This window comes from Rubripirellula tenax (genome assembly GCF_007860125.1).
Lineage (GTDB): Bacteria > Planctomycetota > Planctomycetia > Pirellulales > Pirellulaceae > Rubripirellula > Rubripirellula tenax.
On sequence record NZ_SJPW01000005.1, the window covers coordinates 411,330 to 469,000 of the forward strand.

Genomic DNA, 57,671 nt, shown 5'->3' on the forward strand with positions numbered 1-57,671 from the left:
TGTGGCCCTGTACTTTCGCCTTCCTGGGATGCATTGTCCGCAATGCCCGAAAATCCTGATCCGCCGTTGGGCGCGGGGAAGGTTCCGTAACTGAACAGTGGCGTCTTGTCGTTTTGAGTTCGATCCGACGGTTCGCCTTGCCAGTTTGCACCGTAAGTGGTCCAACCATCGGCCGCGATATCGTTGGGTGTTGCTTTGTCGTCATCGGCATCCGCCGTCGCCATACGCTCAAAGTCTTGGGTATAGGCGGTCAGTTCGGCCGAAGCTGAGCTGCAAATCGTTAGCCCGGCGATCAGGCCGCTTGCAAGGAAAGGTCGAAGAATCATCAGAGGCTTCCGGTTGTCAAAGTAGTTAGGTGCCAAAGCAAAAAAGTGGAATCGTTATCGCATTAAAGGTTTCGAGTCAGCTCGACTCGAGGACGTTTGCGATGCGGCACGACAGTCTAAGCTGCTGGCCTGACCCGTGATAGCGTTTCGTCGTCGGTCTAAATTCGGATTTGGATTCGAGCAATCAGGCTGTCCCGGAATTCTTACCGGATTCACCGCGGGAACCATGCTGACCAAATGCAAAGGTAGGCCACGACCGACACCAGTGCCGTGATCGCGATGGATTGGACGTGAGCCGGCTGCTTGACTTGAGCAATCATTGTGATCGCGAAAATGATCGTGACGCCGACATTGCCCCACGGGATCATCGGATAGATCCAGGTGAAGTTCGAAAACGGCCACAATGGCTTGAGTGCCCAATCGCTTAGCCCTTCGGCGCCCGACACGACGGCATCGGCTGGAATCTGTGACAGCGCCGCGACGGTGGCGACCAACACCCATACCAACCACGTTGGCCGCGAAAACGAATGGCGGACGTCAACGGATGGCGCAAGTTCGCGCAGTGGCCTCCATCGCGTCATGGACTTCGCCGCTCGTCCGATCAGATCGAATCGATAGTCGATCGATGCGAGGCCAAGCCCGAGGAAACAACAGGTCAGCAGATTGTGCCCCCAGACACGATGGCCGACTTCGAAGCGCGACATGTCAAACAACATCGGGACGCCGTCCCAATCGGGGGCAATCGCCGCGACCGCCGCCAATACGGCAAGCTTCCATCCGAAACGACGATGCAACCCCGTCGCCAGGAGGCCGTTCATCCCAAGCAGGGCATGCTCAAAGGTCGTCATGTTTTTGCTTCATCGGGGTATGAACGGACCCACCGCCGCCTTCTAACGCGGCAGTGCCAACTAGCTCTGAACAATCGGGACGCAGCTTACCGGGATCGACGAGCGGCAGGTGACATTGCTCGCTCCAGCGGTGAGTAGTACGCGTCAACGGATTCAATATAACGTTCATAGCTTGCCGTTTTGGGCCGCACACTTTCGACGATTGCCGGCTCGACCCAAATCCAAACGCACACTGACGCGATTGCAAACAGCAACGATGTCGCGAATAGATGTCCGACCTCTCGCTTCCAGTCCCTTCGCCAGATCATCCATGCGATCCAGCCGATGCCGAAAATCGCGATGCTTGCAACCGGCCCGCGATGAGCCAACCACTGTGCATTTGCTCGGCGGAACCACTTTGATCCGAACAACCAAGTCTCGGTATCCGGCGTGACTTGCGATTCGACGATGGCGATGAATCGGTCTGCCGTCGCGCTCACCTTGATTGGCAAACCCAATGATGCCCAACCGACTTGCCACTGAAAGGCGAGTTGCAGTGCGACCGCGACGATCGCACTTGCAATCAGCAAACTGCGGATACTGAACCGGAGTCGCAGCCGCGATCGCATCGCCATACCCGTCAACATACAAATGCCCCAGGCAAAGACAAGTGCGGTTAGCATCCAGTCTTGAACCGTGCTGCTGATCTGCCTGGCGGGACCGACGCCGAGAAAAACAAAACTGATACCGATCGCGACGAAAAACATCAGTCCCAAAGCAAACGAGAAGGATAGATGCGCCGACTGTCGTCCCGTCACAAGCCAAAGCATCAGTGCCATCGCTGCCACCAACATCCACGGGTCTATCAAGGCGATCGATATCGCACTGGCAGCCTCGGCAAGCGGATTGGATTCAACTCGGATTGCGTTCGCGAAAACCAATGAAGCAGCGACCAAATCGTTTTCCCATGCGATAGCGTCGGCGAGTCCGCGTTTCGTGAACTCGCTGACTTCACCTGTTTTCTGTTCAAGCGTTTCACGCTCCTTCCACGCCCACACTCGCAGTTTGGCAACGTTCGTATCGTAGCGAATCTCTGCGCCCGATCGTTCGACCGCGAAATCCGCAATGGCAGTTGCCAAGGCGACCAGTTCGGTCGGTGAAGGCGAACCGGGCATGGGCGATTTCACTTCGGACATCCGCAGCAAACCGCGAATCAACTGACATACATCCATCACCAACTCTTGCGAGATGAATCGATACCGCAACGACTCGGTGGTTGTTGCGACCGGATGCCCAGCCAGCCGATGCAAACGAACCAGTCCGTTGATCGCCGGCTCGCCGAGAGTCAATTCTTGAGCCGACGTGATCTGCTCGGCAAGCTCGATCGTTCGTTGCCAACTGGCCGCATTGTTGACGACGAACTCAAGAGCTTCGTCGAGGTCAACAGCTTGCTCGGACATGCGTCGTGCTTCGATGATGCCATACAGCGAGTTTCCCCCATCAATATCGCGTGCCTTGGCCAAAACTTCCTGCCAATCCGTTTCTCGCGGCGTGTCTTCATCGTTCGACATCATGGGCGGCCACAGCAAACGGGCCCGAACACGCCACCATGTCCGATTGTCAGGATCGAGCTCGATCGCCCGGCGAATCAATTCGGGTACGCGACCAGCAGCACTTGCATCGAAAGCATCCCGAGCGACTTCGATTCTCGCCATCACGTCTCCGTCAAAGTCCCCGACGCTGAACCGATCGCCGCCTGCTACTTCGGTGGCGACATCGGATGCGAAAAGCGTACAGGGCTGACTGAGCACCGTCGCCGCGGCGGCGTGGAGCTCCGCGTCGTGCGGATGTTCGGCCAACACTCGGTCAATCGCACGATTCCAATATTCAAGCTGGCGATCGGGGAACTGCTGCGTTTGCGTTCTGCAATCGACGACCTTCCCAAGGGTGGCCGAACGAAGCGTGTGCAGCGACATCGCGAACTCCTCCGAGCCGGTTCGCGATCGCCTGTGCATGCGGATCACCCCGACCAAGGCTACTAAAATCAGCCCGATCAGCGCCCACTGAGTTCGTCTTTGCATCCTGTGGTTGTAGCATTTTCGACTCTCGCGGACTGTGTGCAAAACGGCTGGGGCTTTCGACGCGTCCGGCGATCGATAGAATCCGTTTCCGCGACGAGAACGCTCTCGCCGACGAATCTCGCCTGTTTCCCCATTGTCCCGATCGCATGACCGACTCACTTGCATCCACCCCTCTCGACGGCTGGCACCGATCGGCAGGCGCCAAGATGGTGCCTTTTGCCGGGTATTCGATGCCGATCCAGTACTCGTCGATCGTGGCGGAACACCAAGCCTGCCGGACGTCGGCGGCGTTGTTCGATGTTTCGCACATGGGGCGGTTAAAATTCGAAGGCAACGGCAGCGAAGACCTGCTCGACCACCTGCTAACGCGGCGGGTGTCCGACATGCCCATGGGCCGCGTTCGCTACGGACTGATATGCGACGAAAACGGTGGCGTTCTTGACGACGTACTGGTTTCGAATTTGGAGACCCCGTCGCAGAAGCGTTTCCACCTATTGGTTGTCAACGCGTCGAACCGCCAAAAGATCATCGATTGGATCACGCCTAGGATGGATGATTTCCCGACCGTGACGATGTCGGATCGTACGGAGTTGACCGCGATGATTGCCGTGCAAGGGCCGCGTGCGATGGACGTTTGCCAGCGACTGTTCAAGTCCGATCCGACCAAACTGAAGTACTATCACGCGACGATCACCGACCAGATGAAAAAGCCGGTCATTGTTAGTCGCACGGGCTATACCGGCGAAGACGGATTCGAGTTGGTCGTGCGGGCCGAAGAAGCCAATCGCGTTTGGGAAAATTTGATGTTGGTCGGCCGCGATGTCGGTTTCACGGCCGCCGGCTTGGGTGCTCGTGACACATTGCGGATGGAAGCAGCGATGCCGCTTTATGGCCACGAACTGGACGAGACGATCGATCCGATCAGCGCCGGATTGTCGTTCGCTTGCAACCTAAAGGATCGCTCGTTCATCGGGTCCGACGCGATCGCGAAAATTGCGGCCGGCGGACCGTCACGCGTTCGGATTGGTTTATTGCCCGACGGCAAACGCCCGGCACGCGACGGATTGGACGTTCTGACGCCAGAGGGCAAAAAGATTGGTACCATCACCAGTGGTGGGCCTTCGCCGACGCTCGACCGCCCAATTGCGATGGCATACGTCGACGCCGAATTCGCGAACCTGCCGTCTTACCAGATCGATATTCGCGGCAAGATGGTGCCTGCGACGCCGACCGCCCTGCCCTTTTACAAGCGTCCCGCTCACTAACCACTAGGACTCAACTCACCATGTCACGCGATCCGTCAAAGTTGCTGTACGCCGAAACTCACGAGTGGGTGGACTTGGTCACCGATGCCGACCAATCGATCGCAACGATCGGGATCTCGGCATTCGCGATCGAACAACTCAATGATCTCGTCTACATGGACCTGCCCGAAGTCGGCAAGTCATTGACGGCGGGCGACGAATTCGGCGAAGTCGAATCGGTCAAAGCGGTCAGTCCGCTGTACAGCCCGATCGATGGCGAAGTCGTTGAAGTCCACACCGAATTGCCCGACAGCCTCGAGAAGCTCAACGACGATCCGTACAACTTCGGTTGGATCATCAAAGTGAAGGTCGGTGGCGATACGGGACGCGACAAATTGATGGATCACGCAACATACGAAAAACAATGTGGTGAAGCCGGTTGATGATTCGGCCAGGACGTTTGATCGCGTTTGCCGCTGGCGATGCCGCGGAAAATATGGCGTTGGACCAGGCGCTGTTGGAATCGATCGATGGCGGGTCGGAACCGACGCTGCGGCTGTACGGATGGCGCAGTCCGACGCTATCACTGGGATACTTTCAGTCGCATCTCGATCGCCAAACCCATGTCGAAAGTGCCGGTGTCGATTGTGTCCGCCGTGCGTCGGGTGGTGGCGCGATACTGCATGAACATGAATTGACCTACAGCTTGGCCTGGCCGATGACAGGCATGAGCGCTGGTGCGAACAAACAACTGTACCGCCAGACGCACGCAGCACTTGCCGACGCGATCGCTGATTTTGGCGTTCGAGGCGCACCGTTTTCGATGACGGGACGGAATGTTGTCGAAAGAGTGGACGGCGAATCAGAATCTGAATCTGAAACGACCGGCGACCCATTTCTTTGTTTCCAACGACGGACCGACGATGATTTGATCGTCAATGGCTACAAAGTGCTTGGAAGTGCTCAGCGAAAAGGGCGACGTGCCGTGCTCCAGCATGGTAGCTTGCTGGTTCGAGCCAGCCGGTTCGCGCCCCAGCTTCCGGGCATTTGGGATTTGGGAGGCACATCTGAATCGATTACCGAACTGGCCGATGCCGTCGCTGAAACGATAAGCCGCCACCTCAAAATTTGCTGGAAGCTTGGCTCGTGGAGCCCGGTCGAGCGTGAACGTGCCGAACACTGGTCGGCCGAGCGATTCGGAACATCGGCATGGCTCGAACGCAGATAGCCCAACGCTCGTAGCCCCGTCGGGTGGTTTGGTCTCAAAAAAAGCCGCAAGGTGGTTTGGATTTACGTTAATTGTCGCCAACCGGGATTTTCTCCGCCGTGAAAGTACCTAGAATGAAGCTGGCGTTCGAGTGAAACGACGAGACGTCGTGAATCATTCAACATGGGTTCACACTCAGTTTTTGTTTAAACGGTGCGAGCAATCGTATCGCCGTTGGGATAGGCTTATCGTCAAACAGATCCCCTTTGGGCGGCTGTGATCTCGGATCACGCACCCCAATAAAGACGGTTTCGTCGTATAAAGTTCAAGAGAGGTTGATCGATGCAAGTGAAGCTGAAGGTCCTGACCGGGAGCCATGAAGGCAAAGAAATCGCCGTCTTAAGCGAGAAGTTTCTGGTTGGACGCAGTGAAGTTTGCCAACTGCGACCGAAAAGCGAGTCGGTCAGTCGCAAGCATTGCATCATTGTTTTGAAGGACAACCGCGTGCTGGTCCAGGATTTGAATAGCCGCAACGGAACCTTCGTCAACGACAAGCGATTACCGGTTGATAAGGCAAAGGTGCTCAAGGGCGGCGACGAACTTCGAATCGGAAAATTGCTTTTCGAAGTGGTCATCGAACACGGGCTGCAGGCAGCGAAAAAGCCCGAGGTATCCAACTTCGGCGACGCCGCGGCGCGAACCGTCGAAGCGGGTTCGCACGACAGTCGTTTCGAAGCGGTCGACGTCAGCGATTGGCTAGACGAAGCAGATCAGATTGACCGTGTGCGAAAATTGTCCGACCCGGAGACTCGCCAGTTTCGATTGGACCAGAGTTCCGACATCGAAAAAACGTCGGCAGAGACCGATAGCTCTGACTTGTCCGTCAGCGAATCGACGGAATCCGTGAAACGAAGTCGGCCGGACAAGAAAGACAAGAAGGCGCCCGGGAAGTTGCCCGCGGATTTGAAGAAGGCCATGACAGATAACTCGCGTGATGCTGCCGACAATGCGTTGAAACGATTCTTCAGCGGACGTTGATCGGATCGGGCAGCGATAGCGGTCGGGCAAGATCGTTTTCCGTTCGCGAAACCCATCCGTCGCGTAAATGAGTTTGCTTCGCCACCGACACCAAGGTTTGCATCGTGGATGATTCCAATGCTCTGCTTGCCGACCAGTTTGGTGCGGGTCGAGATCGAGCGTTCGCCAAACTGATGCGACGCCATCACGACCTTGTCTTCGGGTTGTGTCTTCGCATGCTTGGCCACCGCCAAGACGCCGAAGACGTGACCCAAGAGACATTTTCTCGGTTGGCGAGGTACTTGGACCGCTGGGACCGCCAACGACCGCTCGAACCTTGGCTGGTGACGATCGCGGGCAACCGTTGCCGAACTTTGCTTTCGCGAAAACGTCACCACACTTCGCTGACCGCTACCGAAGAACCGGTGACGACGGTTGCGATTGACCGTCATGACGCGGACCTTTTGGCCGAAGAAGTCCAGTTAGCGGTCAACCAATTGACCCGTGATCAGCGGCAAGCATTTCAAATGTTCCACGAGCAATCGATGGAGTACACCGAGATCGCCCAACGAATGGACCGGCCGGTGGGCACGATCAAAACATGGGTCCACCGTGCGCGACTTCAACTGATCGAGTCGCTTCGACAACGTGACGTTGTTGACGTTCGGTCGCGTTCGTCATCTCCCTCAACTCGCTTCGGAGGCCCGCGATGACCATCACTTGCCAAAGATTCGAATCGCGAATGCAAGACTACCTGGATCGGCGAATGCCTGTCATGGCGGACGAAGCGCTTGTCGACCACGCGCGCGACTGTGTTGACTGTCACCAAAAATGGATGACGTGGCAGTCGATTGATTCAGTCACGCTGCAACAACAATTGGCTACGCAGGCGCAGAGCGAATCAGGACGGGTCCGCCCGATATCCAGGCTTGCGATCGCGGCGGTCGTTTTGATGGTTGCGTCTGTATCGGCAGTGCGTTTGATAGAAACCGATCCGACCGACGAAGCAAGTTCGGCGGCGGTGCTCAGTTCATCAACGACGACCTACGCTGTATCGGATACGACACTGATGGCCGACGTGGACCCGATCGCGTGGTGGCAAGACGTCCGCCCGGGCGACTGGATCAATGAAACGATGCCCGCGATGCGATCTGTCCGCGAAGGGGTGGCGCCGCTGGGCCGATCACTGCGACGAGCGGTTACGATTTTGACAACCGGCGGCGGAGATCAAACAACATGAAGCCGCATCCCCACAGATGGTTCTTGGCGATCGCAATCGCTGCGGTCTTCTCCCCCGTTGGCGTGCAAGCCGAACAGCTTTTTCAGCTTCGAAACGGGATGGTGCTGCGCGGCATGATGGCCGAGATCGCGACGCTGAAGGAAGGCTTCGGCGCCGCGTCGGCGGGCGAAACCCATGTCCGTCCGATCTGGTTGATCGACGACGGATTGCGACGGATCTATATCCACGGCAAGGGCATGAGCGACGGAAACCCCATCGATGTTGCCGATCCCACGCAAGCGATCGAGTTATGGCAAGCACGTCCACTTGGCGGCAAAGCGGTGGCCGGCTTGGGCGCGATCATGGGCGTTTCTCCTTTCAACGAATTCGGCCGACGTCAATTGACGATGCGAGGTCCCGAGGGACAGGTCAACGTGATCCAAGGCATCACAGAATTGAATTCCCGCTACGCCAAACTGGTTGCATTGAAAGGAAAACCGGCACTGTTGTGGGACATGCGGGTCTCCACCGCGTCGATCGACTCACCGACGCTGAAGCGAATTTTTGATCGACGCATTGCTGCCGATGACTTGGAAGGCAAGCTCGAAACGGTTCGCTTTTTCACCGATGCCGAACGCTACGACGATGCGAAGGAAGCGCTTTCATCGATCGAGAACTTGCCCGCCGACATTGATCGTGAAGCGATGTTGATTTCGTTGACCGAGCGACAAGCGATACAGTTGCTCAATGAAGCGAAGATGCGATCCGCGTCGGGCCAACGCCAATTGGCGCGAGGCATTCTTGAAAACTTCCCCATGCAGGAAGGCGGTCGTATCACGCGGATCCAAGTGCAGGACGAGATCGCCAAACTGAATGAATCGGAAACGCAAGCGAAACAACTGGGCGACCAACTGCGTGAACATGTCTCGGGGCTCGACGCCGGCCAGGCCGCACCGCTTGCACCGATCGTCGATGAGATCACATCGGGGCTGTCGCCGGACACGCTGCCGAGATTGAGCGATTACGCGCGACTGGGGAAATCGGCGGAGATCGCGCTCGATGATCGCGTCGCACTTGCAGTGGCCGGGTGGTTGCTGGGAAGTGGATCGGGTGAGCAAAACTTGAGCGTCGCAACGGCATTGATCGCCGTGCGTGATTTGGTCGCCGAATACTTGGGGACCGATGATCCCGGTCGGCGTGCGGCAATTTTGGAAAAATTACGAACGTTGGAAGGTGCCCAGGCCGAGTACGTCGATCGAATGCTGCCATTGTTGCAGCCACCACTGCCGTGGCCAGAGGGATCGGCCGTGGAAGGCGCGGACGGATTTTACAGCGTCGATACCGGCGCGGCGCTATATGCGATTCAGTTGCCACCCGAATACACCCCGCTTCGATCGTATCCGTGCGTTGTATCGTTGCACGGTGCCGGCGGATATGCCGAAGACCAGATCGATTGGTGGGCCGGAAAGTACAGCGAACACAACGGCGCTCGCATGGGCCACGCATCGCGGAACGGATTCATCGTGGTGGCTCCGGTTTGGAGCCGATCACAACAAAGGGACTACGAATACACACCGCTGGAACACGAGCGAATCTTGGTCAGTGTTCGGGACGCAATGCGACGCGCATCGATCGACTCCGATCGTGTGTTTTTGTCGGGACACGGCGAGGGGGGGACGGCCGCGTGGGACCTTGCACTTGCTCATCCCGACATGTGGGCCGGCATGATTCCGATCAACGCCAACCCTGATAAAACCGTTCATCACTACGAACTCAATTCGCGTTACATGCCGATGTACATCGTGATGGGTGAACTTGATGGCATCCGCGCGGACGGTTCGATCATGGATGATTACATGTCGTTCAATCACGATGCGATCGTGGTCATGTACCGTGGTCGTGGTCGCGAACCGTTCTTTGACGAGATTCCGAAGTTGTTCGAATGGATGACATCAGCCGCCCATCGCCGACGCGACATTCCTGAACAGATTGATGTTTCGACGATGCGAAACGGAGATCAATTTTTTTGGTGGCTGGAATTGGGACCGCTGAAGCCCGACGTCCAGATCGACCCGATCCTTTGGGACCAAACGTCTCGCATTCGCAGTGCGAAAATTTCTGCGTCGATCGGCGCCGACAATCAAATTCGCATCAGCAGTGTGCCATCGGACACTTTCAAAGTGCTGCTGAGACCACAACCGGGGATCGACATTGCGAACGAAATCATCGTGCGCTCGGGCACCCGCCCCTACCGGTTCCAATTCGATGGATCGTTAGAAACGATGCTGGAAGATGCTCGCCGACGCGCCGATCGCAAACGAGCGTTTTGGTTCGAAGCAACGATGCCGTAAACGGTTTATCGATTGGGTGAGCCGCGACGCGTGAGCGGCCGGGTAACACATGTCACCCAGAGCCTTACGGCCCGCGGCTCACCAAAACCCGACGAAACCGACAAGTACTTTCCTATTCGATGAGGCAACTCCGATGCAACGACGTGATTTCCTGACTCGCCCAGCCTTGATCGCTGGTTCGGCTGTGCTGGCGTCGACCGGTACCGCTACATCGAAATCGATGGCCGATGAATCGACACCGCCCGCATCGGAGCGTCGAATTCGGCAATCGGTGATGGGATGGTGCTTCAAAGACATCCCACCGATCGAACTTGCCAAGCATTGCCGCAGAATTGGTTTGGAAGCGATCGAAGGAATTTCATCGGACCACTACGAAGCGGTGACAAAACTGGGATTGAAAATTTCGTTGGTGGGCAGTCACGGATTCGCCAATGGACCGCTCGATCCCGACAACCACGCCGAGGTCGAAAAGAAATTGCGAGATGGCATCGATTTGGCCGTCCGCTACGGGGCTCCGAATGTGATCACGTTTACCGGCATGAAGAAAACGGGAATCAGCGACGAAGCGGCTCGCCAGAACTGTTTGTCATGCTGGAAACGAGTGATTCCGTATGCGGAATCCCAAGGTGTCGGCATCGTGCTGGAACATCTCAACAGCGTTGACGATTCTCATCCCATGAAAGGCCACCCGGGATACTGGGGGGACGATATTCACCTTTGTGCGGATTTGGTGAAAGAAATCGATTCTGCCCAATTTCGATTGCTGTTCGACATCTATCACGTCCAAATCATGAACGGAGACTTGATCCGCAATATCAGCCGTTATCGTGAAATTGTGGGGCACTATCACACCGCCGGAAATCCGGGGCGTGGCGAACTGAACGATACCCAGGAAATCAACTACCCGGCCGTTATCCGATCCATTCGCGATACGGGCTACGACGGGTACGTCGCTCAGGAATTCATTCCCACATCTAACGACCCAATTTCGTCCCTTGAGCAGGCTTTCACGATTTGTGATGTGTGAGCTTGGTGTCCGGGCAGTTATTATCAGGTGTCGGTCGGCGTCCTAACGTTTGCCCGCGGCGGTAACCCGATGGGCCTCTGCGGTGTCAGTAACGGAAGGTCCCGATTGTCCTTGCCCCCTCCCTACCCTCCTGAATCTCGCGATCCAACGAACCTTTGGATCGTGACCACTTCGGCACCCGCCGAATGTGACCGCCGCTATGACACCCACCCCCGCCCTCACCTCTGACCATGAACCTGTCGGTCTCGACATCGAAGACTACCGGCGGCTAGGGGTGCGTCCCAACGAACTTCGGGTGGTGGTCATTCGCCGTGCGGCATCCCGGTCAACACGATCGTTGGCCCGGCAATTGCTAAACACTCATTCGAGCGACCGATCCGTCCAACTCACGAGAGTTGCAACGTCGGCGTATCGATTGATGGATCCGCGACTACGAACAGATCTGCAGCAACGCGCGCACGTCGGACGAATTCTGCCCGGAGTATTGCGGGAGTCGACGCAAACAAACTTCTTGAACGCATCCGAAGATGGACTCACCTGGCAGAATGCGACCGAGGCTCGACCCAGCGAAGATGAAGAGGATGCAAACGATTGGATGCCGATCTTGGATCTTGGCCCGATCAAGCAACCCGTTGTCCGCAAAGACGCCGACGCTTGGCTCTCGACATTATCGGATGGCGATCTCCTAGAGACATCTTCGAGCACGAGGCGGTTCCAACGCATCCGCCGGCGACTCTTGCCACCATGGCTTTGGTTTGTCGTGGGTGGGCTTATCGTTGGAACCGGATGGGGCATCGCCTCGGTTACGCCTCATTGGAACACCCTAACGTTTCGTTTGGCGAAAACGGATTCGAGTCCCCCCGAGCCCGATCCAAGCCAGGCTATCAGTCGCGTCGACGGGCAAACCAATTCGACCGATTCAACGACGGCAGTCTTGCAAGACCCGTTTGTATCGAACGCTGAGACGGTAACGAAAGCTGAAATATTGCCTCCGCCGATTTCGTCGCTGGCAATCCCGCCGGACAAATCGCAGCGTCCCGAAGCGACCGTCGTCACGTCAATGGTTCCTTCACCCATGGTTGGCGTTTCGTCGAAATCGGCATCGAATCCCGCAAAAAAGGACGTCTCCCCTGTTGCTCGTCCGACGAAAGGCCCGCATGAAGCGGAAAATTCAGTCGAAACGACACCCGGTAATGTTGCGGCCGCAGAAAACATTTTGTCCAAGATCGCGACTGCTCGGGACGGTGTTCTGCGAGACGAAATTTGGAACGAGAGCTTGGCGTTCTGCGAACGCATGTTGGTCGAAGAGTCATTCGATCCCTGCAAGAAGGTGGCCACAAAACTGTCATCGCTTGCGGCGCAGGGCGACAGCGAGAGTCGCCAGAGAGCCGTGTCGGAGATCTTGGAAGCAGCCGAACAGATGACTCGCATGAAAGCGGGGATGACCAAGAAATCGAAACAGAATGAATCGAATTCGGATAACGAGACGGCCGAGTCGATCGCGACGCTGGGACGATATCAATGCTTGATGCTAAGGCAATGGAATGACGATTCATTGTCGCGGCTGTCGCAATCTTCGGACGTACGCTTAGCGTCACTGGCACGTCAAGAATTAGCGATCGATACGGATGCGGAAAGCGACAGCCTTCAAGTCATGGCCGAGCGTTGGCTCAACCATGCGACACGATCGAATGGACGTGCGGCGGAATCCATTCAGTTACATGCGATCGATTTACTGGTCCGTTCCGCCGCGACCAGCGATGGTTTGCAGCGACTAGAGATTGTTCGTAAAATTGACGAACGCGCCGAATCACTGCCCGTCCATCTAAGGCCATCCACGCTGGCGACAAAGCCCTTGAGGAAAACGACGCCCGGCGCGGCTCAAGTTCGCGAAGAAGCCGACGGCGTTGTCGGACTCGAAGCGTCTGGTCTACGCGGCCGTCTTTACGGTGGTCAGCACGACGAAGACCTAGGCGTACAGATCAACTATCAAATGGACGTCGCCATCAAACCGTCCATGTTGAAAACGATCGCTTCTCGTTTAGATGGTCAACCAACGCCGACGTTCATCCGCTTCACTGGCGTGTTGGATTTGGATGACGAAACACGCACCAAGGTGTCGATCGCACCTGGCATCGCATCTCCGATTCAACAGGTATCGATTGACGGCAAACCGATCCAGTTTGATCCCCTCGATTTGGCCAGTGAGCAAACGCTACCCAGAGGTCGTCATCGAATCGAATGGTCGATCGCCGTCGATGGGCTTTCTCGCGACGCCTTTCTAGGCATTCACGATGCCGAATCGGGATCTCGATTACCGATCACCGCAGTCACGGTCGACGATGATTTGGCCAAGCGAACATTCTTGACGGTGGCGATGCTGCGAAACAGCGACGATTGATGCTGTTGTTTCAAGCGAATTGCTGCGCCGCCTGAAGTCAGTTTCGGATTATTCGCCGAACTGCTTTGCACGGCCCTACAATAAGCGGACGTTGAATTGGAACACGCACGTAGGAATCGCTGGTATGAACGCCATCATGGCCCCACCCCACCCAAGCACCCTGGCCGAACTGACTCAAAGCGGTTGGCAAACAAAGACCGTCAAACAAGAAATTCGCGATAACTTCACGCGCATGCTTGCCTCTGGCGAGGAACTGTTCCCCGGCATGATCGGCTATGAAGACACAGTGATTCCTGAGATCAATCTGGCTCTGTTGGCCGGTCACGACATATTGTTTTTGGGTGAAAAGGGCCAAGGCAAAAGTCGTATGATGCGGATGCTGACCCGTTTTTTGGACGAGTGGATCCCCTACATCGACCATCCGGATCTGCCGATCCACGAAGACCCAAGCCTGCCGATCACTTCTTTGGGAAAACGCTTGATCGCGGAACATGATCCGGCGGATATCCGGATCGGGTGGTGGCATCGCGACCAGCGATATGCCGAACGACTGAGCCCCGGGACCAAGTTCGCTGATATCATCGGTGAAATCGATCCAGCAAAGTTGACCGGCGGTGTCAGCATGAGCGCCGAAGAAGCCTTGTCCTTCGGATTGATTCCCCGGATGCACCGGGGCATCTTTGCGATGAACGAACTACCCGAACTAGACGAATTGGTTCAGGTCGGCTTGTTCAATATTTTGGAAGAACGCGACGTCCAGATCCGCGGCTATCCGATTCAGTTTGATATCGACGTGGTGATTTTGTTTTCGGCGAACCCGTCGACTTACAATCGAAGCGGCAAAGTGATCCCGCAGTTGAAGGACCGAATCGGCACGATCGTGCAAACGCACTACCCAGCCGAACGGGATCAGGGTATCGCGATCCTGCAGCAAGAAGTCGGCGAGCAACTCGATGGCGACTATCCGGTCTCGGTGCCCTATTTCATGTACCAGATCGTCGAAGAGATCACCAATCAGGCAAGAAAGAGCAAGTACATCGACCAGGCCTCCGGTGTATCGGCTCGGTTTTCATTGGCCAACTTTCGCACCATCGTGGCGTCAGCTCGGCAACGAGGAATTGTGCACAACGAACGTCCCGCCGTTCCAAGGATCAGCGACTTTGGTCACCTGTACGCCAGTTCTTTGGGCAAGTTAGAACTTGACCTGATGGGCACGCATCAGATGAGCGAGCGGCAAGTACTGGATGCCGTCGTAGCGCAGGCAATTGCCGTGGTCTTCGGGGAATACGTCGAAGAACACGGATTGGGTGAGATTGCCGAAATTTTCCGTGGCGGCGTGCGTATCGAAGTCAGCGACATGTTGCCAAGCAGCGATTATGCAACGCGACTGAAGAGCGTCCCGCCGGCTTGGGACAAAGCATTCGAGGTCAATGCGGGCGAAAGCGAAGCGGTTCGCGCATCCTGTGTCGAATTCGTCTTGGCGGGCTTGTACAGCATGGACAAGATCAGCCGCAGCCAACGACACGGCAAAATTCAGTACGAAGTCTGATTGAATCCCGCGTAGTTCTCTCAACCAGTGTTGGAACATCTTATGAAGTCTCGCGTCGGCGGTATCATTCACGCCTACCAGAAATACGACCCCGGTTCGTTTCCGCCGCCCACGCAGGAACCGCCGGACTTGGTCTCGCCCGCTTTCGAGCAGGCGATGATGTATGGCAATTATCGTGAACTGACCGAAGAAGAACTCGCGCGGGCGATCAAACTGGACCCCAGCCAAATCGCTGGATTAGGGCCGAGCCTGGATATGCTGCGGGCGATGCTGGAGGAACGCAAACGCAAAATCCTTGAAACCTACGAGGCGAAGTCCGTCCAAAAGAAGGCTCGCAAGGCATATTTCAATTCGTCGAAAAACGTGCGTGTTCCTAAGAATCAGGAGAAGGCGTTTCGCCAAGCAATCACGTATGAACAACCCTACATCATCGAACAAATTTGGTATCACGCCGATAGCGACAACAGCGAGCTTGCCCGCAGCCTGATGAACATCAGCGCCCGAATGAGCGACAAGCACAACATCGAGGAACTGGAGTCGAAGTATGACTTCACCGGCAACGAATCGACGTCGATTCCGCAGGCGCTGCAGATCAAGGAAGAACTCGAAAAGATCGATGAACTGTTAAGCCAGTTGGAACAGGCGTCCAAGGATGCCCAGATCGGCATCATCGATATGGAGATGCTGTCCGAGTTCGCCGACAAAGGCGATATGCAGAAGCTAGAAGAGATGCAGCAGCAACTCGAAAATATGATGCGAGAGCAGGCCGAGCGACAGGGTTTGGAGAAGGACCCGGACGGCAAGGGCGGGTTTCGGTTGACGCCCCAAGCGTACAAGATCTTCCAAGGTCGTTTGCTGCAACGAATCTTTAGCGAACTCGCCCCGTCGCGAACAGGTCGCCACGAAGGCGACATTGTCGGCGAAGGTGCCGTCGAACTTCAACAGACCAAGTCGTACGAGTTCGGGGACAGCGTCGCCAATATCGACTTGCCGCAAACGGTCATCAACGCCCTTTTGCGTCAGGGCGATGAGCGCCCGATTCGGTTGCGAAGCGACGACATCGAGGTCCACAAGACGCGGAATCACCCCAAGTGCGCGACCGCCGTGATTATGGATATGAGCGGTTCGATGCGGTACGACGGACAATATGTGAACGTCAAACGCATGGCCTTGGCGCTGCAAGGGTTGATCAACACCGAATACCCAGGCGATTTCTTGCGTTTCATCGAAATGTACACGTTCGCAAAAATGCGAACGCCTGGCGAAATCATCGAACTAATGCCCAAGCCAGTCACGATCCACGATCCGTGGGTGCAACTTCGCGCGGACATGAGCGATCCCGATATCAGCGAGGCCATGGTCCATCCTCACTTCACCAACATCCAGCACTCGTTGCAACTTGCGCGACGGAACCTGGCAAGATGCGACACGCCAAACCGGCAAGTGGTTTTGATTACCGATGGTCTTCCAACGGCGCACTTTGAAGACGAACAACTTTACATGCTGTATCCACCGCACCCACGCACCGAAGAAGCGACGATGCGAGAAGCGGCAATGTGCAGCAAGGAAGGCATCACCATCAATATCTTCTTGATTCCCAGTTGGTCACAAAGCCAAGAAGACGTCCAATTCGCTCAGCGACTTGCTCAAACGACCAAGGGCCGCGTCTTCTTCACCAGCGGCAAAGACTTGGACCGATTCGTTTTGTGGGACTACGTCAAGAATCGACGCGAGATCATTGGTTGAATGAGTCCGGCTTTTCGTTTCCAAGACGATGCTATCGGCCGGTCAATCTTCCACCAACAAGTCGTCTTCTAGCAGATGGCAGTAGGCGTCATAGCGGCGTGCGTCGATGCGGGCGTCCGCGACGGCGTCTTTCACGGCACAATCGTCTTCACTCAAGTGCAAGCAGTTAGGATAGCGGCAAGCGTTGACGTAGGGCCGGATGTCGGGCATCAGACCGGCAACTTCGCCGGCTGAAATATCCCACAACTGAAATTGCCGAATGCCAGGCGTGTCGAAGACCGCACCGCCATTGGCCAGGGGGATCAATTGCGACGTTGTTGTCGTATGGCGTCCCTTATCGTTATCGGTGCTGACCCGCCCGATCGCCAACCCGAGCCCCGGTTGGACAACGTTCAGCAAACTGCTTTTTCCAACACCACTTTGACCCGCCAAAGCGGTTTGTTTGCCGTGCAAGAGTTCCCGAAGATAGTCGACACCAACGCCGGATTCAGCGGACGTCATCAGTACTCGAAAACCCAGTGCCGCGTAGGCGCCGATCAGCGATTGCAACGATGTCGGATCGACCAAGTCGATCTTGTTGATCACGATCACCGGCTCGACGTCACACTGTTTGGCGGTCAACAAGAACCGATCGATCAGGACGGGTTTAAGCCCCGGTTGCGCTGCGCTGGCGATGATCAACAGGTAATCGATGTTAGCAACAATGACGTGTTGTTGGCCGCGGCTAGTTCGACAGATGATGCCGTGCCGCGGTGCGACGCGTTGGATCATGCCGTCCTGAGGCGTTTCGGCGCGAAACCAAACGTAGTCTCCCGCGACGACGGCCGAGCGACCGTCAATGCTGAGCGATTTCAAAACTTGCCGGATGGCGCACTCGTACATGGCACCGTCGTCGGCCATGACTTTGCACTTCAATCCGTGAGCACTGATCACGCGGCCCGAAATCAGGTGCGCCGTGGACTCGGCATCATCGGAATGACTTTCCGTTGCAATCGTCCGTTTGCGGGTCAGATCACCCTTCCCACTGACGCGTTCCCCTTGGGACAGGTCCGCCATTTCCTTACCGCCGGTAAAGTCTCGCGTCAAATCACCTCCCCGCACACGCCCTTGGTGATTCTTGCGGAAGTCCGTTCGGTGTTTCGAGCTTTTCTTTTTCTTAGGCATGGGTGTTGGATACCGCGACATGCTGGGCCGCGGATACCACTTACCTGGGCTTCTAGTTGTTAACCGCCGGACCTGGGGTGTGCTCGGCTGCACTTTCGGGTGTCAACGTCTTGCCCATTCCATCGCTGTCGCGGTTTCGCACCTGGATCGACGGCCCAAGAATCTCGGTCAGTTCGGCTTCGCCGAGTTCTTCGTGCTCCAGCAATGCTCGGGTGATTTTTTCGAGCTCCGCCCGATGTTCCCGTAACAGTTGCTCTGCTTTCTGATCAGCTTCCAACAGGATTCGGGCGACTTCTTCATCGACCAATTCCTGCGTGTGTTCGCTGAACTGACGCGTCTGGTGAATCTCGCGTCCCAAGAACGGATCTTCGTCGCTTGTCTTGTAGCTGACGGGCCCGATTTTGGCACTCATGCCCCAGTGTGTGACCATTCGACGCGCGATGCTGGTCGCCCGTTCGAGGTCATTTTCGGCGCCGACACACGTTTCGTTGTAGATGATCTTCTCGGCCGCACGGCCACCTAGAAACACGATCAATTGATGGTCGAGTTCACGTTTGCTGATACTGAGCCGATCCTCATTGGGGACATACTGGGTCACGCCCAACGCTCGACCACGTGGAATGATCGTCACTTTGTGGACGATATTGGCGCCATCCAAATGCCATGCCGTCAACGTGTGGCCGGCTTCGTGATACGCCGTCTTTTCTTTTTCGCTCTCTTGCAAGACTTCTTCGCGTTTTGCCCCCATCAGGATCTTGTCGCGAGCATTGTCGAAGTCATCCATATCGACGACTTTTTTGTCCTGACGCGCCGCCCAGAGTGCCGCTTCGTTGACCATATTTCGAATATCGGCACCGGTCAGCCCCACCGTTCCGGCCGCCAAGCGATGCAAATCGACGTCATCGGCAAGCGGCACGTCACGCACGTGAACTTTGAAGATTGCCTCGCGACCCTTCATCGTAGGTCGGCCAACGGTGATGTGCCTGTCGAACCGTCCGGGGCGTAAGAGCGCGGGATCCAACACGTCGGGTCGGTTCGTTGCGGCGACGACAATGACGGCTTGATTGCCGCTGAACCCGTCCATCTCACCAAGAATCTGGTTCAGAGTCTGCTCGCGTTCATCATGTCCACCGCCCAGCCCGGCACCACGCTGGCGACCGACCGCATCGATTTCGTCAATGAAGATGATCGCCGGACTGTTTTCTTTGGCTGTTTTGAACAAGTCACGAACGCGGCTGGCACCAACACCGACGAACATTTGAATGAATTCGCTGCCGTTGACGCTGTAGAACGGCACACCCGCTTCGCCAGCGACGGCGCGAGCGAGCAGCGTCTTACCCGTGCCGGGAGGTCCGTTCAGCAGGACTCCCTTGGGGACGCGTCCGCCCAGTTTTTGAAACTTTTCGGGCGTCTTCAAGAAGTCGACGATCTCCTGCAGGTCGGCTTTCACACCATCCAACCCGGCCACATCGTTGAACGTGACCATCTTGTCGCTGGCTTCGAATCGTTTGGCCGGGCTCTTGCTGAAGCCCGACAGAAAGCCACCGCCCATCATGTCGTTTCGCGAACGGCGAAGCATCATGAACAAAAACAGCAACACACCCAACGGCAGCCCCACCATCAAAAGAAAATACAGAATTTGTTCCGTGTTATCTTTCGATAGATAGCTGAAGTCGACCTTTGCCTTTTCCAGCTGGCTTTGCAGATCGACCACCCAGCCGGCATCGGTGGATCGGTTGAAGGCGAACTTTTTTAAGTACTTGTCGGGTTCGCCGTCGTCACCCTTGCGAACTTCTTTTTTGCCTTCGATTTCGACAGGCGGTGCTTCAGGCCGCGTTTTGAACGTGCCGTAAACCTGTTGCTCGCCGATCAAGATGCTCTCGACGTTGTCCCGTTCCAACTCTTTTTGAAAGAAACTTGCCGAAACCAGAGATCGTTCCTCGCCGCGATTGTAGAACAACATCACAACCAAAGCGGCCAAGATCAGTGCGATCAGCAACGAGTTGTTGTTACGTCGGGGCGGTTGATTGTCCCCGCCTTGGGAACCACCGTTGCCTTCGCGACTGGAATTTTTGGGAATCTGGTCGTCTGACTTCTTATCCATTGTCTGCCTTCAGGCCTTACTATCAGTATCTGCGTTGCCGGTCGCTCGGTGGGCCAAAGCCCGGAAATCTCTAAGCCGGATTCGCATCAACGAACCATCGGCCGTTGAATTGTAGTGTTTCGGGTCAAGAGTGACTAACCGACGACTCGCTTCCCGCTATCGCATCTCGGACCCGCCGGGATGCAGCGGCGTCATCGACCCAAGTGAGCTCGACGGTGTGACCCGTTGACGCAGCCGAAACGAGATCGTCCACCAGATCAGCGAGCGAACATCGACGGATCGCCGCGATTTGGTGCGACGTGTACCCGTCTCGAAACAGCCGCCACGTCCAATAGGCGTCCTCGGCCGTCGGCGGGGCACCCGGTTTAGACGAATCGGGCGCCGCGCCCGTCTGGGAGGTCGATTCCGATGATGGCGGCGTATCGTCGCGGACGCCCATGACTTGTTCCGATGGCCGTGTTTCCGATGGAACCCTTTCTGGTTCGCTGGCATCGATCGGGTCGAGCTCGACGCATTCGACATCTTCGTGCGGATCCACACAGCCGAGGATCAATTGAACCAAGTCGTAACCAAATTGCTCGACCGTTGCCGGGCCGACGCCGGTCACATTTTCAAGTTCGGACGCCGTTCGCGGCATCGCCTCAGCTACTCGGTCCAGAGTCGAGTTGGTCAGAATCCGGAAGGCCGGCACACCCAGCGCCGCCGCCGTTTTTCGCCTCCAACGCTTCAGCGTCTCCGCAACTTCATCGACCTGAGCCGAGCGGACCTCGCTGTCAGCCGCTTCCTCACCAGTGGCTTCGTCATCAGCCGTGCGTGAGACAGAGTCGACGACGTCGGTTCCCGGCGATGACGTCTGGACATCACCCGATTCGATCGCTCGAGATGCCTTCGCCAAACGTTTCGCCAGCGGTAAAGGCATCCGAACCGAAGGCGGCAGCGTGACACCGCCCATCATCACTTCGGTGCCTTCGGCCGTCATTTGAATGGTCGGTCGCCGCTCGTCGACTTCTTTTTGTTCTACGAACCCCGCTTCGGCCAACGCATCCAACACGCTGACGATTTCCGACTGTTTCAGTTCGGACAACAACCCATACGTGCTCAATCGATTCAGTTTCCACTGCTGCAGCTTTTTGTTTTTCGATCCACACAACATCTGGGCAACCATCGTTTTTCCGAATCGCCCGTGCATCCGAGTCACGCCACTTAGCACCACACGAATACCGCGAAGTAGCGCCACCGGATCGACGCCTTTCATCTCGACCGAAACCGACACATCGGATGCTCGTCCGACGGTTCCGTCGACCGGCGCACATCGGTCACACGTACCGCAATTATCGGCTTCGGTTTCGCCAAAGTAGTTTAGGATCACGCGTTGTCGGCAGCCCGCCGTTCGCGCGAAACGAATCACCGATTCAAGCTTTTCGGTCTCGGCGGCCTTTCGCTGTGCCAGTTCGTCGAAGTCAATTTGCAGATCTTCGAAACGCTGATCTCGATCGGTAAAGTGAATGGCGCGGCCGCGAAACGGCGGGACATAGTCAAACGCTTTCAATCGCCGCAATTCTCGCAGCGTTCGGACGAGTGCATCTTTTTTGACGCCCGCCATTTCGACCAATCTCGCCGGCTTTACAAAAACGTCTTCGTGCCGGCGCCGGCCGACGATTTTTTCGATCGCCAACATCACTTTACGTCGCGTCCGGGCTTCCTTGGGAAGAAAGTCCAGCATCGACGGCGCGTCGCTATCGATCCGCAGCATCGCGTAATTCGCGTTCGAATCGAGACGGCGCAATACGCCCGCTTTGGCAAGCAACGTTTCCGCGGTGCCGATTGCTTCGCTGCCATCTTTGACTTTGATGCCGTCACGCACTTGATCCAGAGTCAGTTCGATCGGATCCTCGTCGCGTGAAAGCAAGTACTCGTAGACCTTCTTGACCGTTTCCTTCGATGGATAACGGTTGTCAATAAAGAACTCTTGGATATAGCGATCGCTGTAGCTGAACATCAATTGGCAATCGCTTTTGCCGCCGTCACGCCCTGCCCTACCCGCCTCTTGATAATACGCTTCCAGGCTTCCCGGCATGTTGTAGTGAACGACGAAACGAATGTCCGACTTGTCGATTCCCATCCCGAACGCATTGGTGGCAACGATTGCCGACAACTTGCCCGACATGAAATCGTCTTGCACCCGCCGACGCTGAATCGGATCGAGCCCAGCGTGGTAAACACCGATCGGCCGTCTCGCTTTTTCAGGCAACCACTCCGCCAATTCTTCGCAACGCTTCCGCGTCGCCGCGTAGATGATCCCGGAACCACTTTGCGATTGCAAATACGAGAGCAATGTGTCGTTCTTTTCCTGATCCGTCTTTGCGTGCGAAACGCCGAAGCGAAGATTCGTACGCGCGAACCCGGTCACGAACGTGCAAGGATCTTTCAACCCCAGCGACTCAATCACGTCGTCACGAACCACCGGCGTTGCCGTCGCCGTCAGCGCAATCGTTTGGACGTTGTTCAAATATCGCTGGCGAAATCGTCCCAATCGCGAATAGTCGGGACGAAAATCGTGGCCCCACTCGCTGACACAGTGGGCTTCGTCGACGGCAAGCAACGCAACGTTGGCGGACTGGCAAGCCTCCAAAAACCGACTATTGCGAAGCCGTTCCGGAGCGACGTAAACCAGGTCCAACTTTCCCGATGCCATCTCGTTCATGACGTCGGACTGCTCGGTCGCCGACAACGTGCTGTTGATCAACTTGGCCGCGATTCCCAAACCCTGAAGCGTGTCCACTTGGTCTTTCATCAACGCAATCAGCGGCGAAACGACAATCGTGGTGCCTTTTCGGGCGAGACTCGGAAGCTGATAGCAAAGGCTCTTGCCGCCGCCGGTCGGCATCACGCACATCACATCGCGGCCCGACGCGATCGCATCGACCACGTCTCGTTGTCCGGGACGGAATTCCGTCAAGCCGAAGCGACTGAGCAGCGTGGTCGGATCGGGTGTGTCAGCCATGACGATCGTTTTCAGGACGAGAAGAAAGCGTACAATTGGTTCGTGCTTCAGTCCTATCAGTATAGGGTCCGCGCACATCCCGTCGTAGTCCGCCAACCCCCGGAGATAGACCGATGGAAAACGAAGGATCGTACATTTGCGATAGTTGCGGCGAAGAAATCGTGATTCCGTTGGATCCGGTCGAAGGCCGATCGCAAGAATACGTCGAAGACTGTCCCGTTTGCTGCAACCCCAGCGTCATCCACGTCGATTGGGTCGACGACGAACCTCGAGTCTGGGCCGAAGCGGAACAGGATTTGAACTGAGTTTCAGATTCAAGACGCTCGTGTCGAATCGGCGACGCTATGATTCGAGTTGTTTTAGAACTTGGCCAACGATCTTCTGGATCTTTTCCGTCGTCGTTGTTTGATCGGCACAGATCCCGACGGCGTCTTGAACCATGACATCGATTTTGCGTTGGTCCTCGTCGATCGCTTCGCGTTGAACGGAGGTGATCGAGACTCGCCCAGGCCCCAAGTCCCAACCGCGTGATCGTGCGCCGGCGCGAAATCCTTCCGGGAATTCACCAAGCCCAAGCATGATGTCGAACAGCGGCAACAGTTGGTATTGCAACTGCATCGCGACGTCGATGTTGCCAGCCTGAACGTTACGGTGGATCGCGCGCGTCAATTCCGGCACAACGCCGCTGGTGGCGTTGGTTCCACCGTCGCACCCGGCAAGCAACATCGGCACCAAAGCGACGTCCCATCCGGTCAGGAATGAAAAGTCGCTTCGCATCGGGCGTATCGCTGAAATCATTCGCATCATGCTGGGCAAATCACCCGTGCTGTCTTTGATGCCCACGATCCGTGGACAATCCGATGCCAATCGAATGACCGTTGCGACATCAATCGGCGAAGCAAACATGGGAATATTGTAAACCGTCACGTCGATGGAAACGTGGTTGGCAATTTCACGAAAGTACGCGTAAACGCCTTCGCTGGAAAGTCGATAGTAGAACGGCGAAACGATCGCGACAGCGCGAGCCCCCATGGCGCCGTATGCTTCGCAGGCTTCGATCGTTTCACGTGCGTTGGCCTCCGCGGCACCCACCAAAACCGGCACGCGTCCGGCCGCTTGAGTGATGACGATTTCGGCGATGCGTCGACGTTCGGTCGCGGTGAAACGAACGAATTCGCCGGTGCTGCCGTTGGGATACAGACCGTCAACGCCGTGGTCGATCAACCAATCGACGTAACCACAAAGAGTGTCTTCATCGATGCGCCCAGACGAATCGACGGGCGTGATATTGGGAGTCAAAATCCCACTGATTCGTTCAGACATTCTTTATCTATTGAATTCGATTGGTCGATATCGGGACGTGGATTGGCATCCGTTTCAGAACCAGCCGATCGCCACTAAAGAATACCTGACCACCAATCCGGCAACGACGACGCTGACCATGCTCATCAGTTTAATCAAGATATTCAGGCTTGGGCCGCTGGTGTCCTTGAAAGGATCGCCGACGGTATCGCCAACGACAGCGGCTTTGTGGGCATCGCTGTTTTTGCCGCCGTGATGACCGGCTTCGATGTACTTTTTCGCGTTATCCCACGCTCCGCCACTGTTGGCCATAAAAACGGCCAAGCAAAATCCACTGGTCAAACTGCCCGTCAACATCCCGATCACTCCGCCAACTCCCAACAGCAAACCAACAACGATCGGCATCAGCAATCCCAACATGCTGGGAAGGATCATCTCTCGCTGTGCGGCGAGGGTGCTGATCGCGACAGGCCGTTCGTAGTCCGGCTTGGCGCTACCGTCTAAGATCCCTGGGTTTTCCAGAAATTGCCGACGAACCTCGATCACCATTCCCTGTGCCGCGCGACCCACCGACTTCATCGTCATCGCGCAAAACACGAATGTGCTCATCACGCCCAAGAACACGCCGACCAAGACGCGAGGATTCATGAGCGTCGTGTCGTAGTAGGTCGAAAAATCATGCAGCGTCGCATCGGCAACGGCAACCCGCGTCGCCGGCGCTGTGTCGCTCGAACCGGCCGCGGCCGGCATGATCAGAAAGACTTCGTTGCCGCCGTCCGCACGCGTCAACGACAACGTTGGCGTGATTGCGAAGTCACCATCGCTCAAGTTTTGCGAGATCGCGTACTCGTCACCCCACCGTTGGAAACCGTCACGAACGCTTTCCATGTACGCCGCCAGCAGTGCGAGCGCCGTCAGCGCCGCCGAACCGATCGCGAATCCTTTGCCCGTCGCGGCTGTCGTGTTACCGAGGCTGTCCAGAGCATCGGTGCGATCACGAACGTAGTCATCCAATTCCGCCATCGATGCATTGCCGCCGGCGTTATCGGCGATGGGGCCGTAGGCGTCGGTGGCCAGCGTGATTCCAAGGGTGCTGAGCATCCCCACCGCAGCGATTCCGACGCCATACAAGCCGATCGAAAATCGGTTGGCGTCGCCGAAGTTGCCGCCGCTGGCGAAACCGAACGCCATCAGCATCGCCGCACATACGATCACGACCGGCACCCAAGTGCTTAGCATCCCATCGGCGACTCCGCCAATGATGATCGTCGCCGGCCCGGTCTCGGCTTGTTTGGCCAAGTTCTGTGTCGTCGCATACTCGTCGCTGGTCACACGCTCGGTCCACAACCCGATCGACCAACCCGCGACGAGCCCAACAAGGATGCTCATGGCGACGCCGGGAATGAATCCAAAAAAAGTCGTCTCCGGCATCGCGGGCATCATGACCCACGTGATCGCAATCGAGGCAATTGAAACAAGAATCGCAGCAAGATTGATCCCACGGGCAAGAGATTGCAGCAACGATTTTTGCGAGAGTTCCTCACCTGTTTTGACCGCATAAATTCCAACGATCGAAAGCAGGATGCCCACCGCAGCGATGGCGATCGGCAGCAGCATCGCTTGCAACTGCGCCGTCGTCGTGTCGCCCCCCTCTGGCAGCAGGTCCGTCCCGCGAAACGCGGCGACTCCCAACGCCGAAGCCGCCAGGATCGAACCACAATACGACTCGTAAAGATCCGCCCCCATACCCGCGACATCGCCCACGTTGTCTCCGACGTTATCGGCAATGGTTGCCGGATTGCGTGGCGAGTCTTCTTTCAAACTCTGTTCGACCTTTCCAACCAAATCCGCGCCGACATCGGCCGCTTTGGTAAAGATCCCACCACCGACGCGTGCGAACAGCGCCTGAGCACTGGCCCCCATACCGAACGTCAACATCGTGACGGAAATCTGCTGCAGGCTCATCTCATTTTCGGCACCCGCCACCATCGGAATGCCCCAGTACAGAATGCCGAACCAGATGCAGATGTAAAGCAGTCCCATCCCGACAACCGTCAGTCCCATCACCGCGCCGCTTCGAAAAGCGATTTGCAACCCATCGTTGAGCGACCGCATCGCACCGGCCGCCGTTCGGTTGCTGGCGCGCGTTGCCGTCTTCATGCCGAACCAACCGCATAGACCGCTGAACAAACCGCCAGTCAAGAATGCCGGCGCGGCAAAAATACTTTGAACCTTCAATCCGACTGCTGCGAACACCAACAACATCGCGACGATCACGAACACGATCGCGACCCATTTGAACTGCTGCCTCAGATACGCATCGGCACCTTGGCGGACACTCGCCGCGATCTCCTGCATCAACGGCGTGCCTTCGTCAGCCCGCATCATTTCCGCGTAGAAACGCCAGGCCCAAGAGAGCGCGGCGATCGAAGACACAATCGCAAAACACCAAACTGTCAACGCAAACACGATGGCAACCCTTTCATTGGAGACAAACTCGGATAGCAGAGCCATCAGCTTCGGCCGCGGATCGGTCTCGAAACCAGCCTGAATGCAACTTAACGCGGCCAGGATCACGAATCTACACGGAAAGCACAAAAAACTCGTGACCGCAGACTCGCTGTTTTTACGTGTGGCGTCCGATGTTTTCGCCAACCATGGCGTGGATCGCCTGATCAAGTGCGGACACATCCACCGTGACGTCACCATGGTGAACGGTTTGTTGCGGGTCGGTGCGGTGAGCAAAGGAATAGAAATATCCAAGGCTGCACGCTGCGGCCAAATTGAAATAACAATTCGGCGTCGAACCCACCGCATCACGAATCTCTAGGACACGCCGCCCGGGCTGCATGGCGATCATATTGGTCAACCCGGCGCCGTGGTTGGACACCAAGCATTCGGCATTGGTGACAGCCGACAATTGATCAATCCATTGCATCTGTTCGCAAACAACGATCTTGAATCCGTGGTTCTTCAGCAGTGTTTCGACAGCATCTTCATTGGCGATTTTTCGTCGAGTCGCGACCCGCCGACTGATGTAGACGCGGTCTGCGGACGTTGATTCATTGCCGTCGGCATGCTGCTTCAAGTGACGCAAAAAGCGGTTCCGCATTCGGCCAATGATTCCCTGGTCAAAATTCCCGGTCGATGCGACGTGCGACGGCAAAGTCAAGCGGCGACAACACGCTCGTTCAAACCTCTTCAGGATTCGGACGTCTTTTAGGCCGTAGGGGGCGAGACTCTGTTGGATGTAGCGACGACCGCGGAACTTGTACGGCAACAGCAGCGTCATCTCTGAGAGATCGCAAACCATCGAGGCCATTTCTAACCGCGGTATCGAATCGCACATCCAGTGAAAATACCCGCTGGACCAGTTGTCGGTGATCCAAAGGCACGGCGTATCGAAAAGGGTCTTCGATTGAATCAGACGCTCTGCCGCAGCACGCCAGTGCCCACGTTCTTGTTTCCATCGGACCGCGTGACTGGGCGATACAAAACTTTCGTCCAGATAGTCCTTGCGATGGCGAAGGGGCCCACGCCCGAACGCCTCGACATCGTCAAGTGAGACGATTGTCGCTGCAGGCACCTCGGATCGCTGACACCCGGCAAACATATCCAAATCCTCCGGCCGAAGGTTTCTCGGCAGGGGTCGGATTTCCGCATGAGCGGCGACAACGGTGGTTGGCAAATTCATCGGGAACGCATTCAAGTCAAAGCATCAGTTCGTTTCGGAGGGTGAAGCGGGATGCGACGACGACTCGCCTTTCTGCCAAGGCAGTTGCCCTCCGCGCTGAACGTGTTTTTGCAACCGTTCAAGCATCTCTCGAAAAACCTTCGGCTGTTTCTTTGCCAGGTCCGTTGCTTCGGCGGGATCAGCCAACAAATCGAACAACTCAAATGAATGCGTCGGAAAATTATGGACCAGCTTTAGGTTGCCTTTCAAAACGGCTTCGATCGTCAGACCACCGTACTGCACACCGCCTTCGCGTCGCACGAAAAACACTTCGCGACCATCGTCGCGTTGATCGGGATCGGCGAACAGTGGCGTCCATGAACGACCGTCGATCAGTTCGCTGGCATCCGACGTCTCTCCGCCGATGATCTCGATCAAGGTTGGCAAAATATCCATCGTCACGCAAACCGCATCGGTCACGCTGCCGTCTTGCGTCTGACCGGGCACACGAATGCAACCGGGAATCCGCAGTCCGCCTTCGTACATCGAACCCTTGCCATCGCGCAGGTCGCCGTTGTTGGCACCGACACTGACTTGTCCGCCGTTGTCGCTTGTGAACACAATGATCGTGTTCTCAAACTGTTTCGTCGACCGCAACGCGTCGAGAACTCGCCCGATGCCATCGTCCATGTGCTCGATCAACGCAACCAACTTGGTTCGTTCGGGCGACAACTCGGGTTGGCGATATGCAACCTTGTCGATCCAGTCGCTCGGTGGTTGAATCGGTGTATGCGGCGCGTTGTAGGCCAGATACAGAAACCACGGTGACGACTCGTCGGCCCGTGACGTGATGTAGTCAGTTGCCCACACGGAAAACAACTCTGTCGCGTGTCCCGACGGATCAATCTCTTCAGCGTCGCGGCGCATGTAGTTGATGTCGTGGCGACGATGGTTGAAATAATCATCCATCATGTCGCCCAGGAATCCGTGAAAAAAGTCAAACCCTCGCTGGTTCGGGTGGTTCTCGCTTCGCAATCCGAGATGCCATTTCCCGACCGCTGCGGTGTGGTAACCGCGTTGACGAAGTCGCTGTGGCAACGTCGGTGCAGGAGGCGCAAAGTAGCCCCAACTGTTTTCGTCATGCGTCCGGATTACGCCCGGGACTCCGACGCGGTCCGGATAGCGGCCTGTCAAGATAGACGCTCGGGTGGGTGAACACACGGGACAGTTCGCATATAGCCGGCCCAATTTCAATGACCGAGCGTAGAGCTCGTTCAAGGCGGGCGTCCGCATGTCCGTCGATCCCAAGCACTCCAAATCGGCAAAGCCCAAGTCATCCACCACGATCACCAACACGTTCGGTGTTGCACCGCTTGTGGATGCGGGCTGGGCGTTCACCGAAGTTTGCATGCACACGAGCAAGCAGGCCACTCCCCCCAGTGCGAAAACGACACCCCAACATCGCCGTGGCATGCAAGCCGAGTGAGCAAACGTGCTAGTTTGAGTCATGTTCGTGTCAGTCGTAACGGTGAAAGGCTTTGTGATGTTGTGATCGTCACCTTATCCTACAGATGTCGATCATTGTTTCGTTGACCGTCGAATCCATCGAAATTAGAATATCTGCTGGTCGCGATCGGTTCGTAACTGCTTATTTTGCTTAGCTTTAGCTTCCTCAGTAGTCGTTGTTCCGATGCCTGATGACCCCTCCATTCGAACCGACGCATCCACGGTGCACCGCCCGACGGATGAACCGTCGCGAGGCAGCCATCCGTCGGAATCGCTTGCCGAAGCGAACACGGTGATTCGAGGTTCGTCGCGTGCGGTAGCGGCCAGTGACGCCAGCGATCCGATGGATCGAACGCCGGCCTCGGTCGCAAAGGTGTTGCTGGGCCAGCGGCTCAATCACTTCTTTCTTGAAGCAATGATCGGCGGCGGCGGCATGGGCGCCGTCTTCAAGGCGCACGACGAGAAACTTGACCGCACCGTCGCGATCAAAGTCATTCCCTTTGTCGCAGACGATCCCGATCTTCAACGACGCTTTCGGAACGAATCGCAAAGCGCCGCCAAACTGGACCATCCACGGATCGCCAAAGTCTTTGACGCGGGCAGCCACGGCCGGTGGCACTACATCGTTTTCGAGTATGTCGAGGGCACCAACATCCGTGACTGGGTGCAAACCAACGGTCCGCTTTCAATTGACGAAGCGGTCTTCTTTACCGTCCAACTTGCCGACGCGCTTCAACACGCGTCCAGCCGCGGAATCGTTCACCGCGACATCAAGCCATCGAACGTTTTGATAGCCGGCGACGGAACGATCAAGTTGGTCGATATGGGACTGGCTCGCAGCGACAATTTGGAAATGAGCGGCGACATGACGGCCAGCGGCGTCACGCTCGGCACGTTCGACTACATTTCACCCGAACAGGCTCACGACCCACGCGACGCTGATCTGCGAAGCGACATCTATTCGCTCGGCTGTACGTTGCACTTCATGTTGACCGGCTCGCCGCCCTACCCCGGCGGCACGATGTTGCAGAAGCTGCTCAGCCACGGCAACGCGCCTCCGCCGGACACTCGTACCTTTCGCCCAGAAGTCAGCGGAAATTTGGTGTCCGTGATTCAAAAGATGCTGGCCAAAAAACCGGGTGATCGGTATCAGAACGCCAACGACTTGGTCGCCGACTTGCATGTCGTTGCGGCGCGCGACGGATTGACCCGATCGCGATTGGCCGGTTCCGTCGTGGTCGAATCACCCAACATTTTGATCGGTTGGCTGGAACGGAATGTTCCGTGGATCGCCGCGGCAACGTTGCTGGTTGCGATCGCCGGATGGTTGCATCTGGAATCGGCAGCGACTCGCGAAGACCTAGTGATCCCTTCAACGGCGACTCGACCTGGCCGCGTGATCGCGCCCGTGGCTACCGGGCCCGTTTACATGTCGCCCGACGAAGACGACGCCAACAACGCGACCTCCACGCCATCGATGGGAACGACCGCAACCGATGGACCAACGCCGGACATGTCGGCGGATGCAAGCCGATCCGCAGCGTTGAATAGTGGACAGCCGGTCGCACCGCAAACCAATCCCTCCGCCAACGGACTGCCCGAAGCAACGGTGGAAGCGGCTGCCCAATTGATGGAACGGGTCTCCGTCGCCCAACCGCCCCGCTTGACCGTCTTCCCGGTACCAAGCGAACTGATTGCGGACGCCATGTTGGACGAAAGCCGCCGCCTGTCGGATCCCCCAAGCATCGTGTCGTCGACGCTGCCTACCGCTTTCGACAAATCCGATGCGGCCTCCGGCACCAAGCCGACGTTGATTCGCGTTGTGGGCCCAGAACTTGATCCGGCGATCAACCGAGACAGCAGCGGAGCGGCGCTGACATCGTCGCTGTCGCGTGCGGTCGGACTAGCCAAGAAATATCAAATCAGCCGCATCGAAATCGCGGTTCCGATGATCACAACGGAACCGATCACTGTCGATGTCGACGATCTTCGTATCACATCCTCGGTGGGCGGGGGAAGCATCGTCGTATTTCAATCACCCAAACGTTTGACGATGGAACGCGCCAAGATGTTTTCGATCGGTTCGCACCCAATCGAATTCAATGACCTGCATTTCGCGTGGAACGTTCCAAGCGATGAAATTGATGGCGGCGCGATGTTCGAGATCCATGACAATCGAAGCGTCGAACTGACCGACTGCACCATCACGATCAACAACCCTTCTTTGCGTGACGAGGTCTACGCGTTCGAAGTCGTGACGGACCCCGACAAGCTTGCGGGTCGCGATCGCGATTTCTCGGGTGAATTCGATCCGTTTCCGTTGGTCGATATGAAACTTTACAACGTCATCATTCGCGGACAGATGTCGATGCTGCAGATGGATTTTGCCGCCAAGCTATGGCTGGATTGGGATAACGGCATGTTGGCAGTGACCGATCGCATGATCGACACCGCGGGCGCGCGGGTGATGCCGTCGCCGACGGCGGGATCAATCAAGTTGTCGTTAACCCGAGTGACCGCGCACGCCCCCGGCGGCATCATGCAAACACGGTTGGGTGCCAGCGGCGCCTATCCGGTTCCAGTCAGCCGCTTGGCACGAAAGTGTTTATTCATCGTCGATTCGGTATCGCCGCATTTCGCGATCAGCGGATTAGCGCCGACCAGCTTATCGACGCCTTGGCTGCGACTGGAAGGTTCCAGCAATGCGTATGTGGTGGATCCGACGCTCAGGGATCCGATGCTGCAATTGACAACGACAGACGGACAAACGGAGACGACTCGAATGAGCCAACTGTCCACCGCACCGCCGTCATGGTCAGACGAACACCGCCCGCGATGGTCGGTAACATGGGTTTCGAAGAAATTGACGGATAAAGCGATGAACCTGCGTCGACCCGTCGATTACCGCCAAGGCGACGCGGGATCTCCGCCCGGCTTTGACGAAAAAGCACTTCCGACGTTGCCGATCCTTGAAAACGTTTCGACCATCCTGGCCCCAAGCCCTTTTTTAGGCTCGGCGATCGATTTCCAAAATCAACCGCAGGTGTTAAATCGGGGTGCCGATTTGACTTTTAGCGGCTCATTAGACTTAATTGAAGGCTGGCGCGGGTCACCGACGCCAGTGACCGGTGCTGTTGTCGATTCTCCGATCCACTATCCTGATCGCCTTCCGTGACCGGCCCCCCACCTGAACCGTCCCACCTTAACCTACCCGCACCCTTCGGAGTGAATGAATGAAACGACTGGCAATGATGATTGGTTGCATGATGCTGTTGGCATCGCCCGCAATGGCAATCAGCGAATTTGGAAAACAATGGAAGAACGAGTACCTGGGCGACGAAGCCGACGAAGACTTCAAGAAGAACGGCCGCAAAGCTGGTTGCTACGTTTGTCACGTCAAGGGCGAGGACAAGAAGAAAGTTCGCAATGAATACGGCAAAGCATTGCATGAATTCTTGAAGGCCGAAGATTTCCCGAAAGAGTACATCAAAGACAACCCCGAAGAAGCGAAAGCGAAGATTCTAGAAGGGTTCAAGAAGGCCGGCGAAAAGAAGAGCAGCGACGGAAAGTCTTTCGCTGAGAAGATCGAAGCCAACGAATTGCCGGCAACCGATTCCGGTCTGTAGTTCACTCTTTGGAACGAAGCGCCTCGAGCATTCGTATTCTGCATCCGCTCGTCGGCTAACGACGAGCGGATTTTTTTGCGCTCATCGTCGGTGATCTCTTCATCGACGATGCCGACCGGCTTTCGCTCGGCACACTTCCCTCCCCTCCCCCGCCCACTTCCCTCCCCTCCCCCGCCCTTTGGATTTGATTGATGAAGTTTAGATTTGCGACGATCACGTTTTCGCTTCTGGCCCTTACCGCATCGTTGACGCAATCATTGCTCGCCGACCCGCCTGCCTCAACAACCGAAACCGACATGGGTTTCGTCCAACTCTTCGATAGTGAGTCGCTTGACGGTTGGAAGAAGGCCGACGAGAACCCCGACAGCTGGAAAGTCGAAGACGGCAAGTTGGTTTGCCAAGGCGATCGCTGTCACTTGTTCTATGTCGGCGAAGCGGCACCTTGGAAGAACTTTCACTTCGTCGGCGAAGTGATGACGACGCCGGGCAGCAACGCGGGCATCTACTTTCACACCAAGTATCAATCCGAGGGTTGGCCTCAAGCGGGCTTCGAATGCCAAGTCAATGTTTCGCACAAAGACCCCAAAAAGACCAGCAGCTTGTACGCCGTCAAGAACGTGGATGATCCAGGTGTCAAAGACAACGAATGGTACACCCAAGAAATCATCGTCAACGGTCGCAATGTCGTCCTGAAGGTGAACGGAAAAACGTTGGTCGAATACACCGAGCCCGAAGGACAGAAAGCGTTCGACAAAAACTTTGAACGAATGCTGGGCGAAGGCACCTTTGCGCTGCAGGCACATGACCCGCAAAGCAAGGTGTACTTTCGTAACCTGAAGGTCAAACGACTGCCGTAGTCGTTGCCGGGATGATCGAGATTGCCGGCGGCCGTTACTAGAACGCTGATTGATCGTAGACTTCGCGATCGCCCCGTGATCCGATGGCATGCCGAATCGTGGCGTCGAGGCTCTCGGTCAGGAACTGAACCGAACCATCGCACATCGCCGCATGTGCGCCGCCGGAATGGAAACTACTGATCGACATTTCGATTTGCGCCTTGGGCACCAAATCGAGGTCCAAGTTGATGCCGTACTGCATCGACATCAGCACTTCGGAAAAATCCGAACCAAACGCGACGTCAAAGTCGGGATGGTAAAGCGAAAAGTGATCGCAGATCCCACACGCGTGAATGTCGATATAGCGAGTCTCGGACACCAACACGGTGTGGCTCAGCCCGTCAAACACGGCGCTGAACTTGATGGATGGTGGCCACGGCGGTGAACCCGGGTTCGTAACGCAATCGGCAACTCGAAGAACCCCATTGCCCGCCTCCATTCCGATATCAATCGGCCCCGGCCCCGTGGTCGAATAGTTGTCACGCACCACATCGCTGCCTGCGTTACCCAAATAGCTGTTGAGTGCGCGACCGGTCAACCGATCAATTTCCTCGGCGAAATGTTCGGGACCGGGCTGGCTGGGACATCGGTAGGTAGGAATCGCCGTGCGAGCCAACTCTCTAAGCCGATCGCTTTCGGGCGTGTTCGATGTCACCCATCCCTCTTCACCTTGGGGCGTTCGGTCCCACAACGCGGTCTGCTCGATGAACGGCAACAGGTCCGTGGTCCAGCTTTGTCCCCATCCACCTTTCGCGCCCCAAGGCAGCGTCCGGTATGTGGATTCGTAGTTGTGCATCCCCAATGCGATCTGGTGCAAATGGTTTTGGCACTGAGTCCGGCGGGCGGCCTCGCGGGCGGCCTGGACGGCCGGCAAAAGCAACCCGACCAAGATACCGATGATCGCAATCACGACCAGAAGCTCGATCAACGTGAAGGCGGCTCGACCCCCGTTGGTGCTGTGACAGTCCCGTCGTTTAGACGAACGCCGTGGTTCAAGCGGACGTCGAGGAGGAAGAAGGAACCGATGCACCTGGAAATTTGCCTAGATCGATCAAGCCACATGATTCCAGGTTCAACGTGGCTCGACTCGTCGCAGATGGGTGAAACAGACGGAACCGTTTCTCCATGCTGGGTCCGCCACCCCTACATTTTTAACACTCGATGGCGGGTGGGGAACCTTTTCGAGAAAAAAAGGCAAACTTTGTGTTCGCCGGACTGACCTCGGCGAATGCGGATTTTCATGGATTAACGCCAAGATAACGCCCATGATCAAGCGTTACTTGCCCAGCACGGCGTTGAAGAGCCCTTGAATCGCTGGGCTTGGCGCTTTTCGGACCCGTAACCGGTCGCCCGGCTGCAGGGCGTAATCGCATTCGGGTTTGACAGCTTCACCATCGCGTTCCATGCGGCATTCCAGCGGGATGCCGTTGATCGAATCGGCCGAATTACGAAACAGCGTTGCTTCGACCGTACCGAGCTTCTTTTGAACGCCCGATTGGGTTAACAGCGTGCTGACGTAGACACTTCGGCCATCCGTTGGCAACGGCAGGACGCGGGTTGCCGGTTCGCCACCGGGCACATGAAGCACCAAACTGTTGTTCGATCGGGCTTGGCGAACAGCCAAATAGACAGCCTCAGCCTCGGATTCTGGCAACTTCGGCACGCCCTCCAACCCGGTGTAATCGCCCAACTGGGATGACGGATGAGCAAACGGCGAGGCGGGCATCTTGAGCGGCGTACAGCCGGTCAGCAGTCCAGCAGCCAAAACCAAGAGCATCGTCTGAACGCGTGCGTGGCTAGAGATAGGAGTCATGGACAAAACAGGTAAGGGAGGAAGGGTGCCAGACTTCGACGGCGAGCAACTCGCGAATCGCGGCTGTTAAACTGTGCCGATCAAAGAGACTGTTCGGTCGATCGGCATTCTGAAAAGCCAGCCGTGAACGAATCTGTCCGAAATGCCAGAAAAGGCTCAATTTTGACAAAAAGGGGGTCTGGTGATGGCTGAAAAGAAGGCCGGGGAATCCTGCTTCACGAAAAAGGATTCACTCGCTATAGTGCCGGGCTTCCCCGAAACATGTCGGAAATCTGAGATTTCTCAGACGTTCACCGATCCTTCATAGCAATCTCAAAGAAAACCAAGAGCAACGTCATGGCACGGCAATGTGAAGCGTGCGGCAAGAAAGTCCAAATGGGCAACCGCATCGAAACACGCGGTAAAGCAAAGTATTTGGGCGGTGTCGGTACCAAGGTTACCGGGATCACGCGTCGCAAATTCGTTCCAAACCTGCAAAAAGTCCACGTCACAACCCCCAAGGGCGAAAACAAGACGATGCGGGTTTGCGTGCAATGCATCCGCAGCGGCGTAGTTCGCAAAACGGTTAAAACGAAGCCGTTTGACGTCGGTAATTCGAGCAAGAAGTAGTTTCTTCACTTCCCGTTTAGGCGACGTTTGTGGCTCTGACCGACGAAGACGTTCGAAAACTCGCCCTTTTGGCTCGGTTGGAATTGTCCGACGCCGAAGTCGAAAAGGTGCGTCCGCAACTGGACAGCATCCTAGGTTTCGTTCGTAAACTCTCGGAACTGGATACCGAAGACGTCGAGCCGATGACCACGGCGCTGGATGTAATCAATCGCTGGCGGCCGGATGTTGCTGTGCCCAGCTTGAACCGTGATCAGGCGGTGGCCAATTCGCCGGCGCACGATGACGAGTGTTTTTTGGTTCCGCCCGTGCTTGGTTCCGCGGGTGCCCGAAAGTAGTGGCAAGTCCGCGTCCGCGAAGGTGTGAGTCCCATGCCTGCTGGGCCTGAATCGCTGCTTCCGCCGCTGGTCGCGATCACGCTTGCGATCATTTCGCGACGCGTCGTCTTACCCCTGGCCGCGGGTGTCTGGACCGGCGCCTGGTTGCTGGCACGGCGCGACGCTGATCACGCTTGGACCGAAACCCCGTGGCTGTTCTACAACGCCTTGGTCGAGTCCGTCTTTTCGACGTCACACCTGCAAGCGTTACTGTTCAGCCTGTTGCTTGGCGGCATGGTGGGCGTGCTCGAAAAAGGCGGCGGCATGCGGGCACTGATCGAGCGATTGTCGGCTCGCGTCCGTACTCGATGTGGTGCCCAAACAATGGTCGCGATTTCGGGACTGGCCATCTTCTTCGACGACTATTCCAACACGCTGCTGGTCGGCGGCACCATGCGAACCACGGTCGATCGATTCGGCGTGTCGCGAGAAAAATTAGCGTACTTGGTCGATTCGACGGCCGCGCCCGTGGCCGGACTGTCCGTTGTCAGCACGTGGGCGGCTATCGAGATCAGCTACATGGCCGATGGCCTCGCCGCCGCCGGGATCCACGATCCGTCCGCGGCGTTCGAGATGTTCATCCAATCAATTCCGTATCGGTTCTATCCTTGGATTGCCGTGATCTTGGTGATGTTGGTTTCGATCACCGGACGCGATTTCGGCCCCATGCGAAAAGCCGAAGTGAAAGCCGCAGCCAAGACAGAACGCCGGAAGGTGGCGGAACTGGACGATCGCGACAGCGATACGAACGACGAAAGCCGTCGCCACAAGTGGCTCTGGGCCGCAGCAGTGATACCGGTGCTGGTTTGCTTGTTGGCCGTTGGCGTCGTCTTGGTGATCACGGGGTTCGCTGCGATGCCGACGCCGAAACCGGGCGTCGGCTGGTTGCGATTGGCGGGGCAATTGCTTGGAAACGGAGACTCGTACTTAGCATTGATCGCCGGAGGCGGCGCCGGGATGTTGGTCGCGATACGCTTGCACGTTGCCATGCGAGGCTGCGATATCGCGACGGCGTTGCGCGCGTCGCTCGGTGGCGCCGCTCAAATGTTGCCGGCGATGTTGATCCTGTGGTTTGCTTGGGCGCTGTCGACAATGACCGAACCGGACCATCTAGATACCGGCGGTTACCTGGCCGGCGTGCTGTCCGAGCGATTGGATTCGCGGATGCTGCCGACGGTCGTCTTTCTGTTGGCCGGTGCGATCGCGTTTGCGACGGGAACGAGCTGGGGCACAATGGGTATCCTGACGCCACTGTCGATCTCACTCGCGTTACAGCTCGACCCAGCCGGCGGGCCATCGGGTGCGATTGCACTTTCGACGTGCGGAGCGGTTTTAGCCGGCGCGATCTTTGGCGATCATTGTTCGCCCATTTCCGATACGACGGTGTTGTCCAGTCGCGCCAGTGGATGCGATCACTTGGCACACGTTCGCACTCAAATGCCATACGCGGTCGTCGCTGCCGTCGCGTGCATCCTTGGTGGAACGCTACCCGCTGCGGTTGGAATTTCACCCTGGATCTGTTTGGCCATCTCGACGATCCTTGTCGGTGGCTTCTTGTATCGATTCGGAATCCGCCCCGCCGCGATCACCGAAAACGAAACCGATGTCATCCGTGAACCGATTACAACCGATTGAAGTATCTACACGGCGGCCGAAAAAATGGGATGCAGATCCACGAAACGGGGCTGGCGAAAAACCGCTTTTTCATTCGAATAGCCAGCCATTTACGGTGATCTGACGCGTCGATGGCGAAAAACAGCTGCATGAAACTCGTTCGTTTCATCGAGCTTCGTTCGTGGCATCGATCTTGCATTGTTGGACCTTCGCAATTTACGCCATGTCCGAGTCACGCGACGTTTCCAGCGGAACTCGAAATCCAAGGATGATGAAGATGAACCAAACACGAAACCGCAGCGCCACATTCTCATTGGCGTGTTTCGCATCGCTGGCTGCGATGGGCTCGGCATGCTCGCAATCATTCGATACCGCCCAGACGCGACTGCGTCCGATCGGTGCCCCCAGTGCCGTCGACCAATATCGATCCGATGTCCGCAGCGGCTCGCCGGCAAGCGGTTTCCAAGAAACGGCTTACACTCCGACCGTTCGCCAAGTCGCGATGCAGTTCCAGATGCCACCGGGCGGCAGCACCAATGCTTCGCCACCGACGGCATTCCCGTCACCGACGCCGCCGCCACAAAGTTTCTCGCCGGCCCCGATTCCATCGAGCCTGCCACCGTCGACAATCGCTCCACCGTCGACACTGTCGCAAAACCCGACGGCCATTCCCCGTTCGTTGCCGACGATGCCTCCGCCATCGACATCGATTTCGTCTTCACCGATTTCGCCCACACCGGCAAGGATTCCGTCGAGCAGCGATTATATGCCGATCGCGCCTCCCCAATTGAATTCGGGCGGATTCGCAACCGCATACAATTGTCCCAACGTGACCGGGCCGAGCGCCTATTCGGCCGCCAGCGGAATCGGCTGTGGCCAAGTCGGATACCAAGCCCCGGCTTCGTACGCACCCAATCCTTCGAATCTGGTTCCGTTGAACACCGCCCCGGGAACCATGCCACCGCCCGGCGTCGTCGCACCACCGATCTCGATCCCCACGGCCAGTGCCGCACCCGTGGGCCCGTTGATCTCGTTCGGCCAATCCGCCAACCCGGTTCAAGTCGGCGCCGGATTGTTCGGCCAACCGAAGGCTTACGTCCCGGGGCAAGGCGTGCGAAACTGGCTTCGTTATTTGACGCCCTAGTTTCTGTGATCACGCCATGCGACTTGTTACTTCACTGATTCCCAACGACCCCGCCGACGACGTTCCGGCTTACGATGTTGCCGTCGTCATCGATGTCCTGCGAGCCACTTCCGTCGCAACCGTGGCGTTGGCTGCGGGCGCCGCGGAAATTTTGACATGCCGCGAGATCGCTGACGCTCGCGTGCTTGCCGATGCATCACGAGGTGACGCAACGGCCGCGCTGCTTTGCGGCGAACGAGGATGTCGGCCGATCGACGGATTTGACCTGGGCAATTCGCCGGCCGAGTATTCCCCCGAACGAGTCGCCGGTCGCCAACTCATTTTCACAACAACCAACGGCACTCGGGCGATTCACACAGCCGCGACGGCAAGGTCAATGCTGCTGGCCAGCTTCTTGAACCTTTCCGCTGTCGTCGAAGCCTTGTCGGGTGTCGAAAGCGTGCATCTGGTTTGCGCAGGAACCGATGGCGTGGTCACCGGCGAAGACGTGCTGCTAGCCGGCGCGATCGTTGATCGCTGCTGCTCACAACGCGAAGGTGATTGCACGCTGGATGACGCTTCCTCGATCGCTAGATCTTGGTGGCAGTCGCGAATACCAACGCCCGACCCTGCTTCGCTAGCCAAGCAGTTGGCCCAAACGACCGGCGGCCGGAACTTGATCCGCGTTGGTTACGAATCCGACTTGATACGATGCGCGGCCATCGACACGGTCCCCGTTGTGCCTCGCCGGTCTCGTATCGCGCCGACCGGATTCACATTGGCTCATAGTGTCGCAGTACAACCGATGGCCTTCGAAAAGTAGCGGCTCATCGTTTCGGCTACGATGGTCGTTCTATGACACTTTCACTTCGCCGATTTCGGTTCATGCCGCGTTCCCTTCACCCATACGTCCGTCGATTAGGATGGCATGGATGCGTTGTCGGATTGTTGCTCGGTTTGCCGTTTCTTGCCGCGGCCCAGGAAACTCGCGTTCCCCCGACCGGCAATGATCAAGTCACCGAGGCGATCGCAACCTTCGAAAACAAGGGCGTCCAACCCGACGCATCGCAGCCTACATCGCCCGCCAAGGTCGGGTCGACGTTTCGCACCGCCGATGGAGTGGCCATCGACTTAATCGCGAACGAACCCGACGTGGCTCAGCCCCTATTTTGCAGTTGGGATTCCAAAGGGCGACTGTGGGTCGTTCAATACCGACAGTATCAGTATCCGGCCGGATTGAAAGTCGTTCGCTTCGATCAATACTTGCGAGCCGTTTTTGACAAGGTTCCCGAACCGCCGCCCCACGGCGCGCCGGGCTTGGACAAGATCACCCTCTACGAAGATCGCGACGGCGACGGCTTTCTTGAAACGTCTCGCGATGTCATCGACGGTCTGAACATCGCCACCTCGGTGCAAACCGGCGACGGTGGCATTTGGGTTTTGAATCCTCCGTATCTCTTGTTCTATCCCGACGAAAACGATGACGACGTTCCCGATGGTGATCCCGAAGTTCATTTATCGGGCTTTGGCATCCAAGACACACACTCGGTCGCCAACAGTTTGACGTGGGGCGTGGACGGATGGCTATACGGCGCCAACGGCAGCACCACCGGCAGCACCACCGGCGGCACGATCAAGTCACCAACCGACTCGGTCGGAATTGCTTTCGAAGGCCAATGCATCTGGCGATACCATCCGCGACTACATCGTTTCGAAATCTATGCCGAAGGCGGTGGCAACACTTTCAGTTTTGAAATGGATGCCGGGGGCCAAGTTTTCTCGGGAACGAATTCAGGCAACACGCGTGGCTACCACTATCCGCAGGGCGGTTACTTCGAAAAAAACTGGGGCAAGCACGGACCGCTGACCAATCCGTACGCATTGGGTTACTTGAAGGCGATGCCCAGCGACGGCGACGACCGGCGTTTTCCACAAGCGTTCTTGATCTACGAAAGCGATCTATTTGGTCCTTCGTTTCTGCAGACCATCGTCGCGCCGAATTCGCTGCACAACGTGGTCTGGCACAGCGACCGAGTTTCGATGGGTTCGACCTATCGAACGGTGGATCGCGACAACTTAGTTGAATCCAGCGACCGATGGTTTCGGCCCGTGTACGCCGGTGTCGGACCCGACGGATCGATTTACATGGCCGATTGGTACGACACACGACTGAGTCACCTCAGCCCGACGGATAACTGGCACAAGACCAGCGGCCGACTGTACCGAGTGCGCCCGACCGATTCGCCCTTGCCAAAATACACCGCAGGCGATCTATCCCAAGCAACCAACGACGAACTGATCTCACATTTCGACTCGGATAACAAATGGTTGCGTCAGAGAAGTGTCCTAGAACTCTCATGGCGAGATGACGTGTCGATCGTCGATCGGCTGATAGCGAAGGTTCGTCAATCGGGATCACTCGAGGCCCTGTGGACTCTGCATGGAATCGAACGACTCGACGCCCGCTTGATCAAAGAGTTTCTGAACCACCGGGATGCCCCGATTCGAAGATGGACGATTCGCTTGCTGGGCGATGGAACGGTTGTCAACGACACAGTAGCGGTGGACGCCGACTTCCGCGCGTTGGCCTCGGGCGAATCGGACGTCCAAGTCCGCAGCCAGTGGGCCAGCTCTGCCAAGCGGCTCCCCGCCGACGTCGCGATCCCGATCGTTGACGGCTTGCTGGACCATACCGACGACTTGGACGATCCACAGATTCCACTTCTGATTTGGTGGGCGGTTGAGAATCACGCCGACGAGCTAGCGAACCTGGATCCGCTTTTGCGACAGACCGCGCGGCGACAACGGCCCCTGTTCCAACAGGTCATCCTGGCCCGCTTGATGCAGCGTTACGCGTTGATCGGAACGCAGGCTGCGTTTGCATCGGCGGAACAATTGATTGGCATGGTCGAGGACGAACCGTCAACGGACCAGATCATTCGTGGACTCAACCAAGCGTTCGTCGGCCGATCAATCCCGTCGTTACCGCCCGCGATGGGCAAAGCCATGACGGAGTATCGCCAGTCGCTAGGCAAATCAGGAATCGTCTTGCGCTTGCGACAGGAAGGCGACTCCGCCGTGAAGGACGCCCTGGCCGCGCTGGCGGACGCATCGATCGACGAAGCCGTCCGCGCCGAACTCTTGGCGACACTGGGAACGCGATTCTATCCCGGCGCGCTGCCGACATTACTGGCAATCGCAACGGGCAATCGAGGCGACGCCCCTGCCCTTCAACGCGCGGCCATCGCCGCGCTCGCAGTCTACGATGCCCCCGATATCGCCCAACAACTGCTTACCAAATTTCAGACGACGATCTCGGCGGAACATGAACTTCGCGATACGGCCTGTCGCACCTTGGCGTCGCGTCTTCCATGGGCGCAAGAGTTGGTGGCGGAAGTCAACGCGTGGCGAATGAAACCCCAGGATCTGTCCGCCGACGTGATCCAGCGACTTCGAACCTTCGATGATCCCGTACTCACACAGCAGGTTGATAGAGCGCTGGGTCCCGTCATCACCGTGTCGTCAGCCGAAACGGCGCGGCGAATCAATGAACTGATTCACCACATGAGCGAGGCGCTCGGCGATGCCACGTCTGGCAAACTTCACTATGAAAAGAAGTGTGCCAGCTGTCACATGCTGTTCGGGCAAGGTCACAAAGTGGGTCCGCCGCTGGACGGATACGAACGGGGCAACGCGAAATTTTGGTTGCCAGCCATCTTGGATCCGAGTCTCGAAATTCGCGAAGGCTTTCAATCGTTCCGTGCACTGACGATCGACGGGCGTGTCATTACCGGCATGATTGCCGATCGGTCGCCGCATTCGATCACGTTTCGTGGTCCCGATCAAAAAACGACACTGGTTCCACGCGAAGAAATCGATCAGTTCGATCCGCTGGCAACGTCGTTGATGCCGGCCCAGTTGCTCGATGACATGACCAACGACGAAGTCATCGACCTGCTGGCCTACTTGATGCAATCCCGTCCGCAGTCCCCGTGAGGCCACCATGTTGAATCCTTTATTCCCCCGTTTCGATCGGATCGCCTTGGTGGTGATTGCTGGCTTCATCGCTTGTCCCATCCGATCCGCCGCACAAACGGCAGGTGATGCGACGGCGATCGAAATGACCATCCGCTACGAAACAGAAACCGACCCGAAACGCCATCAATTCAAGACGGTGGAGGAACCTCGCACGTGGACGGCAACCGAAACGGCCATCGTCGTTTGCGACATGTGGGACCAGCACTGGTGTCGCGGTGCCACCGATCGCGTGGCCGAAATGGCACCGAGAATGAACCAGGTGATTCAGCGGGCTCGCGAACAAGGGGTGCTGATCATTCACTGTCCAAGTGCGTGCTTGGATTTCTACAAAGGCACACCGATGCGGCAACGGGCGATCGATGCGGCCCAGTCCGCCAAGGACGATCCGTCGCTGCAATCCAAGACTCCATTGCAAGGTTGGTGCTGGCTGGATCCCGTTCGTGAACCATCGCTGCCGATCGACGATACCGATGGTGGATGCGATTGCGATCCCACGTGCCAGCAACACGAAGCCTGGACGCGCCAGATCGAAACGATTCGCATTGACCCGAGCGATGCCATCACTGACAGCGACGAAGCCTTCTACTTGATGAAGCAACGCGGCATCAAGAACGTCATCGTGATGGGCGTACATTTGAACATGTGCGTTCTAGGGCGCCCGTTTTCCATTCGCCAAATGGTCCAGCAGGGCCAAAACGTCGTGCTGGTCCGCGATTTGACCGACACGATGTACAACTCGCGAAAAAGTCCCTACGTCAGCCATTTCGACGGCACACGTTTGGTCACCCAACACGTTGAACGTTACTGGTGCCCCACCATCACCAGCACCGACGTCGACGGCGGCCCCGAGTTCCATTTCGCGGCTGATTGATTTTTGCATCGAAGCAGCCGAAGACCACGGTATCCCGTGCAAAAGTCACCGAAAACCCGTAGATGCCTCGGTAGTCTTGCATCGGCTCTTGGAGACCTAGCCACTACCCCCCCCAGCAGGAACAACGGAGCCTTACCGACCTGGTTCATTCTGGACCAAACGACCAAAGACATGATCAACGCAATCGTCGAAATCCAGGCGTCGACTTGATCCTGTTCCGTACGGGTAGCAGAGACTAACATGTACTCTTCATTCCAATCGGTCACCCTCCAAGATGCCATGCTTCACAAAAAAAAGAAGCGCCGTCGTTTAATAGTAGAGCGTTTGGAATCGCGAGCTCTGTTGGCTGCGGGCATTGACGTAGCGTTGTATGAGTTCACAACGCATGATCCGTCAAACGGAGTCCTGCATCTTTTCTCCAGCGACACCCACGCGTCGACTACCGCCAGTGACATTACCTCAAGCTTGTTTCTTGGTTTCACCGGCAACGGAGACCCGCCGCGTGGATTGGCGCTCGGCGGTGCATTTGATGAAACGAGTGAGCCGACGCCAGCAGGTGGTCAGAACGACTATCTTGAATTCACGATCGCACCGGACGCTGGATTTGAATTGAGTCTGTCACGGTTCGCGATGCAGGTTCGAAAGAATGATCCGAATTCCAAGGATAGTTACTCCGTCTACTTCGATAACGACCCTGGCGCAGGCGGTGACAACTTCACAACCAAAATCCTCAGTCAAACGATCTTCAGCGAGGATATTTTTGAAACGCTTGACGTCGATTTGGAGAGCGTTGCGATGCTTGCCAATCAAACGACACCCATTACATTTCGCGTCTACAGCTGGGGAACCGTTGGCCTGGGCACCGCGCGGTTGGACAACATTCGAGTCCAGGCGGTTGCTGAAACGAGCAGTGGATCGATTTACGCTTACTATGGTGACTCGGAACGACTCATCAATCCGCTCGACGAACTCGGCAACCGTGTCGCCGATTTCTCGACCGCGGGATACAAGTACGGCAACTCGCCGATTCCCGACGTGACACAATCGATCGCGGCTGCCCGCGTGGTGAATGTCTCGCCAATCGCCGGTGACAATACCGCACATATTCAAGCTGCGATCGATCAAGTGGAAGCGATGTCGCTTGATGCGAACGGATTCCGCGGCATTGTTCAGCTGGGCGCCGGTGATTTTCCCATCAACGATCAGGTAAACATACTTGGCAGCGGCGTTGTTCTACGCGGGGTTGGTGATGGTGATGATCCGTTGGTCGATACGATTCTGCGCGGAACCGGTACAGCGAAACGGTCGCTCGTTGTCGTTGGCCCATCGGCAGGTTTTGCATCGGGAATCGGCGGTACCACTCATAACATTGTCGACAAATATGTCCCGGTGGGTGCCACTAGCTTCAACGTTGATTCGACGACGAACTGGTCGGTCGGCGATCCGGTTGTCGTGCGTCGTCCCAGTACAGCGGACTGGATTGCGGATATCGGGATGGACAGTATTCCACCGCGATCCGATGGCAGCACGGTGAATCAGTGGGCTCCTGGATCCTATGACCAACTGTACGAACGTGTCATAACGCGCATCGAGGGCGATCGCGTTTTCCTCAATGCGCCATTGATGAATGCGTTCGAGCTTCAGTACGGCGGGGGAACGATTTTTCGATATACGTTCCCAAGAATCAACAATGTTGGCATCGAGAACATTCGCGGCAAGTCAGACTTTGTTGGCGCCGAGGACGAAGACCACGCGAACACATTCATCGAACTTCAGGCGGTAGAAGATGCCTGGGTAAGCAACGTGACCGGACAACATTTCGTTTTTGCAACGGTGCATGCAACGAGCCGTTCGATCCGAGTGACGGTTGACGATGCGCAAAGTCTTGATCCGGTTTCCATTGTGACAGGTGGTCGTCGATACCCATTCAATGCGGATGGCCAATTTATATTGATGAAGAATTTGTATTCCGAATTTGGCCGACATGACTTTGTCAACAATGCGAGAACTCGTAATCGTGGACCCAACGTTTTTCTTGACGCCGTCGCCGTCAATTCATTTAGCAGCACGGGGCCTCATCAAAGCTGGTCCACAGGTACTCTTTACGACACGGTCAAAACAGACAATTTGATTGAAGCTCGCAATCGGGGCAACTTTGGCTCGGGACATGGATGGGGCGGCGCGAACTTTGTTTTTTGGAATACCGTTGCTGACACAAACATTGTTCAGAATCCACCGACCGCACAAAATTGGCTCATTGGGGCCATCGGGTCAGTGATCGAGGAAACTCGTTTTGGTCCCCAGCCATCGGGAAACTACGATTCGATCGGTTCTCCCATCGATTTTGGTGATCCCAACAATCCGACGAACAGCCTGTACGTCGCCCAGCGGAACGAAGCGAACTCGTACGCCGATACTCAATTGGCGGAATACGTGATCGGCGACTACGATCTTGGCGCGTACGACAGCGCCGGCAGTGTCGACACCGTTATCGCCGACCCCGCGTGGTTGTCAACGATCACAGCCAACACGTCGACGACGATACTTAGTTCGATGGACGGCGGCGACCAGGATGGCATCCTGCCGATTTCATTCGCGCCGCAGTTGACCACCAACGAAGTCATCGTCTCGGCATTGGTTTCGATCGGAATTCGAGACTTGGACGATGCGACGACCGGTGAGGTTTGGATCGATTCGGTAGCGGATCGCCGTTCGTTCGCGTCGCTGGGAATCCTGGCGTCACCGACTTTCAATCGAACGCAAACTGTGACTTTGGAGCTAACCGGCGCAGAATTGTCAGCGTTTGCAGATGGTCGGCTCGACCTGGCGGTCAGTGATGCGGTTGTCGATTGGTTGAATGTGCAACTGGTGATTGGCGAACAAACCGCACTCATCGAGCAAACCGTCCAAGACGGTACTCGCGTGTTGGTTGAGGAGTTTGATAACGGTGGTCCGTTTGTCGCCTACTACGATTCGACCCAGGGGAACGCAGGCGGCCAAGCCCGGCCCGACGAAGACGTCGACTTGTATGCCGCCAGCATCGTCTTGGGCAACATCGCCGATGGCGAGTGGCTGGAGTTTTCCCGAGACATCGTTCCCGGTGTTTACGACATCGACGTGCGGGCGTGGTCGACCAATGCTAACCCCAAGGGAGTTCGAATTCTGATCGCCGAAAACTCTTCGACGCAGTCGTTTACCGAGTTAGGATCGATCGATGTCCCTGATACAGGTAACGAAAGACTTATCCACACGATCGAAAGCGTTGACTTGACGGCGTGGGGCGGTGAGGACCGAGTTCTGAGGGTTGAATTCTACGGAAGCCAATTCGGTTACGACTGGTTAGAATTCACGAACACGGCCGCCAGCGTCGCTGGCCGTAGCGTGGCTTACCGCGGCGCCGGCGCGACTTACGGCGAAGGCATGACCGATCCAAACAAGTCGGCGCTGCGCGGCTACGGTGCCGCGGCATCGATGGCCAACTACACCAATTACTCACGGGGACTCAACCGAGTCATCGTCGACATCGACAACCTGCCGGCGACGACACTGGCGGCATCGGACTTCGAATTTCGGGTCGGCAACACCGAGGACTTTGGCAACAACCTCGCATGGACGTCCATGCCGTCTTCGGCGATCGACGTGGCACCGCTCGCGGGTACGACCAAACGCGTCACCATCGACTGGCCTCATCAAGCCATCATGAACAAGTGGCTGGAAGTCACCATCAAGGCAAACGCCAACACCGGGCTCACTCAAAACGATGTGTTTTATTTCGGCAATCAAGTCGGTGACATCAACGGGTCCACGTCAGCTTCGAAGCATGTGACGGTCAACGCGTTTGACACGTTGGGCGTTCGATTCAACCAGAGCCCCACCAGCAACAGTGTCGGGATCGACAACATCTATGACATCGACCGCAACGGATCGGTCAACGCCTTCGATACATTGGGCGTCCGATTCAACCAGATGCCGTCGGGCGGGTTGATGATGATCACGTTGCCGCCGGCTGCGGCGCCGGTCGCTGCCAGTTTTGCAAACGCCGCGCAACAGAATCCAAACAATGCACTGGACGTCAACGGGGATGGTCAGGTCACGGCGCTGGACGCCTTGATGGGGATCAACTTCCTTGGACAAACCATTGCCTCATCCGAGTTGACGGGTTCTGCAAGACGCCCGTCGTCCGCCAACTTCTATGATGTCAACGGTGACGGTCTGGTCACGGCACTGGATAGCTTGCGGATCATCAACAAGCTTGGACGATCGTCCGACCAGCTAGCCGAGCAGATGTTCATTCCCCAACTTGAATCGATATCCGATGATCTCGATTGGGTTTCTGATCGCCAGCGGCAGCAAGTCGGTTTCATCGATCTAGCGCTGATCGCTTGGAACTGAGAATCATGGGCCAGCCCTGTCAGCCTTCGTGAACGCCTGCCTCGGAAGATTGAATCACCGCGACGGCGGCTAAAATCCAATGTACACCCGCTACTTTGCTGCGGATTTGAGTTCAGCGAATCGTTTCCGCATGCCTTCCAACTGGGACGTGAAAGCGGGATCCGACGAAAGGTCATTCTCTTCGATCGGATCGCTTTTTAAATCGAACAGTTGTTCTCGTTCAAACTCGGGCCAATAGAAGTACTTCCAGTCCTTGCGTACCAGTGCCTCCGACGCAGGTGGCGAGCCAAATGGGGCCGAGCCAAATGGGGCCACCCATAAATTGTTGACCGCGAGGGGCGAATTTGCTAGTTTTTTGCCTTCCCCACCCATCCAAGGACTCAAGCTCATGCCTCGCAAACCTCGCCATGAAGTCGCTGATCCTGCCGAAGTCCAGGTCTTTCATGCCGTCCAACGATGCGTCCGGCGAGCCTTTCTTTGCGGTGAAGATCATTTCACGGGTCAGTCTTTTGAACACCGACGGGGATGGATTCGTGAGCGATTGGAGTTTCTTGCCAGTGCCTTTGGGATTGACTGCCTGACTTACACGGTGCTCAGCAATCACCTGCATCTTGTCTTGCGAAGCCGCCCGGATGTGGTGGCCGCGTGGAGCGATGTCGAAGTGGCGAAACGCTGGCTGCGACTTTTTCCCCATCGCCGAAAGAAGGATGGCTCGCCGGAAACTCCTACCCAGCCTGAGCTTGACATGATCGTCAATCAACCCGAAGTGCTTGCCGAACGGCGCCGGCGGTTGTCGGACGTGAGCTGGTGGATGCGTTGCACGGCAGAAAACATCGCCCGCCGGGCCAATCGTGAAGACGAGTGTACCGGCAGATTCTGGGAGGGACGTTTTAAGCTACAAGTCCTGCTAGATGAAGCAAGTTTGCTGGCTTGTGCTGCTTACGTCGATTTAAATCCGATTCGTGCGGCCATCGCGGAAACTCCCGAAGCCAGCGATTACACCGGAGCGAAGGACCGGATCGATGATCTGGCCGAACGGGCGGATCGGACTCGCGTTAGCACTTATCAATGGGAGCGAAGTCGACGTCGGCGACGCAGCGGATGGATGAGCCCGATCGAAATCAACGAGAAGAACGAGAAGGATGATCCGGTCGGGCCTTGCTTGGATTCATCGGGGCGTCGAGCGAGTGAGAAAGGGTTCCTGGGCGTGTCACTCGCTCGCTACTTGGAACTGCTCGACTGGACGGGGCGTCAGCTTCACGTGAAGAAGGTTGGCACAATTCCGGACCACCTTGCACCGATCCTCAGTCGTATCGGGCTTGATGCAGCGGGCTGGTGTGACGTGGTATCAAGGTTTGGTCGGATGTTCAAACGGGCGGCCGGAACGCCGGAGAGCTTGACGCAAGAAGCGATCCGCAGCGGTCAGTGCTGGCTGTGTGCGAACGAGAACCCACTGGGCATGTCGTCGGATTAGCAAAGCGGATTGGTTGTCACGTCGTGGGATGGTTCTGCTCAGCAGTGTAGCCACAGGGCTGCACTTGCGGATCTTGTTCTATTCCAAAGCCATCGCTTCTGGTCCTCCAGAAACGGGAAACCCGGTGGACCGATGACTCCGCTTTTGGGATTTGAACTGCAAAAAAAAGAGGTCGCAAAAGTACAGGGTACACCCTGCGAGCGGAGTCGCAGGGCCACTTGGGTGAAGCGATGCCCGTTGACGTCATTTCGGTGTTGTTGTGTTTTCGCCGTTTTGATAATGCTTGGGTTTCACGGAAACCAAATTCAACCATGGCAGCGACTCCCAAGCCCGACGATTCGGCTGCGACACCGGCGCGGCCTAGCGACAAAGTCACGACAATGCTGATGATGGGTGCTGCATTGGCAGCCATCGGCGGGTTCGCCGTGCTGTTCTCGCTGTGGTGGCGCAGTGGAGTCACTGATTCCTACGAAATCCTTCGGATTGCCGCACAAGAATTCGTTGCCGGCCGCCCCATTTTGGCTGGTGAATTGGCCGAAACGGTACGATTTGCTGGCGAAATCGACAAACCCGATGCCAACGCGGAAGAACAAGCACCGCCCGAAGGCGAAGCTCCACCCGAGCCTGAACTGCCGCCCAATGATCCTGATGCCGAACCAACCGCCGAAGAGATCGCGGCAGCGGAAGAGGCCGAGAGATTTCAAGAGTGGGTACGGCTTCGCGACTTTTTGGTCGGTGCTGGAAAAGTCGCCAAGGCACAAGCGTTGGCCGATTTTCGTGAGCGACGCCAGCAGTTAATCGAGGCCGCCGCCGCTTTGGCAGCAGCACAAAAATCAGGATTTCCGGCCGGTCGCCAAACGGAGGGCCATCGGATGCTGGGCGAAGCCTACTTCCAATTGGGCCGATACGCCGACGCGGCAGAAACACTGTCAGAAGCCGTTCGGTTGGACCCGACGCTTCGTCGTCCGCTGCTGCCGACGATTGCCGAGTCCCAACTGCGGACACGCGGCCCGTCGATCGAGCCCGCTCTGGCGACGATCGAAGAACACATCGCCGACGGTTCTTTGAACGTGCAACAAGCGTGGGCGGCCGAATTGATCCGCTTGCGAGCGTTGGTGGAATTGAAACGCTACGCTCAGGCCAAAGAGGGAATCACGACCGCGCTGTCGAAACCCGCTAATCCCGACGTCCTACTGCAAGCCGAAGAAGCCGACTTTCGCGATGAAGTCCGCTTGCTCGCCGCGATCATCAACGTCCAGCAGGCGACAACACGATACGGCGCCATGCCGAACGATCCGAGCGAGAATCGTAGCCAAGCGATCACCGATCTGGCCGACACAATGAACACACTGGGTGAATTGCAACGTGAAGCACCACCCAAAACGTCCGCCATGGCTCGGCTTTGGTTGGCAAGGAGTTTTTTGATTCAAGGCGAACTGGACGAGGGATTGAGTCATTTGACGTCGGTCCGCGGCCAACGTCCCTTCGCTGCCGAAGGCATCCTTGGCGGATTGGAAGAAATCGAATTACTCGCGCACCAAGGACGAGGCGTCGAGGTACTGCAGACGACACGATACATGATGCGTGAAATCGGTGACGAGAGTGGATTTGATGCCGACGCCGTCACGTTTGACGAGTTCAAACGACGGATGTTTTCGGCGATCGAGGCTCTGCGTCAAACCGGTGACTTTGCCAATGCGATCGATACCGCAAGGTCGTTGCCGCCCCTGTTTGACAAGGCGGATGCTTTGATGCAGGAAGCCGTCGGATACAGCGAATGGGCCGACGCAACGCTACGCGAAGGTACCAACGTGTCGGGCCAAGTGGTCCGCGCCGCTTCGATCTTGGCGCGGTCGCGATACCGAGCCTCTGGGGATGCGTACGCGCAAGCAGCCGAATTAAAATTCGATACCGAGCAATACGTGTCTGCGCAGTGGTCCGCTATCGAAGCGTATCAAAAGGGTCGTCACTTTCGCCGAAGCGTTCGATTGCTGGAACCTTATTTAAGATACGAACAACGGACACGGCAACCACGCGGGTTGGTTGCGTATGGACGCGCGTTGTTAGCCGAAGGCGACGAAAACAAAGCGATCGCGGCGTTGGAAGAGTGCATTGTCGAGTATCCGCGAGATCCGCTCCGCTATGACGCTCGGTTGCTGATCGCTCAAGCACACGCCGAACGTCGCGAGCCCGAGAAAGCGATCAAGTACTTGATGGACAATTTGCGAGACGGCGAACTGACCCCGCAAAGCCCGGCGTGGCGCGACTCGTTGATCCAACTGGGCGAAATGCGCTACGAGGAAGCGTTCCGGAATCACTTGGCCGCAGAGCAAGGCACCCCTGCCCAGCGCATCGAGTTGATGAGACAGAATCAACCGATCTTGGAAGAAGCCATCCGCTATCTCGAGCAATCGGTCGAACGCTACGGAATCCCCAACGCACTCAATGCCGCCTACTTGGCCGCCCGCGCACACTCACTGGCCGCGGATTGGCCGCGAATTGAAGCCGAATCACCGGAAATTCTTGACGCGGCGAAACGTTCGCTTCGCGCTCAAGCCGACCAAGAACTGCAAGTCGCCTTGAACAGCTTCATCGATCTGAGAACTGACTTGGCCGCTCGCGAAGAAGAACTACGACTTCCGTTCAACGAAGAAGCCATCCTTCGCAACTGCTTTCTGGCAGAGGCGGAAACACTGAAACGGATGAACCGCTTCGACGACGCGGCGACCGCGTACCGAACCATTGAGCTTCGCTACATGAACGAACCAACTGCCTTGGAAGCGATTCTTGGCAGAGCCGCTTGTATGAACGAGATGGGGCGTCCGGACGAATCGAATCTTCTTGTCCGTCAAGCATCAATCGTACTCGGCCGCATTCCAAACGAATGGAACGATCGCTTTGCCGAAACGACGCGGTTCGATCGACTCGGATGGGAACAGTACTTGGCGTGGATGAACACGCGAATCGAAAACGGTGGCGTGTGATGAACCGATTCTGTCGCGACGACCACGCGAAAATGAAACCAAACCCAAGGACGGACTGATGAATGCAACGGAACTGAGTGAACTGTTCGAACGACGTTTCGACATGTTGTCACAACTGCTGGAACTTAGCGAGAAACAGATCAAAGCGATCGATGAAAATCGAATGAGCGATCTGATGCGAATTCTGTCGGACAAACAGCAACCTATCACTCAATTGGTCCAGATCGGCCAATCGCTGGCAAACGCGGTCGGTGAGGATCCGACGGCTCGCGTTTGGAGTTCGCCGGAAGAACGCCAACGGTGTCGAAACCAGCAACAACAATGCGAATCAATGCATGATCAGTTGCTGGCAATCGAGGCAGACTGCGAAGTAAAGCTGGTGGCCAACCGCGCATCGGCTCAAGAGAAGTTGCAGCGACATGACAGCGTTCGTGTTGCCGCGACCAGCTATGCCCAGTCCCAGAACGCACCCCCATCCGGTGGCAGCTTGGACCTTTCAAGCAACTGAGCCGAACCGTAACGACGCGTTCACGTCACGTTGCGATCTGAATCCCAGAAAAATTCTCATCCGATCGGACTTGCGTTCAAGTCGCGCCGGTGGGTATCAGCCAAGATGAAGTTCTTTGCGGCCATGGAATGGCCCGAACGATAAACATATCCGTCACCGAAGGAATCGGAGACCTATCATGACAAATCATTGGATCGACCCGAAAACGAGCCATACTTTAGCCGTTCTTGTGGAATCCGTGACGGTGCCTTTGTTGATCAAGCATGCCGGCCCGGTGTGTTTGGAATTGGACATTGATGTTTCCGTCCGAGTACCGGCCGATGCAGGCCGAATCGTGGACGTCGTTCAATCGCTGGTTGGACAAGCCTTGGCGGAAATGTCCGACGGCGGCGACCTAACCATCACCGCATGTGAGACGGCTGACTCCGTCGAGCTTGAATTCGCCGACACGGGGCGCGACGTGGATCGCCGTGCCAAAAGCCGACCGTTGGCGGTCGCAGCCATCGGCGGATTGATCGATTGGAAGAACTGTCCCCAAGGTGGCGGCAGCGTAACAGTCACCATTCCTCGCAGCGCGGCTTCCGTCACGCGCCGCAAAGCAGCATAAGGAGCATCGGCCGATGCAAGGCATCTTTGGCGGCACGCCCATCGCTGCGCTCGAGCACACGTTGCAGTTTGCTCAGCGCCGTCACGAATTGCTGGCTGGCAACCTCGCCAACCTCGATACGCCGGGCTACCGATCCAGAGATCTGGACATCCACGAGTTTCAAAACGCGTTGGCCGAATCGATCGACACTGCCAATCGCCCCGTTTCGCATTCCACCGGCCCCTATACGCGTGACGATCTGTTTTCCGGTCCTCGCGCCGCGACCGAGCAAGTCGTCTTTCACGACGGCAGCGACGTGTCCATGGAACATCAAGTCACCGAAATTGCAAAGAACCAACACCTACACGGACTGGCCATCACAACGATGAGGAGCCAATTCGCACTACTGCGTGCGGCGATCACCGAACGCGCTTAAGCGACGCAACGTGACGTCCGGTGACGCAGCAGAAAACCACTGCCAATAGCACCGACCCACGTTTTAAAAACGCAAGACTCAAACCCTGGTTTCCAAATCATGTTAAAAGCTCTCGACATCAGCACGTCGGCCTTGGTGGCCCAGCGAACGCGATTGAACGCGGTTTCGGGGAACATTGCCAACATGTCTTCGTTGACGGATGAAACTGGAAAACCGAACCCCTACCAAGCTCGCGAAGTGATCTTCCAAACCGACGACACGATGTCCATTTCGGGAGCCGCCGGCGTCAAAGTTGCGGATATTAAGTCGAACGACGCCGAACCGCTGCACCGTTATCAACCCAATCATCCCTTGGCGATCAAAGAGGGGAAATGGAAAGGCTACGTCGCTTATCCAAACATCGACCTGACAACCCAGATGGTCGATGCACTTGAATCCACGCGTGCCTATGAAGCCAACGTCGGCGTTATGGAAATCACCAAGAACCTCAGTCGCGAAACCCTTACGATCCTCGCCTGATGAGACCGATTGCCGGAATCCAACCGCCCGCGCGACCCGCATCGCCATTCGGACCGCTCCAAAAGATCGGCACCGGACCATCGCCCGCAGGCGCATCCGGAATCGATTCGTTTGCGAATCTGCTGGGCAACCAAGTCAAAAGCGTCAATACGATGCAAGTCGACGCCAACGAAATGGTTCACACGATGCTGACCGGCGGCAACGTCAACGAAGCGGAAGTGTTGACATCGGTCCAGAAAGCCGATCTCGCGTTTCGCATGCTGCTGCAGGTAAGGAACAAGTTGTTGGAAGCCTACCGCGAAGTTCAACAAATCCAGATCTGACATTTCGAATCGACTTCTTGAGACACTTGTTATCCTGCCCGACAACTGATTTTCTTCACCCATGAACTTCTTCAAAGAATCGTCTGATCAAGCTCGCGAAGCGTTTGTGTCGATGCCGATGCAATCACGCGTCATCACGGTGATGTTGCTGGCCGCGATTGTGATCGGACTTGCGTTCTTGGTGAAGGGCGATTCGATGGGCAAGAACGAGTACCTGTTCGGCGGGACGTCGTTCAGCGAACAAGAATTGGCTGCGATGGAAATGTCGTTCAGTCGCGTCGGCTTGAACGAATGGAAACGCGAGGGAACGCGAATGACGATCCCTGCCGCGTCGAAGGACGCCTATGTCGCGGCGATGAAAGAATCGACGACATTGCCGATGTCTCTGAACAGTTACGTTCAAGACGCGATCAACGCGACGACCGTGTTCGATTCGAGCGAACTGCACGGCGCTCGCGTCGATGTTGCACGAGAAATGGATCTCGGCCGAGCGATAGCCCAGATGGCCGACATCAAAGCAGCAAGCGTCATGCACGATCGAGGCGAACGGCAAGGACTCGGTCGCCACATGGCACAGTCCGCTAGCGTCTTCGTTCAACCCGAAGGCTCCGCACCCCTTCCCAAGCATCGCATCGAAGCCATTCAAATGATGGTCAAGGGAGCGTACGCCGGCATGGAACCGGAGGACGTTTCGGTCACCGATGCGAACGCGATCGGTAGCCGCGGCCAGTTTGACGAAGACAACGTGATTCTTCGCGCCCAAAGCGAGGCCGAATCACTGATCGAAAAGAAAGTTCGTGGACTGTTGATTGGGTTTCCGGCACGGATCGCCGTTACGGCCGAGATCGATCCAATGATGGATGTTGAAAAGACGACCCTGAAGTTCGACGCCGAACCGACAAACCTGTCTAACAAGACGCGGAAGATTGAAACAACGAATTCGCGGCAACCACCGGGCGGCGTCCCCGGTGCGATTCCCAACGGAATCGGAAACCGACCGGTCAGCTTGGCCGACAACGTCGAAACGATGAAGTCAAAAGAGGATGAACGAGAAACCAGCGGCGTCGCGGGTCAACAATACGAAAACTCGCGATTGGCGTCGCTGCAGGTCAAACGCGTTCGCGTGTCGGTCGGACTGCCAAGAAGCTACTACGAGACACTGCACGGACAAAAATTTCTGGCGAAGAACCCCGGCAAAGCTGACGATGACGTTCCGCCGATGGACGACACCAGCTACGAGAGTCTGAAGAGCGAAACGACGGCTAAGATTCAGAGCGCTGTCACACCGCTGTTGCCCGAAGTCGCGGCCGGTGCGGATCGGTTTCCGTTGGTCGAAGTCTTCGACTACTACGACTTACCAAGTCCTCCGCCACCGGAAGCAGAAACAGCCAAGATCGCTTTGACTTGGTTGGCCGGCGCATGGCAAACGATCGCGTTGGTCATGCTGGGATTGGTCGCGTTGCTGGTCGCACGATCCGCGGCAAGTGGCGGCGGCAACTCGGCACCTCCCGAATTCCGAGAAGGCTTCGGTTTGGAACTGCCCGCACCGCCTGTCGATATCGCCGAGACCGACGAGGAAGGCGACAAGATGACCATCACGGGAAGCTCGCTAAAAGACGAACTGTTGCAGTTGGTCGAAGGAAATCCCGAAGTCGCGGCCAACGTCATCCGAGGTTGGGTCGGCGAAGCGGCGTGATTCCAGATGCGAAAGAAAAATGTTTCGCTCTTTCCAGTTTC

Annotated in this window: 44 protein-coding genes (1 of these 44 only partly in view); 31 read left to right on the forward strand and 13 right to left on the reverse strand. The window is 56.7% G+C overall.

The window, feature by feature from the left end; genetic code table 11:
- From Poly51_RS19905 to Poly51_RS19915, 3 genes are all read right to left on the reverse strand, one after another.
- A protein-coding gene (locus Poly51_RS19905) for a hypothetical protein (protein WP_146459533.1) crosses the window boundary here: on the reverse strand, nt 1-326 show its 5' portion. It extends 457 nt beyond the left edge of the window; the window shows 326 of its 783 coding nt (coding positions 1-326); it begins with the start codon at nt 324-326; its stop codon lies off the left edge, out of view.
- 212 nt (nt 327-538) lie between these two features.
- Nucleotides 539-1,174 carry a metal-dependent hydrolase gene (locus Poly51_RS19910; protein ID WP_146459534.1) on the reverse strand — a complete coding sequence of 212 codons (636 nt, stop codon included), beginning with the start codon at nt 1,172-1,174 and terminating at the stop codon, nt 539-541.
- Between the two features lie 86 nt (nt 1,175-1,260).
- Complete coding sequence (locus Poly51_RS19915; RefSeq protein WP_146459535.1) at nt 1,261-3,234, reverse strand: hypothetical protein; 1,974 nt, start codon at nt 3,232-3,234, stop codon at nt 1,261-1,263.
- 146 nt (nt 3,235-3,380) lie between these two features.
- Between Poly51_RS19915 and gcvT the strand changes: the two genes are divergently transcribed.
- The 11 genes from gcvT to Poly51_RS19970 all read left to right on the forward strand — a co-directional run bounded on the left by gcvT (nt 3,381) and on the right by Poly51_RS19970 (nt 16,995).
- A complete protein-coding gene (gene gcvT, locus Poly51_RS19920) occupies nt 3,381-4,499 on the forward strand; it encodes a glycine cleavage system aminomethyltransferase GcvT (protein WP_146459536.1) in 1,119 nt (372 codons plus the stop codon).
- A gap of 20 nt (nt 4,500-4,519) precedes the next feature.
- Complete coding sequence (gene gcvH, locus Poly51_RS19925; protein WP_146459537.1) at nt 4,520-4,921, forward strand: glycine cleavage system protein GcvH; 402 nt, start codon at nt 4,520-4,522, stop codon at nt 4,919-4,921.
- The gene (locus Poly51_RS19930; protein WP_146459538.1) at nt 4,921-5,706 is read left to right on the forward strand and encodes a lipoate--protein ligase family protein; all 786 of its coding nucleotides are present in this window, start codon (nt 4,921-4,923) and stop codon (nt 5,704-5,706) included. Before gcvH ends, Poly51_RS19930 begins: the two co-directional genes overlap by 1 nt.
- A gap of 321 nt (nt 5,707-6,027) precedes the next feature.
- Complete coding sequence (locus Poly51_RS19935) at nt 6,028-6,723, forward strand: FHA domain-containing protein (RefSeq protein ID WP_146459539.1); 696 nt, start codon at nt 6,028-6,030, stop codon at nt 6,721-6,723.
- Nucleotides 6,724-6,827: 104 nt separating this feature from the next.
- On the forward strand, nt 6,828-7,415 hold the full coding sequence (locus tag Poly51_RS19940; RefSeq protein WP_146459540.1) for an RNA polymerase sigma factor: 588 nt from the start codon (nt 6,828-6,830) through the stop codon (nt 7,413-7,415).
- Entirely contained in the window at nt 7,412-7,942 is a 531-nt protein-coding gene (locus tag Poly51_RS19945; protein ID WP_146459541.1) for a hypothetical protein, read from the forward strand. Before Poly51_RS19940 ends, Poly51_RS19945 begins: the two co-directional genes overlap by 4 nt.
- Nucleotides 7,939-10,272, forward strand: a complete 2,334-nt coding sequence (locus Poly51_RS19950; protein WP_246114630.1) for a carboxylesterase family protein — start codon at nt 7,939-7,941, stop codon at nt 10,270-10,272. Before Poly51_RS19945 ends, Poly51_RS19950 begins: the two co-directional genes overlap by 4 nt.
- Before the next feature lie 133 nt (nt 10,273-10,405).
- Nucleotides 10,406-11,299, forward strand: coding sequence for a hydroxypyruvate isomerase family protein (locus Poly51_RS19955; RefSeq protein WP_246114631.1), 894 nt, complete (start codon nt 10,406-10,408; stop codon nt 11,297-11,299).
- A gap of 199 nt (nt 11,300-11,498) precedes the next feature.
- Nucleotides 11,499-13,700 carry a hypothetical protein gene (locus Poly51_RS19960; RefSeq protein WP_146459542.1) on the forward strand — a complete coding sequence of 734 codons (2,202 nt, stop codon included), beginning with the start codon at nt 11,499-11,501 and terminating at the stop codon, nt 13,698-13,700.
- A gap of 124 nt (nt 13,701-13,824) precedes the next feature.
- Complete coding sequence (locus Poly51_RS19965; RefSeq protein ID WP_146459543.1) at nt 13,825-15,249, forward strand: magnesium chelatase; 1,425 nt, start codon at nt 13,825-13,827, stop codon at nt 15,247-15,249.
- Nucleotides 15,250-15,291: 42 nt separating this feature from the next.
- A complete protein-coding gene (locus tag Poly51_RS19970) occupies nt 15,292-16,995 on the forward strand; it encodes a hypothetical protein (protein ID WP_146459544.1) in 1,704 nt (567 codons plus the stop codon).
- A gap of 42 nt (nt 16,996-17,037) precedes the next feature.
- On the opposite strand, the gene rsgA is transcribed toward Poly51_RS19970, so the two are convergent.
- The 3 genes from rsgA to Poly51_RS19985 form a co-directional block, all read right to left on the reverse strand.
- A complete protein-coding gene (gene rsgA, locus Poly51_RS19975; RefSeq protein WP_146459545.1) occupies nt 17,038-18,159 on the reverse strand; it encodes a ribosome small subunit-dependent GTPase A in 1,122 nt (373 codons plus the stop codon).
- Nucleotides 18,160-18,211: 52 nt separating this feature from the next.
- Nucleotides 18,212-20,263 (reverse strand): ATP-dependent zinc metalloprotease FtsH, encoded by a 2,052-nt coding sequence (gene ftsH / locus Poly51_RS19980; RefSeq protein WP_146459546.1) that lies wholly within the window; start codon nt 20,261-20,263, stop codon nt 18,212-18,214.
- 124 nt (nt 20,264-20,387) lie between these two features.
- A complete protein-coding gene (locus tag Poly51_RS19985) occupies nt 20,388-23,267 on the reverse strand; it encodes a RecQ family ATP-dependent DNA helicase (protein WP_246114632.1) in 2,880 nt (959 codons plus the stop codon).
- A 113-nt stretch (nt 23,268-23,380) separates the two neighbouring features.
- Here Poly51_RS19985 and Poly51_RS19990 point away from each other — a divergent pair, with 113 nt between their 5' ends.
- Nucleotides 23,381-23,572 carry a CPXCG motif-containing cysteine-rich protein gene (locus tag Poly51_RS19990; RefSeq protein WP_146459548.1) on the forward strand — a complete coding sequence of 64 codons (192 nt, stop codon included), beginning with the start codon at nt 23,381-23,383 and terminating at the stop codon, nt 23,570-23,572.
- 37 nt (nt 23,573-23,609) lie between these two features.
- On the opposite strand, the gene Poly51_RS19995 is transcribed toward Poly51_RS19990, so the two are convergent.
- From Poly51_RS19995 to Poly51_RS20010, 4 genes are all read right to left on the reverse strand, one after another.
- Nucleotides 23,610-24,590, reverse strand: coding sequence for a dihydrodipicolinate synthase family protein (locus Poly51_RS19995; protein WP_146459549.1), 981 nt, complete (start codon nt 24,588-24,590; stop codon nt 23,610-23,612).
- Nucleotides 24,591-24,644: 54 nt separating this feature from the next.
- Entirely contained in the window at nt 24,645-27,083 is a 2,439-nt protein-coding gene (locus tag Poly51_RS20000; RefSeq protein ID WP_146459550.1) for a sodium-translocating pyrophosphatase, read from the reverse strand.
- 112 nt (nt 27,084-27,195) lie between these two features.
- On the reverse strand, nt 27,196-28,263 hold the full coding sequence (locus Poly51_RS20005; protein ID WP_146459551.1) for a glycosyltransferase family 61 protein: 1,068 nt from the start codon (nt 28,261-28,263) through the stop codon (nt 27,196-27,198).
- 24 nt (nt 28,264-28,287) lie between these two features.
- Nucleotides 28,288-29,751, reverse strand: a complete 1,464-nt coding sequence (locus Poly51_RS20010) for a sulfatase-like hydrolase/transferase (protein ID WP_246114633.1) — start codon at nt 29,749-29,751, stop codon at nt 28,288-28,290.
- A gap of 181 nt (nt 29,752-29,932) precedes the next feature.
- Here Poly51_RS20010 and Poly51_RS20015 point away from each other — a divergent pair, with 181 nt between their 5' ends.
- The 3 genes from Poly51_RS20015 to Poly51_RS20025 all read left to right on the forward strand — a co-directional run bounded on the left by Poly51_RS20015 (nt 29,933) and on the right by Poly51_RS20025 (nt 34,231).
- Nucleotides 29,933-32,923 carry a serine/threonine protein kinase gene (locus Poly51_RS20015; protein ID WP_146459552.1) on the forward strand — a complete coding sequence of 997 codons (2,991 nt, stop codon included), beginning with the start codon at nt 29,933-29,935 and terminating at the stop codon, nt 32,921-32,923.
- 58 nt (nt 32,924-32,981) lie between these two features.
- A complete protein-coding gene (locus tag Poly51_RS20020) occupies nt 32,982-33,374 on the forward strand; it encodes a hypothetical protein (RefSeq protein WP_146459553.1) in 393 nt (130 codons plus the stop codon).
- A gap of 191 nt (nt 33,375-33,565) precedes the next feature.
- A complete protein-coding gene (locus tag Poly51_RS20025; protein WP_146459554.1) occupies nt 33,566-34,231 on the forward strand; it encodes a 3-keto-disaccharide hydrolase in 666 nt (221 codons plus the stop codon).
- A gap of 37 nt (nt 34,232-34,268) precedes the next feature.
- Here the strand turns inward: Poly51_RS20025 and Poly51_RS20030 are convergent, their stop codons facing one another.
- Nucleotides 34,269-35,300 (reverse strand): DUF1559 family PulG-like putative transporter, encoded by a 1,032-nt coding sequence (locus Poly51_RS20030; RefSeq protein ID WP_146459555.1) that lies wholly within the window; start codon nt 35,298-35,300, stop codon nt 34,269-34,271.
- Between the two features lie 246 nt (nt 35,301-35,546).
- Entirely contained in the window at nt 35,547-36,083 is a 537-nt protein-coding gene (locus tag Poly51_RS20035) for a hypothetical protein (protein ID WP_146459556.1), read from the reverse strand.
- 336 nt (nt 36,084-36,419) lie between these two features.
- On the opposite strand from Poly51_RS20035, the gene rpmB reads away from it, so the two are divergent.
- The 8 genes from rpmB (at nt 36,420) to Poly51_RS20075 (ending at nt 49,104) form a co-directional block, all read left to right on the forward strand.
- Nucleotides 36,420-36,692 (forward strand): 50S ribosomal protein L28, encoded by a 273-nt coding sequence (rpmB, locus tag Poly51_RS20040; RefSeq protein ID WP_146459557.1) that lies wholly within the window; start codon nt 36,420-36,422, stop codon nt 36,690-36,692.
- A gap of 29 nt (nt 36,693-36,721) precedes the next feature.
- The gene (gatC, locus tag Poly51_RS20045) at nt 36,722-37,027 is read left to right on the forward strand and encodes an Asp-tRNA(Asn)/Glu-tRNA(Gln) amidotransferase subunit GatC (protein WP_146459558.1); all 306 of its coding nucleotides are present in this window, start codon (nt 36,722-36,724) and stop codon (nt 37,025-37,027) included.
- A gap of 33 nt (nt 37,028-37,060) precedes the next feature.
- Nucleotides 37,061-38,701: a Na+/H+ antiporter NhaC family protein gene (locus Poly51_RS20050; protein ID WP_146459559.1), complete on the forward strand. Its 1,641-nt coding sequence runs from the start codon at nt 37,061-37,063 to the stop codon at nt 38,699-38,701.
- A 256-nt stretch (nt 38,702-38,957) separates the two neighbouring features.
- Nucleotides 38,958-39,824 carry a hypothetical protein gene (locus Poly51_RS20055; protein WP_146459560.1) on the forward strand — a complete coding sequence of 289 codons (867 nt, stop codon included), beginning with the start codon at nt 38,958-38,960 and terminating at the stop codon, nt 39,822-39,824.
- Nucleotides 39,825-39,840: 16 nt separating this feature from the next.
- Entirely contained in the window at nt 39,841-40,626 is a 786-nt protein-coding gene (locus Poly51_RS20060) for a 2-phosphosulfolactate phosphatase (RefSeq protein WP_146459561.1), read from the forward strand.
- A gap of 62 nt (nt 40,627-40,688) precedes the next feature.
- A complete protein-coding gene (locus Poly51_RS20065) occupies nt 40,689-43,799 on the forward strand; it encodes a DUF7133 domain-containing protein (RefSeq protein ID WP_186775685.1) in 3,111 nt (1,036 codons plus the stop codon).
- Nucleotides 43,800-43,806: 7 nt separating this feature from the next.
- On the forward strand, nt 43,807-44,712 hold the full coding sequence (locus tag Poly51_RS20070) for an isochorismatase family protein (RefSeq protein WP_146459563.1): 906 nt from the start codon (nt 43,807-43,809) through the stop codon (nt 44,710-44,712).
- 279 nt (nt 44,713-44,991) lie between these two features.
- A complete protein-coding gene (locus Poly51_RS20075) occupies nt 44,992-49,104 on the forward strand; it encodes a dockerin type I domain-containing protein (RefSeq protein ID WP_186775686.1) in 4,113 nt (1,370 codons plus the stop codon).
- Between the two features lie 90 nt (nt 49,105-49,194).
- Here the strand turns inward: Poly51_RS20075 and Poly51_RS31860 are convergent, their stop codons facing one another.
- Complete coding sequence (locus Poly51_RS31860) at nt 49,195-49,494, reverse strand: hypothetical protein (protein ID WP_246114635.1); 300 nt, start codon at nt 49,492-49,494, stop codon at nt 49,195-49,197.
- Between Poly51_RS31860 and Poly51_RS20085 the strand changes: the two genes are divergently transcribed.
- From Poly51_RS20085 to Poly51_RS20120, 8 genes are all read left to right on the forward strand, one after another.
- Nucleotides 49,493-50,578 (forward strand): hypothetical protein, encoded by a 1,086-nt coding sequence (locus Poly51_RS20085; protein ID WP_146459565.1) that lies wholly within the window; start codon nt 49,493-49,495, stop codon nt 50,576-50,578. The genes Poly51_RS31860 and Poly51_RS20085 overlap by 2 nt on opposite strands.
- A gap of 311 nt (nt 50,579-50,889) precedes the next feature.
- The gene (locus tag Poly51_RS30615; RefSeq protein WP_186775687.1) at nt 50,890-53,562 is read left to right on the forward strand and encodes a tetratricopeptide repeat protein; all 2,673 of its coding nucleotides are present in this window, start codon (nt 50,890-50,892) and stop codon (nt 53,560-53,562) included.
- Between the two features lie 58 nt (nt 53,563-53,620).
- Nucleotides 53,621-54,070 (forward strand): flagellar export chaperone FlgN, encoded by a 450-nt coding sequence (gene flgN, locus Poly51_RS20095; protein WP_146459566.1) that lies wholly within the window; start codon nt 53,621-53,623, stop codon nt 54,068-54,070.
- A 178-nt stretch (nt 54,071-54,248) separates the two neighbouring features.
- Nucleotides 54,249-54,677 (forward strand): ATPase, encoded by a 429-nt coding sequence (locus tag Poly51_RS20100; RefSeq protein ID WP_146459567.1) that lies wholly within the window; start codon nt 54,249-54,251, stop codon nt 54,675-54,677.
- A gap of 13 nt (nt 54,678-54,690) precedes the next feature.
- Nucleotides 54,691-55,092: a flagellar basal body rod protein FlgB gene (locus Poly51_RS20105; RefSeq protein WP_146459568.1), complete on the forward strand. Its 402-nt coding sequence runs from the start codon at nt 54,691-54,693 to the stop codon at nt 55,090-55,092.
- Between the two features lie 99 nt (nt 55,093-55,191).
- Nucleotides 55,192-55,611, forward strand: a complete 420-nt coding sequence (flgC, locus tag Poly51_RS20110; RefSeq protein WP_146459569.1) for a flagellar basal body rod protein FlgC — start codon at nt 55,192-55,194, stop codon at nt 55,609-55,611.
- Entirely contained in the window at nt 55,611-55,934 is a 324-nt protein-coding gene (fliE, locus tag Poly51_RS20115; RefSeq protein WP_146459570.1) for a flagellar hook-basal body complex protein FliE, read from the forward strand. The genes flgC and fliE overlap by 1 nt, the downstream gene beginning before the upstream one ends.
- A gap of 61 nt (nt 55,935-55,995) precedes the next feature.
- Nucleotides 55,996-57,630 (forward strand): beta-cystathionase, encoded by a 1,635-nt coding sequence (locus tag Poly51_RS20120; protein ID WP_146459571.1) that lies wholly within the window; start codon nt 55,996-55,998, stop codon nt 57,628-57,630.
- Nucleotides 57,631-57,671 lie beyond the last annotated feature (41 nt).

Bases quoted from the DNA above. Each gene is read 5' to 3' on its own strand.
- Poly51_RS19910 (WP_146459534.1), bottom strand. From the start codon at position 1,174: ATGACGACCTTTGAGCATGCCCTGCTTGGGATGAACGGCCTCCTGGCG.
- Poly51_RS19990 (WP_146459548.1), top strand. From the start codon at position 23,381: ATGGAAAACGAAGGATCGTACATTTGCGATAGTTGCGGCGAAGAAATC.
- Poly51_RS20120 (WP_146459571.1), top strand. From the start codon at position 55,996: ATGAACTTCTTCAAAGAATCGTCTGATCAAGCTCGCGAAGCGTTTGTG.
- ftsH (WP_146459546.1), bottom strand. From the start codon at position 20,263: ATGGATAAGAAGTCAGACGACCAGATTCCCAAAAATTCCAGTCGCGAA.
- gcvT (WP_146459536.1), top strand. From the start codon at position 3,381: ATGACCGACTCACTTGCATCCACCCCTCTCGACGGCTGGCACCGATCG.
- Poly51_RS20105 (WP_146459568.1), top strand. From the start codon at position 54,691: ATGCAAGGCATCTTTGGCGGCACGCCCATCGCTGCGCTCGAGCACACG.
- Poly51_RS31860 (WP_246114635.1), bottom strand. From the start codon at position 49,494: ATGAGCTTGAGTCCTTGGATGGGTGGGGAAGGCAAAAAACTAGCAAAT.
- Poly51_RS19955 (WP_246114631.1), top strand. From the start codon at position 10,406: ATGCAACGACGTGATTTCCTGACTCGCCCAGCCTTGATCGCTGGTTCG.
- fliE (WP_146459570.1), top strand. From the start codon at position 55,611: ATGAGACCGATTGCCGGAATCCAACCGCCCGCGCGACCCGCATCGCCA.
- Poly51_RS19985 (WP_246114632.1), bottom strand. From the start codon at position 23,267: ATGGCTGACACACCCGATCCGACCACGCTGCTCAGTCGCTTCGGCTTG.
- Poly51_RS20005 (WP_146459551.1), bottom strand. From the start codon at position 28,263: ATGAATTTGCCAACCACCGTTGTCGCCGCTCATGCGGAAATCCGACCC.
- Poly51_RS19935 (WP_146459539.1), top strand. From the start codon at position 6,028: ATGCAAGTGAAGCTGAAGGTCCTGACCGGGAGCCATGAAGGCAAAGAA.
- Poly51_RS20055 (WP_146459560.1), top strand. From the start codon at position 38,958: ATGAACCAAACACGAAACCGCAGCGCCACATTCTCATTGGCGTGTTTC.
- rsgA (WP_146459545.1), bottom strand. From the start codon at position 18,159: ATGCCTAAGAAAAAGAAAAGCTCGAAACACCGAACGGACTTCCGCAAG.
- rpmB (WP_146459557.1), top strand. From the start codon at position 36,420: ATGGCACGGCAATGTGAAGCGTGCGGCAAGAAAGTCCAAATGGGCAAC.
- Poly51_RS20050 (WP_146459559.1), top strand. From the start codon at position 37,061: ATGCCTGCTGGGCCTGAATCGCTGCTTCCGCCGCTGGTCGCGATCACG.
- Poly51_RS20065 (WP_186775685.1), top strand. From the start codon at position 40,689: ATGCCGCGTTCCCTTCACCCATACGTCCGTCGATTAGGATGGCATGGA.
- Poly51_RS20010 (WP_246114633.1), bottom strand. From the start codon at position 29,751: ATGACTCAAACTAGCACGTTTGCTCACTCGGCTTGCATGCCACGGCGA.
- Poly51_RS19965 (WP_146459543.1), top strand. From the start codon at position 13,825: ATGAACGCCATCATGGCCCCACCCCACCCAAGCACCCTGGCCGAACTG.
- Poly51_RS20015 (WP_146459552.1), top strand. From the start codon at position 29,933: ATGCCTGATGACCCCTCCATTCGAACCGACGCATCCACGGTGCACCGC.
- Poly51_RS20060 (WP_146459561.1), top strand. From the start codon at position 39,841: ATGCGACTTGTTACTTCACTGATTCCCAACGACCCCGCCGACGACGTT.
- Poly51_RS19970 (WP_146459544.1), top strand. From the start codon at position 15,292: ATGAAGTCTCGCGTCGGCGGTATCATTCACGCCTACCAGAAATACGAC.
- Poly51_RS19930 (WP_146459538.1), top strand. From the start codon at position 4,921: ATGATTCGGCCAGGACGTTTGATCGCGTTTGCCGCTGGCGATGCCGCG.
- Poly51_RS19995 (WP_146459549.1), bottom strand. From the start codon at position 24,590: ATGTCTGAACGAATCAGTGGGATTTTGACTCCCAATATCACGCCCGTC.
- Poly51_RS20035 (WP_146459556.1), bottom strand. From the start codon at position 36,083: ATGACTCCTATCTCTAGCCACGCACGCGTTCAGACGATGCTCTTGGTT.
- gcvH (WP_146459537.1), top strand. From the start codon at position 4,520: ATGTCACGCGATCCGTCAAAGTTGCTGTACGCCGAAACTCACGAGTGG.
- Poly51_RS20000 (WP_146459550.1), bottom strand. From the start codon at position 27,083: ATGGCTCTGCTATCCGAGTTTGTCTCCAATGAAAGGGTTGCCATCGTG.
- flgC (WP_146459569.1), top strand. From the start codon at position 55,192: ATGTTAAAAGCTCTCGACATCAGCACGTCGGCCTTGGTGGCCCAGCGA.
- Poly51_RS20085 (WP_146459565.1), top strand. From the start codon at position 49,493: ATGCCTCGCAAACCTCGCCATGAAGTCGCTGATCCTGCCGAAGTCCAG.
- Poly51_RS19950 (WP_246114630.1), top strand. From the start codon at position 7,939: ATGAAGCCGCATCCCCACAGATGGTTCTTGGCGATCGCAATCGCTGCG.
- Poly51_RS19915 (WP_146459535.1), bottom strand. From the start codon at position 3,234: ATGCAAAGACGAACTCAGTGGGCGCTGATCGGGCTGATTTTAGTAGCC.
- Poly51_RS20020 (WP_146459553.1), top strand. From the start codon at position 32,982: ATGAAACGACTGGCAATGATGATTGGTTGCATGATGCTGTTGGCATCG.
- Poly51_RS20025 (WP_146459554.1), top strand. From the start codon at position 33,566: ATGAAGTTTAGATTTGCGACGATCACGTTTTCGCTTCTGGCCCTTACC.
- Poly51_RS20075 (WP_186775686.1), top strand. From the start codon at position 44,992: ATGCTTCACAAAAAAAAGAAGCGCCGTCGTTTAATAGTAGAGCGTTTG.
- Poly51_RS19960 (WP_146459542.1), top strand. From the start codon at position 11,499: ATGACACCCACCCCCGCCCTCACCTCTGACCATGAACCTGTCGGTCTC.
- Poly51_RS30615 (WP_186775687.1), top strand. From the start codon at position 50,890: ATGGCAGCGACTCCCAAGCCCGACGATTCGGCTGCGACACCGGCGCGG.
- Poly51_RS19945 (WP_146459541.1), top strand. From the start codon at position 7,412: ATGACCATCACTTGCCAAAGATTCGAATCGCGAATGCAAGACTACCTG.
- Poly51_RS20100 (WP_146459567.1), top strand. From the start codon at position 54,249: ATGACAAATCATTGGATCGACCCGAAAACGAGCCATACTTTAGCCGTT.
- Poly51_RS20070 (WP_146459563.1), top strand. From the start codon at position 43,807: ATGTTGAATCCTTTATTCCCCCGTTTCGATCGGATCGCCTTGGTGGTG.
- flgN (WP_146459566.1), top strand. From the start codon at position 53,621: ATGAATGCAACGGAACTGAGTGAACTGTTCGAACGACGTTTCGACATG.